This window comes from Klebsiella sp. Shm-1, assembly GCF_040804525.1.
Lineage (GTDB): Bacteria > Pseudomonadota > Gammaproteobacteria > Enterobacterales > Enterobacteriaceae > Klebsiella > Klebsiella pneumoniae.
This window is the reverse complement of record NZ_CP161823.1, coordinates 3410392-3466041: the sequence shown is the minus strand read 5'-3', so window position 1 is coordinate 3466041 and position 55650 is coordinate 3410392. Positions and strand designations below refer to the sequence as shown.

The following is a 55650-nucleotide window of genomic DNA, read 5'->3' as shown; positions in this document are numbered from 1 at the left end:
CCGAACGGGACGTTAGCGGAAATAGAGGAGGTGCCAGCGTAATAATTGCCGCCAATCGGGCCGCGGCCATAGCGCGGGTTGTGATACTGCTTCAGCTCGTCGATATAGGTCTGGTAGGCCCGCGCCAGCAACTCGTCGACGCTGTCATCATCGTTACCATACTTCGGCGCGCCGTTGATCAACCGCTGGCGCAGCTGCTCGTGGGTCAGACCGTCGAAATCTTCCGCCAGCGCCTTCGCCAGCTCCTGCTGGCCGATGGCGCCCTGATCGAAGACCAGTTTTTTCACCGCCGCGAGGCTGTTGCCGAGGTTGGCGATACCCACCTGCAGGCCGGAAACCCAGTCATACTTCGCGCCGCCTTGCTTAATGCTTTTCGCCCGTTCGATGCAGTCATCGACCAGCGCCGAGCAGAGAATATCGTGGACGTTCTCTTCCAGCATGGTATCGACCACGTACTCAATCTCGATGGATTTACGGGTGTAGTAACGAATCTGGCGGTCCCAGTCGGCCAGCACCTGATCGAAGTTAGCGAAGTTGCCTTTCGACAGGGCGTGCTCCTGCGGCAGGAACACCTGACCGCTGGTGGCATCGCGGCCGCCTTCCAGCGTCGCCAGCATCACCCGCGCGAAGTTAATAAAGCTCATGCCGGTACAGCGGTAGCCCCACTTACCGCCGACCGCGGTTTCGATACAGCCGATAGCCGCGTAATCGTAGGCGTCCTGCGGCTCAATGCCCAGCTTAATGAATTCCGGGATGACGATTTCATCGTTGTTAAACGCCGGCATGCCGAAACCGCAGCGGATCACCTGGACGCAGGCGTCTAGGAAGTCGTTGCTCATCCCGGCGTGGTAGCGCACGCTGAGGTTCGGCTGGGTAGAACGCAGGCGACCGCAGGATTCCAGGATCGCATACGACAGCGGGTTGACCGCGTCCTGCGGCTTACCATCCACCAGATTCTGGCCGCCGATGGTGACGTTCTGGTATAGCGGGCTGCCGGCAGAGGCTTTGGAGTGCGAGCCGGAACGGATCTTATTGACCTCCAGCAGCTTCAGCCAGCAGCTGTGCAGCAGCTCAATGGCCTGTTCGCGATCCAGCGACTGTTGCAACTCAACGTCGCGGCGGTAGTACGGGTAGAGGTACTGGTCCATACGGCCGAAGGATACCGAATGGCCATTGGATTCAATCTGCAGGATAAGCTGAATGAAGTAGCACAGCTGCAGCGCCTGCCAGAAGGTTTTCGGCGGCTCATGGGCGATGACGTCGCAGTTTTCGGCAATCGTCAGCAGTTCGTGGCGGCGTGATTCGCGGGATTCTGCTGTCGCCATCTCGCGCGCCAGCGCGGCGAAGCGTTTGCTGTGATCGCTGACCGCTTCCAGCACGATATCAATCGCTTTCAGGAACTGCTCGCCGTGCAGGTCTTCCAGTACCGTCAAATTGATACGCGAGCGGCGTTCGGCGACTTTCGCACGCATCCCGTCGAGGCCTTTCTCCAGCAGCAAGGGGTAGTTGACCGCGAGGTGAGCATCCCCGGAGGTCATATTGCCTTCCGCCTTAATAATGCCGGTGGCGAGCAGCGCCTTTTGCTCATCGGTGAACATACCGTAGCAGCGGTCTTGTACGGTCTGGCCGCGCCACCATGGGCACACTTCATGCAATACGCGTTTATTCTCCTCGCTGACCGAGAAGCCGGCGCCGGGGCGGTCGGCGAGATCGTCGATCTCTTTCTCAATCCAGCTGACGGTGTATTCCGGGAAAATAGGCGCGGCGCGCACTTCGCTGGCCTGGTTACCGACGATCAGCTCATCGTGCTTGATCCAGATGGTGCGCTCCGCCAGGTGGTGAGCCAGCGCCAGCGCGCGGCGCACCGGGATCGGTTTATCGAGATGCCGCTGATACATCTCCGTATAGTGGCGGGCGCGCTCGGTACAGACCGGCGGCTTGACGATATGCACCAGCGCCATTTTATGGGCCTGGATACGGGCGCTGAGGGTGTTGAGCTTCAGGGTTGTCATAGGGTTATCCTCGTAATATCGCCGTTAGCCCCTTGCTTTGCGCATAATCCTGCGCGAAGGCGAGCAGCTCAGGAGCATCCAGCGGTTTGTCCGGTGCGGTGTAGGGCTGACTGAGTAACTGGTATTTGTTCATTCCCAGCGTGTGGTACGGCAGGAAATGGATCTCGCTGACCTGCAGGCGGTCGGCGGCAAAATCGGTGATCGCGGCAATGTCGGCTTCGCTGGCGTTGAATCCCTGGATCAACGGCACGCGAATAATCATTTTTTTCCCCGCCTGCGCCAGACGCTGCAGGTTATCCAGCACCCGGCGGGCGCTGCCGTCGGTCCACTGCTGAAAAACGGCCTCGTCAACGTGCTTCAGATCGGCGAGAAACAGGTCGACAAAGGGTAAAGACGGTTCAATGTATTTCCACGGCACGTGCAGGCAGGTTTCCACGGCGGTGTGAATGCCTGCCTGATGGCTGGCTTCGAAAAGCGCCTGCGCCAGCGTTGGGTTCATAAAGGGTTCGCCGCCGGAAAGAGTGATGCCGCCGCCGCTGCGATCGTAGAACGGTTTATCACGCAGCACCGTCGCCATGATCTCCTCGACGCTTTTCTCCTCGCCGCACACCGTGAGCGCGGTGGTGGGGCAGCAGTCGCGCAGCGCGGCGATATGGCTGTCGTTAACGTTTTGCCGATCAATGATCAGGCCATCGAGGGTGCGGGTGATAACCGCCGGCGCCGCCTGCTGGCACAGCTCGCAGCCGGCCAGGCACAGCCGCGAGTCATACAGCAGATCTTCGCTACGGGCGCGGCTCTCCGGGTTCTGGCACCAGCGGCAGCCCAGCGAGCAGCCTTTCAGGAAGACGACGGTGCGGATCCCTGGGCCGTCATGGGTGGAATAGCGCTGGATGTTGAAGATCATGGCTTATCCTCTTGTTTGCGTATGAACATAAAAACACTTTCGAATGAAAGTTATGTTGACGCAAATCAACAAGCGGGATGGGGATAAGTCAGAGAGGAGAAAATAACGAGAGCGGTCACAAAACCACCGGCGACTCTCGTCGCCGGTGTGAGGGTCAGTGCGAGCCGCATACCTCGCACTGCGGGTGACGCATCAGCCTCATTTCGCGAAACTGGCAGGTCATGGCATCGTAGATGACGATTTTTCCGCTGGCAGGGGTGCCGTAGCCGCTCAGCAGCTTAATCGCCTCCATCGCCTGCAGCGAACCGATGGTGCCCACCAGCGGGGCCATTACCCCGGCTTCGACGCAGGTGAGGGCATTTTCGCCGAACAGACGGCTCAGGCAGCGGTAGCAGGGTTCGCCATCCTGATAGGTAAAGACGCTGATTTGCCCCTCCATACGGATCGCCGCTCCGGAGACCAGTGGGGTTTTGTGCTGAAAGCAGCCGACGTTAAGCTGGTTACGAATGGCGACGTTGTCGGTGCAGTCGAGCACCAGATCGTGATCGGCAATCTGCGCTGCCAGCGCCGCCTCATCCAGCAAGGCATTGAGCGGGACCAGACGGACGTGGGGGTTAATGCGCGCCAGCGCCTCGCGGGCGGAATCCACCTTCGGCTGGCCGAGGGTGGCGTCGCTGTGCAGCGTCTGGCGCTGCAGGTTGGAGAGCGAGACAGTGTCGAAATCGAGCAGGGTGAGCTGCCCGACCCCGGCTGCGGCCAGATACTGCGCGGCGGCGCAGCCGAGCCCGCCGAGGCCGACCACCAGCACGCGAGCGGCTTTTAACCGCTCCTGGCCGTCAAAATCAAAACCGCGCAAGACGATCTGCCGGTTATAGCGCAGCATCTCTTCATCGCTCAGCTCAACGGTCATTACAGCCCCCCAAACAGGTGACTGAAGGGTTCGACCTCGACCCATTCGCCTGCTTCAACATGGCCGCTCTCACGCTCCAGCACGATAAAGCAGTTGCCGAGGCTGAAGGAGCTGAAAATGTGCGAGCCCTGATGGCCGGTGGTGTTCACCACCAGTTCGCCGTCCGGGTTGCGCTGCAGAATACCGCGCTGAAAATCGAGGCGGCCAGGCGACTTTTTCAGGCGCGTGGCGGCGCGGACCCGCAGGCGGGGCGCCTGAAGCGGGCCGTGCTTGCCCGAGAGTTTCGCCAGCAGGGGTTGCACCAGCTGACAGAAGGTGACGGTGGCGGACACCGGGTTACCCGGCAGGCCGCAGAACCAGCTGCTGCTGAGCTTGCCGAAGGCGAAGGGTTTCCCCGGCTTAATCGCCAGCTTCCAGAAGCCGATCTCCCCCAGCTCTTCGAGGATAGTTTTGGTGTAATCGGCTTCGCCCACCGAGACGCCGCCGGAGCTAATGACCACATCGGCCTGCTGGTCGGCGGCGATAAAAGCGTCGCGCAGCTTCGCCGGGTCGTCAGGAATAATGCCGAGGTTAATGACCTCGTAGCCCAACTGCTGCAGCATCAGGTGCACTGCCAGGCGGTTGGTATCGTAAATCTGGCCGTCGCCGAGCGGTTGACCCGGCAGCTGCAGCTCATCGCCGGTTGAGAAGACCGCGACGCGTACCTTGCGCACCACCTCGACCTCGGCAATGCCCAGAGAGGCCAGCACCGGCAGCTCGGCCACCGTCAGGGGTGTCCCCGCCGGGAAGACCACCGCGCCGTGGGCAATATCTTCTCCGCGGCGGCGAATATGCTGCCCGGCTTTTACCTGCGCGATAAAGCGCACGCCGGCCTCGGTCTGTTCAGTCTCTTCCTGCATCACCACCGCATCGCAGCCTTCCGGCACCGGCGCGCCGGTCATGATGCGGATACAGGTGCCCGACGGCCAGGCGTCGTTGAAAGGCTGGCCGGCGAAGGCCTTACCGGCGACCGGCAGCGCCGCGCCGTCGCGAAGGTCGTTCAGCCGGACGGCATAGCCATCCATCGCCGCGTTATCAAAGCCGGGCACATCCAGCGGGGAGACGATGTCATGGGCGGTCACACGCGAGAAGGCCTGCAACAGCGGTACAGTTTCCGTCGCGTTCAGCGGCGTAATACGATCGAGCATCTGGGCGAGGGCTGTGTCGAGCGGCATCAGTCCGGCGGTAAAATCCATGGGTCACTCCTGCGGGCAAAACAGCGAAAACGCCTATTATGGCAGAAAAGCGGCGCGGGCTGTATGCCACCTGGGTACGAGGCTTTACATCGCCCGCCGCTCTTTCTATATTCAAAAATTGTATAAGACATTCAGCAATATAATGATATCAATACCCTTATTCATGACGTGACCGGCGCCGCGCCGCGGTACGACAGGGCAGGGGCGATCCACTTCATCGTTAAGGACTGGCGAAATGGGCAAGGCGGTTATAGCAATTCACGGCGGCGCAGGGGCGATTTCTCGCGCGCAAATGACGCCGGAGCGGGAGCGAGAGTATGTGGCGGCGCTGTCGACTATCGTCGAAAGCGGGCAGAAAATGTTGGCCGCGGGCGCCAGCGCGCTGGATGCCGTGACCGAGGCCGTTCGGCTGCTGGAGGAGTGTCCGTTGTTCAACGCCGGAATGGGCGCGGTATTTACCCGCGATCAAACCCACGAGCTGGACGCCTGCGTAATGGACGGCTACAGCCTGCAGGCGGGCGCGGTAGCCGGGGTCAAACATTTGCGTAATCCGGTGCTGGCGGCGCGTCTGGTGCTGGAGAAGAGTCCGCACGTATTACTGATCGGCGAGGGGGCGGAAAATTTTGCCATCTCCCACGGGATGGCGCGCGTGGATAACGATCTCTTTTCCACTCCTGAAAGGCTGCTGCAGCTGCAGGAGGCGAAAGCGGGCGGGGAGATTATCCTCGACCACCACGCCGCTCCCCTCGACGAACGCCAGAAAATGGGCACCGTCGGCGCGGTGGCGCTCGATCTGGCCGGCAATCTGGCGGCGGCGACCTCCACCGGCGGCATGACCAACAAACTGCCCGGACGCGTCGGCGACAGCCCGCTGCCGGGCGCGGGGTGTTATGCCAATAATGCCAGCGTGGCGGTCTCCTGTACCGGCACCGGCGAAGTCTTTATGCGCACCCTGGCGGCCTACGATATCGCCGCCCTGATGGAGTATGGGCAGCTCAGTCTCTATTCCGCCTGCGAGCGGGTGGTGATGGAGAAACTGCCGGCTCTCGGCGGCAGCGGCGGGCTGATAGCCGTCGATCGCGAAGGCAACGTCGTTTTACCGTTTAACAGTGAAGGCATGTACCGCGCCTGGTGCTATGCCGGCGATACGCCGACCATTGGCATTTATCGCGAATAGAACAAGGGAGAGGGCGAGTGTCGCAAACTCACGAAACCGATACCTGCGAAGTGCTGGTGGTGCGCAACCTGAACGTGGCGTTCCGCCAGCAGGATGCGCCGGAGGTGCAGGCCGTGCGTCAGCTTTCCTTCAGCCTGCGCCGCGGCGAGACGCTGGCGATAGTGGGTGAGTCCGGTTCGGGAAAATCGGTGACCGCGCTGGCGCTGATGCGTCTGCTAGACGCGGCCAGCAGCGAGGTGAACAGCGAGGGGCTGTGGTTGCGGCGGCGTAACCGGCAGGTGATCGCGCTCAATGAGCAAACGGACGCTGAGATGCGCCGGGTGCGCGGCGCGGATCTGGCCATGATTTTTCAGGAGCCGATGACCTCGCTGAATCCGGTTTTTACCATCGGCGAGCAGATTGCCGAATCCCTGCGCCTGCACCAGGGGTTGGGGCGCGAAGAGGCGCTGCGCGCGGCGAAAAAGATGCTCGATCAGGTGCGTATTCCCCAGGCGGAAGAGATGCTCTCGCGCTATCCGCACCAGCTCTCCGGCGGCATGCGCCAGAGGGTGATGATCGCCATGGCGCTCTCCTGTCGGCCGGCGGTGTTGATAGCCGATGAGCCAACCACGGCGCTGGATGTCACCATCCAGGCGCAAATTCTGCAACTCATTGCCGTCCTGCAAAAGGAGATGGCGATGGGGGTGATCTTTATCACCCACGATATGGGCGTCGTGGCCGATATCGCCGATCGGGTGCTGGTGATGTATCGCGGTGAGGCGGTAGAGACCGGCAGCGTTGAGGAGATCTTTCGTTCGCCGCAGCACCCGTATACGCAGTCGCTGCTGGCGGCGGTCCCGCGGCTGGGGGAGATGCGTGGCCAGGATCTGCCGCGCCGTTTTCCGCTGCCGGGCCAGCCGCTGGCGGAGAGCGAAACGCCCGATACGGTAGTCGCCGGCGAGCCGATCCTGCAGGTGCGTGACCTGGTGGCCCGTTTTCCGGTGCGCGGCGGGCTGCTCAATCGCGTGACGCGCGAAGTGCATGCGGTGGAGAAGGTCAGTTTTGATCTCTGGCCGGGAGAGACCCTGTCGCTGGTGGGCGAGTCCGGCTGCGGCAAGTCGACCACCGGCCGGGCGCTGCTGAGGCTGGTAGAGACCCAGGGAGGCACCATTACCTTCGACGGTCAGCGGATCGATACCCTCGCCGGCGGCAAGCTGCAGGCTCTGCGGCGCAATATTCAGTTTATTTTTCAGGATCCTTACGCCTCGCTTGATCCGCGTCAGACGGTCGGCGATTCGATTATGGAGCCGCTGCGGGTGCATGGCCTGCTGCGTGGGGAAGCAGCGCGTGAGCGGGTCGCCTGGCTGCTGAAGCGCGTGGGGTTGCAGCCGGAGCATGCCTGGCGCTATCCCCATGCCTTTTCCGGCGGCCAGCGGCAGCGGATCTGCATTGCCCGCGCGCTGGCGCTGAATCCGAAGGTGGTGATAGCCGACGAGTCGGTGTCGGCCCTGGATGTCTCCATTCGGGCGCAGATTATCAATCTGATGCTCGACCTGCAGCGCGAGATGGGCATCGCGTTTCTGTTTATTTCCCATGATATGGCGGTGGTGGAGCGCATCAGCCACCGCGTAGCGGTGATGTATCGCGGTCGCATTGTCGAAATAGGCCCGCGCCGCGCGGTGTTTGAAAACCCGCAGCACCCCTATACCCGTAAGCTCATGGCCGCCGTGCCGGTGGCCGACCCGGGCCACCGTCATCCGCAGCGGGTTCTGCTGTCTGATGACGTCCCGGGCAATATTTATAAGCGGGGCGAGGAGATCGCCAGCGTGCCGTTGCAGCAGGTCGGGCCGGGCCACTTCGTCGCCCGCGAATCCGCCGATGTGCTGGGCAGAACATAACAACACATAACGCATCTTTTCAGGAGAACACGATGACACAACCTGTTTCACGCAAATGGTGGCTGGCGCTGAGTATCGCGGCAGCCCTGGCGAGCGCTCCCGCCTTTGCCGCCAAAGATGTGGTGGTGGCGGTCGGGTCTAACTTCACGACCCTCGACCCCTATGATGCCAACGATACCCTGTCGCAGGCGGTGGCGAAGTCCTTTTATCAAGGCCTGTTCGGCCTTGATAAAGAGATGAAGCTGCAAAACGTTCTTGCTGAGAGCTATACCGTGTCACCGGACGGCCTGGTGTACACCATTAAGCTGCACAGCGGGGTGAAATTCCAGGATGGCACTGACTTTAACGCCGAGGCGGTAAAGGCTAACCTCGATCGCGCGAGTAACCCGGATAACCATCTCAAGCGCTATAACCTGTATAAAAATATTGCCAGTACCGAGGCGGTCGATCCGACTACGGTCAAAATTACCCTGAAGCAGCCCTTCTCGGCGTTTATTAACATTCTCGCCCATCCGGCGACAGCGATGATTTCGCCGGCGGCGCTGAAAAAATATGGTAAGGATATCGGCTTCCACCCGGTGGGCACCGGGCCGTATAAGCTCGACACCTGGAACCAGACGGATTTTGTGAAGGTCAGCAAGTTCGATGGGTACTGGCAGCCGGGGCTGCCAAAGCTGGATTCTATCACCTGGCGTCCGGTGGTGGATAACAATACCCGGGCGGCGATGCTGCAGACCGGCGAGGCGCAGTTTGCCTTCCCGATCCCTTACGAACAGGCGCCGCTGCTGGCGAAAAACAGCAAACTGGAGCTGGTGGCCAGCCCGTCGATCATGCAGCGCTACATCAGCATGAACGTGACGCAGAAGCCGTTCGATAATCAGAAGGTACGGGAAGCCATCAACTATGCGATTAACCGTCAGGCGCTGGTGAAGGTAGCGTTCGCCGGCTACGCCACCCCGGCGACCGGAGTGGTGCCGCCGTCGATCGCCTATGCCCAGACCTACACCGCCTGGCCATACGATCCGGCGAAAGCGCGCCAGCTGCTGAAAGAGGCGGGCTACCCTAACGGTTTCAGCACCACGCTGTGGTCATCACATAATCACAGCACCGCGCAGAAAGTACTGCAGTTCACCCAGCAGCAGCTGGCGCAGGTGGGGATTAAGGCGCAGGTGACGGCGATGGACGCTGGTCAGCGGGCGGCGGAAGTGGAAGGTAAAGGGCAGAAAGAGAGCGGGGTACGGATGTTCTATACCGGCTGGTCCGCCTCCACCGGTGAAGCCGACTGGGCGCTGTCGCCGCTGTTCGCCTCGCAAAACTGGCCGCCGACGCTGTTTAATACCGCGTTTTACAGCAACCCGCAGGTGGATAACGCGCTGAGCGAGGCGCTGAAAACCACCGATCCGCAACAGAAAACCAAACTCTATAAAGAGGCGCAGGATATTATCTGGAAAGAGTCGCCGTGGGTGCCGCTGGTGGTCGAGAAACTGGTCTCCGCCCACAGCAAGAACCTCACCGGTTTCTATATCCAGCCGGATACCGGCTTTAGCTTCGAACAGGCGGACCTGACGCCGTGATCATGTTCATCTTCATGCGTCCTCTCTCCCGGAATGGGAGGGAGCGATGCTGAATTATGTGATTAAGCGCCTGCTGGGCCTGATCCCTACTCTGCTTATCGTCGCGGTGCTGGTGTTTCTGTTCGTCCATATGCTGCCCGGTGACCCGGCGCGGCTGATTGCCGGACCTGAGGCCGATGCCCAGGTGGTGGCGATGGTGCGCCAGCAGCTGGGGCTTGACCAGCCGCTGCATGTCCAGTTCTGGCACTACATCACCAACGTGCTGCGCGGCGATTTTGGCATTTCCATGGCCTCGCGGCGTCCCGTTGCCAGTGAGATAGCCAGTCGCTTTATGCCCACGCTGTGGCTGACGCTGGCCAGCATGAGCTGGGCGGTACTGTTCGGGATGGCGGCGGGGATTGCGGCCGCGGTGTGGCGCAATCGCTGGCCCGACCGTCTGGGAATGGCGCTGGCGGTGAGCGGCATTTCGTTTCCGGCTTTTGCCCTTGGTATGCTGCTGATGCAGGTGTTTTCGGTTGAGCTGGGCTGGCTGCCGACGGTGGGGGCCGACAGCTGGCGGCACTATATTTTGCCGTCGTTGACCCTTGGCGCGGCGGTGGCGGCGGTCATGGCGCGCTTTACCCGCGCGTCATTCGTCGATGTGCTGCATGAAGACTATATGCGTACCGCCCGGGCGAAGGGGGTGAGCGAAACGAGGGTGGTGCTCAAGCATGGTCTGCGCAATGCGATGATCCCGGTGGTGACCATGATGGGGCTGCAGTTCGGCTTTCTGCTCGGCGGGTCGATCGTTGTGGAGAAGGTGTTTAACTGGCCGGGGCTTGGGCGCTTGCTGGTCGATTCGGTGGAGATGCGCGATTATCCGGTGATTCAGGCGGAAGTGCTGCTCTTTTCGCTGGAGTTTATTCTTATCAATTTAGTGGTGGATGTGCTGTACGCGGCCATAAACCCGGCTATCAGGTATAAGTAAGGTGCGATTGCTTAACTGGAGAAGGCAGGCGGCGCTGAACGCCATGCCGGGCATCAGACCCGGCGAGATCCATACCCCCTGGCATGAGTTCTGGCGGCGCTTTCGTCGCCAGCCGGTGGCGATGGGCGCTGGTATTTTCGTGCTGTTGCTGATTGCGGTAGCCATCGTTGCCCCATGGATAGCGCCGTACGATGCGGAAAATTATTTCGACTACGACCGTCTGAACGAGGGACCTTCGCTGGTGCACTGGTTCGGAGTCGACTCCCTGGGACGGGATATTTTCAGCCGGGTGCTGGTCGGGGCGCAGATCTCGCTGGCCGCCGGGGTACTGGCGGTGCTGATTGGCGCGGCCATCGGCACGGTGCTTGGGCTGCTGGCTGGCTACTATGAGGGCTGGTGGGACCGGCTCATTATGCGACTTTGCGACGTGTTGTTCGCCTTTCCGGGGATCCTGCTGGCGATCGCGGTGGTCGCCGTCATGGGCAGCGGGATGGCCAACGTGATCATCGCCGTGGCGATCTTCTCGATCCCGGCGTTTGCTCGTCTGGTGCGCGGCAATACGCTGGTTCTGAAGCAGCAGACCTTTATTGAATCGGCGCGCAGCATCGGCGCCAGCGACGCCACCATTCTGTTCAACCATATTCTGCCGGGGACGGTGTCATCGATCGTGGTTTATTTCACCATGCGCATTGGGGTATCGATTATTTCGGCGGCCAGTCTGTCGTTTCTCGGCCTCGGCGCGCAGCCGCCCACCCCGGAGTGGGGCGCGATGCTCAACGAAGCGCGGGCGGATATGGTGATGTCTCCGCACGTGGCGCTCTTTCCGGCGGTGGCGATTTTCGTGACCGTGCTGGCGTTTAATCTGCTGGGAGATGGCCTGCGCGATGCGCTGGATCCGAAGTTAAAGGGGTAGGATGAGGGCAAGCTCCGCCGGGAGTCCTTTATGTTATCTGCGGCTTCAGCGTAGTTTGCGCTTCCGGTTAATTTTCTGCGTTAGGTCTCTCATGGCGCAGGGAGCGGTGTGAGGCGGAAACGACCGCCGGACGGTTCCCTCTCCTCCCGGGAGAGGGCCAGGGTGAGGCGAAGCATCGCTGGAAAGTCCTTTATGTTATCTGTGGCTTCAGCGTAGTTTGCGCTCCCGGTTAATCGTCTGCGTTATGTCTCTTATGGCGCAGGGAGCGCACAGGGGGCGGCCAGTCGCCGCCGCCCCCTGTACCCCCGGGCTCCGGCCAGCAACATCGCCACTGCGTGGTGCCTTCGACTTATCCCTGCAGGCTTCGGGTTGGGCCGAAGCAGCGTCCCTGCAAAACACGGCCCTCAGCCCGCATCCATGCGGCCTGCCCCTGCCTTTCGGGAACGTCTCAGCGATGTTGAGGCCGCCAGCACCGGCAGTTTCAGCGGCCCCATGTCCGGCGGCGATTCACATATTGGGACTGGACCCCGTAGGCCGGGTAAGCGTAGCGCCACCCGGCAAAATAACCGCGCAACAGGGCTGCCTGGAAGGTAATCAATGCTTGCCCGCGGCGCTGCGCTTGCGCGGACCCGGGGGTGAGCCTACGGGAGGACCCCGTAGGCCGTGGAATGCGCTAAGCCGCTATCCGGGAAGCTGGACTAGACCCGGGTACCCCACAGGTCGTATTCGTCGGCATGCTCGACTTTCACCCGCACCACGTCGCCCGGCTTAACGCGGGTTTCGCCGTTCAGGTACACCGCGCCGTCGATTTCCGGAGCGTCGGCCATGCTGCGTCCGATAGCGCCTTCTTCATCAACTTCATCTACCAGCACCAGGATTTCGCGCCCCACTTTCTCCTGCAGACGCTCGGCAGAGATCTGCTGCTGCAGCTGCATAAAGCGGTTCCAGCGCTCTTCTTTCACCTCTTCCGGCACCTGGTCCGCCAGCTCGTTGGCGGTAGCGCCTTCAACCGGGCTGTACTTGAAGCAGCCGACGCGGTCGAGACGCGCCTCTTTCAGGAAGTCGAGCAGCATCTGGAAATCTTCTTCCGTTTCGCCCGGGAAGCCCACAATAAAAGTGGAGCGCAGGGTCAGATCCGGGCAAATTTCACGCCACTGCTTAATGCGCGCTAGCTGACGGTCCGCAGAACCAGGACGCTTCATCAGCTTCAGAATACGCGGGCTGGCGTGCTGCAGCGGGATATCGAGGTACGGCAGAATCTTGCCTTCCGCCATCAGCGGGATCACATCGTCAACGTGCGGGTACGGGTAGACATAGTGCAGGCGCACCCAGATGCCGAGCTTCGCCAGCTCTTCGCACAGACTGACCATGCTGGTCTTCACCGGCATACCGTTGTGGAAGCCGGTGCGGTGCTTGACGTCGACGCCGTAGGCGGAGGTGTCCTGCGAAATCACCAGCAGCTCTTTCACGCCGGCGTCAGCGAGGCGTTTGGCTTCGGCCAGCACTTCGCCAATCGGACGGCTCACCAGATCGCCACGCATGGACGGGATGATGCAGAAGGTGCAGCGATGGTTGCAGCCTTCAGAAATTTTTAAGTAGGCGTAGTGGCGCGGCGTCAGCTTAACCCCCTGTTCCGGCACCAGGCTCAGGAACGGGTTGTGCTTCGGCTTCGGCGTATAATGGTGGACATGCTCCAGCACCTGCTCATAGCTGTGCGGACCGGTGATCTCCAGCACCTTCGGATGCACTTCGCGGATCTGATCCTCTTTCGCGCCGAGACAGCCGGTGACGATTACCTTGCCGTTCTCTTTCAACGCTTCGCCGATCGCTTCCAGCGATTCCTGCACAGCGCTATCAATAAAGCCGCAGGTGTTAACGATCACCATATCGGCGTTGTCGTAGGTCGGTACGACGTCATAACCTTCGGTGCGCAGTTCGGTCAGGATACGCTCTGAGTCCACGAGGTTTTTCGGGCAGCCCAGGGAGACGAAGCCGATTTTCGGCTGATGCGTGACATTGCTCATAGCTTAAAAAGTGTTCAATTATTGGAATGGTCAGGGCAGGAATTCTACAGATCTTTGCGAAAAAGAGTATAGCTCCGTCGCGGTTAATGGTGAAAAAGCGCCCCCGACCTGTCTTTTACGCCCCCCACCGCCAGAGCGGATCCCACACGCCCCGGAGCAGAGGGGCGGGACACGCTTCTGACAAGCCGTGCGCACAGGCGGCTCAAGCCCGGCGTGGCTGCCGGGCAGAGACTTATTGCGCCGGGTTAATGGCTGCGGAGGGGGTGGCGCCGGTTTTTTTCGGCTCGCGCTTATCCTGCAGCGTGAAAATAGAGATCAGGGTAAAGAGCCCGGCGACGCTGCCGAGAATCAGATAGGTGTTGGCGAAGCCAATGGTATCGTACAGATAGCCTGCCAGCGGAGAGTAAATGGCGGTGGCGATCGAGGCGACGAACAGCACCAGCAAATAGACCGTCGAAGAGAGCTTGTGGTCGAAGTTGGCGGCGATGAATTTAAAGACCGATACCAGAATCAACGGCTTCTCCAGAGCATGCATCATTTTCACCGCACCAATCCACACCGGGCCGAGGGGCACGGCTGAGCCGACAATACGTACCGACATGATCAGCCCGGCGATGATCAGCGCCCATTTGGCGCCGGTCCGGTTAACAAACCATGGCATCAGGCAGAGGAACAGGGTTTCACCGCAGACCTGAATAGACGCGAGGATCCCGTACCAGCGGTTGCCTTCCTCCGGCGTCGGGAACTGTAGCGAGAAGTACTGGGCAAACTGCTGATCGTAGGTGTCGTAAATCTGCGTGACGAACAGGGTAAAGAGCAGCAGCATCCAGAACTGACCATTCTTCGCCAGCTCAAGGGCATGAGAGACCTTCAGCGATTCGCTTCGCGCCACATCGGCGTCGGTTAATTCAATTTTGGTTAGCATAAAGCAGATGGCGGCGATGACAATGGCGAGGCTGGCGAGCCAGAAGGCCAGATTAGGATTGCTGTCGATATATTTACCCACAATACAGGCCGCCGCTGCCCAGCCTAACGAGCCCCACATCCGCACACGACCATATTCGAACTGATAGCGCCGGGAAATCTTATCGATATAAGAGTCGATTACTCCGCAGCCGGAGTTAAAGATGATCCCCAGATAGATCCCTCCCAGCAAGGCGCCAAACCAAAAGTTGTGCACCAGCAGCGGCGCGTAAACGTAGATAAAGAAGGGGCCCACCGGCAGGAGCAGGGCGACCAGCAGCCAGATAAGCCGTTTTTTCAGGCCGAACTTGTCAGAGATAAAGCCGAAGAAAGGCTGCATCAGCAGGGCGATAAAGGCGTTGACCGAGTAAAGCAGCCCGGTCTTCGTGGCGCTGATGCCAAGATGCTGGGTGGTCCAGATAACGAAGAAAGCCATGGTCGACGACCAGGCGAACAGGTAGAGGAAATCGAAAAGACTCAACAGAAGGTAGTTTCTTTTACCGGACGTCATGTTTCAGTTCCTTGCAAATGGGCAGAGAGAATTTCAGCGATCCGCGGGCCGCGTTCGCTGTTTTCCTGACATGTTATACGTATTACATTAATTATTTGTTATGACATCCTAATTGACGATGGTGCAACAGGTCATATGAGGTATTGTGATCATTGCTGCACTAATTTTGTCTCTTATTGCCATTTTCTGTTTATTAATTTCAGATTGAAATTAATTGTGATCGTATAACATTGTTTTTGTTATACACCCTACAATGCGTTAAAGTTGCCACATTGTAAATGATGTTAAAGAACTGGGGATTATTGACCTGGCGCATCATTTTGCACAAAAAATAACCGTATTATGGAAAGGGTAAAGGACGACAGAGGAGGAACCGTGATGACCGTTGACAGACTATACCGCCACCTTCTGCAGAAGCTTATTAACGCCAATATCGATATTGACGCCTATCTGCAACTGCGAAAGGCCAAAGGCTACATGTCAGTCAGCGAAAATGACCATCTGCGTGATAACTTGTTTGAGCTTTGCCGTGAAATGCGTGCGCAGGCGCCGCGCCTGCAGAATGCCATTTCACCGCAGGAGAGGGATGTCCTTCGCCTGGCCGGCGAATCGGTCGCCGCCGCTGCACTATGCCTGATGAGCGGGCATCATGATTGTCCGCTATACATCGCTGTTAACGTAGAGAAGCTAGAACGCTGTCTGACAGGATTGACCTCAAATATTCATAAATTGAATAAATTGGCGCCAATCACCCATGCCTGATCGGCTGAAACCCAGGGGAAGTGAACGCTTCCCCTGTTAAAGGTTATGTAAAAATCCCCGCGCAAATTTCCCCGCTGGCTACCCTTTAGCCCAGAGCTGACGAAAGGAGAATGCCATGCGTCCGATCCCACTGCTGTTGATATTGAGCGCCTTAGCGCTACCAGCCCTGAGCCAGGCCGCGGTGCGGGTGGAGGTATTGCAAAACCGGCTGGCCCAGCCGTGGGGCATGGCCTTTCTGCCTGACGATCAGGGCATACTGATCACCCTGCGCGGCGGCGAGCTCAAGCGCTGGCAGCCGGGTAAAGGTCTGTCGGCGCCGATAGCCGGCGTGCCGCAGGTATGGGCCAACGGCCAGGGTGGCCTACTGGACGTGGCGCTGGCCCCGGATTTCGCCCAGTCGCGGCGGGTGTGGCTGAGCTATGCGGAAAGCGACGCCAGCGGTAAGGCGGGCACCGCGGTGGGCTATGGGCGGTTGAGCGAGGATGTCACGCAGCTGACGAACTTTACCGTGGTCTTTCGCCAGCAGCCGAAGCTCTCCGTCGGCAATCATTTTGGCGGCAGGCTGGTGTTCGACGGCAAAGGATATTTGTTTATCGGGCTGGGCGAAAATAATCAGCGCGCCACCGCCCAGGATCTCAGCAAGCTGCAGGGGAAAGTGGTCCGCCTGACGGAGACCGGAGGTGTACCGCCGGATAACCCTTTTGTCGGCCGGGCTGACGCCAGGCCGGAGATCTGGGCTTACGGCATCCGTAATCCGCAGGGCATGGCGATGAATCCCTGGAGCGAGGCGCTGTGGCTGAACGAGCATGGCCCGCGCGGCGGAGATGAAATTAATATTCCGCAGGCGGGGAAAAATTACGGCTGGCCGCTGGCGACGCACGGTATTAACTACAGCGGCCTGCCCATTCCGGAAGCAAAAGGCAAAACGGTTCCGGGGACCGAACCTCCCCTGTATGTCTGGCCGGTCTCTCCCGGGGTGAGCGGGATGGCCTTTTATTCGGCGCCGACCTTTCCCCAGTGGCAGCATAAGCTGTTTATCGGCGCGCTGAAGGAGACATCGCTGATTGTCCTGGCGGTGGACGGTAATCAGGTCCGCGAGGAGGGGAGATTACTGGAGGCGCGCGGAAAACGCATCCGCGATGTTCGCGTGGGACCCGACGGCTATCTGTACGTTTTAACCGACGAGTCTAACGGCGAGCTATTGCGGTTGAGTCCCGAGGCTTAGCCTCAGGTCACCGGGATCTGCACTACTTCGCGCCAGGCAGGACGTTGGCTAATCTGCTGATACCAGCGCTGCAGATGGGGCCGCGGTTGCCAGCTGTCGAGGATCGACAACAGATTGTAGACGAAGGGAGCGACGGCAATATCGCCAAGGCCGAACTGCTCGCCGGAGAGCCACGGCATTTTGGCCAGTTCGTCGTCCAGCATGGCGAACAGCGCTTCGCAGGCGCTGATCCCCGCGGCGATGGCCGCCGGGTCGCGCTGCTCCGGCGGCGTTCTCACCAGGCCCATTAATACCGGGCGATGGGCGGGAGAGAGGGTGCCGTCGGACCAATCCATCCACTTTTCCCCTTGCGCGCGCTGCGCCGGCGCGGCCAGCCACAGACGGTCAACGCCATACTGGGCCGCCAGGTAGCGAATAATCGTATTTGATTCCCACAATACCACCCCGGTGGCATCGTCCTTTAACAACGGCACCAGCCCGTTCGGGTTCATCGCCAGATATTCCGGGTCATGATTGAGACCAAACTCCAGCCCGGCGAGGATCTGCTGATAAGGCAGATCCAGCTCCTCCAGCACCCAGCGTACTTTCTTCACGTTGGTCGAGTTATTACGTCCCCACAGTGTAATCATTTTCGCTCCTGAGTTTGTTTCACTGCTGTTGCAGCGCGATCGGCGATCATGTTGGGATAAAGTTAAAAATCCGGCAAGCTTTTTTATTTGGCTGTTATTAAAGGTTTTTATGCTTACTCCCTTCAGCCAGGGGCACTCCTGGGTCACAGGGCCCGGAAAGTGTTTTTACTATTTTACAGGAGTAATATCTATAGGGTGTTACGCTACGAAGGAAAGGGCGTGGTCATGGTGTATCTTATTGATAATTAAAGATTTAAATCAAGCACGCATCTATAAAAACGCTCCCTCTCCGTCTCGGTTAAAATCTCAATGTCGCCTGAGGGTATAATTTGATGCTGATTATTGCATCGCAATCATCTGAGGAACACAGGTTAATATTAATAAATAGAAAGATAGTGAAAGAATTATTTTTTTACAGGGATGAACTGTTGTTTTTATCGATCGGATATACATCTTTCTCATCCCACCCAGAAAAAATAGACCATGAGAGGCGCCAACTGGCTGGAAGATATTCTGAAAAATAGCAAAAAGAACCCAGTGACTGGCACTGGGGAGTAAATTTACTCAGGGTTGCATGCTGTTCTCAAGATAATATTCGAGTCTCGAAGTATGGGTTAACCAAAGGTAACCATCAACTTCCATACAGACTACATGGGAAATATACTGTATTAAATAACCAGGAATCCACCCTTACTTTTGTGCTATTTATCTTACCTGGGTAATCACTGCGGGGGTAAGTGGTATATAATGCAATAATCAGTATTTGAATCTGTAGCGTTAAACGAGCAGAGCCTGGGAGAGGACTTTACTTTCCCCGGAAGGATTTGAAAAAGGCGGTTAAAATGAATGACTGATAAGGATGGCCAGCATACTATCGCGGTGCTATCAAAACATCCCTGCAAAACGAAATAGGGATAAAAGAAGCACTGGCGAACTGCAGTCTGGAAGAGCGAGTCGTAGAGCTCGATATGGCATCGGACGAGAAGGGTAGGAGATTACCCGGGAAGAGATGTTAACCTTTTCATCAAACCAGCGTGATTAATAACGGGCAACAGAATCAGAGCGGCCCGGGATTTTGAGAGCAATACTTCTGTAAAGGCCACGGCTGTGGATGCGCTGTTATGAATGTATTTGTAAAATTTATCACCATCCAGAGTCGCCTTGAAAAAAAAAGCCCAGCGACAGGCTGGGGTGTAATTACACGCATAAAGGGATATGCCATTTTCAACACAATATGCGAATCTTAATTTATGGAATAACCGCGGGTGAGCTACCCGCTTCCATAAAGATTGCAGGGGAAACTATACTGTATTTAATGACCAGGAATCCATCCTTATCGATGTGCTATTTTTCTTACTTGTGTAATACGGAAAGTGAAAATAGCCCGATAAACTATTTTTTACCGATATGCCGACTAAAACAGGGAAGCCGTCTGCCTGCTTATCCAGTGGGCGAATAATTCATATCATTAGCGGGAGGCTCTCCCTTCCTGACCTCAATCCCTGATGGTGGCGTATAGAGGGGATAGCTGATTGATATCCTTTATCAAGGATATTGCGCCTCCATCGGCGGAATGCTGTGGCAATCGAAGCCCTGCTGAACATGGCGATCAGGCAGACCCGATGGATAGAAAAGTGCGGGCGTTGTTGCTAATTTCCTGAGACGGGCGTAATGACCGTCTCAAGCATAGCCCGGGAGTTCTCAACTGCATTTCAGGCGTAAATAGGGCCTACAGAACCTTCAGGTTTATATTTAAGCGTCTGAGACTTCTACAGCAGCAAGTCAGATGTGGTTATTGTGAGTTCGGAAGTTGAACTGGGCCTCATGGAATGCAACCGGGCCGACATTTTGAGTTTTGTGAAGGGTATCAGCAGTAACAACCATCCCCGGTTCTCAGGTGAAGGGGGTAGGGGCGAGGCGACTGGATATCACTGGCCAGGCTTTCGCTTACCCCACACGGCCCCGCCATAATGTGAATCTATGACCAGGCAAACCACAATGAAAGACACGCTTGCGACCTCTCTTTAGTAGCATTTTTCCCGAAGAGAAGTGAGCTATGTCATTGAAATTTCGGTGAATAATTGGTTTTGAAAGGCGATTTTTTTCTTGCCATAATAAAGTTAACATTAAGGCGATTACGATCAAAAAAATTGTTCTGATTAAAGCACAGCGGCATGTTATTGCGTAAACTTTAAAAACTTTACCAACTCGCTGTTTCTTTAAGGTCATTTGTACGCTTTACTCACCGGTTGCTGCGGCGCGGTCAGAGTGGCGCGGCATATTTTGTTTGGAAAGGATACTTGGGTGGCTCTTATGATGCATGACGCTTTTTCCCTTCGCGGCCTCGCGGCAGGTTGCGCGCTGTTATTTCTTGTCGCACCTGCGGTGCAGGCTGCGGAACAACTCCCCGACGCCCCTTCAATTGACGCTCGCGCCTGGATCCTGATGGACTATGCCAGCGGGAAGGTGCTCAGCGAAGGCAATGCCGATGAAAAACTCGACCCGGCCAGTCTGACGAAGATCATGACCAGCTACGTGGTAGGGCAGGCAATAAAAGCGGGAAAAATCAAACTGACCGATATGGTGACCGTTGGGCGCGATGCCTGGGCGACCGGCAACCCGGCGCTGCGCGGCTCATCGGTGATGTTCCTCAAGCCTGGCATGCAGGTTTCCGTAGAAGATCTGAACAAAGGGGTCATCATTCAGTCCGGTAACGACGCCAGCATTGCGATTGCTGACTACGTAGCGGGCAGCCAGGACGCTTTCGTTAGCCTGATGAACGGCTACGCCAAAAAAATGGGGCTGACCAACACCACCTTTATGACCGTCCACGGCCTTGACGCGCCGGGGCAGTTCAGCACCGCCCGCGATATGGCGCTGCTGACCAAAGCGATGATCCACGACGTACCGGAAGAGTACGCGGTACATAAAGAGAAAGAGTTCACTTTCAATAAAATTCGCCAGCCGAACCGCAACCGCCTGCTGTGGAGCAGCAACCTCAACGCCGATGGCGTGAAAACCGGGACCACCGCCGGGGCCGGCTATAACCTCGTCTCCTCGGCCACTCAGGGTGATATGCGTTTGATTGCCGTGGTGCTGGGGACCAAAACCGACCGCATTCGCTTTAACGAGTCAGAAAAACTGCTGACCTGGGGCTTCCGCTTCTTTGAAACCGTGACGCCGATTAAACCAGATGCCACCTTCGTTACCCAGCGCGTGTGGTTTGGCGATAGCAATGAAGCGAAACTGGGGGCTGGCGAGGCGGGCTCTATCACTTTGCCGAAGGGCCAACTGAAAAACCTGAAAGCCAGCTATACCTTAAATCAGCCGCAGCTTACCGCGCCGCTGGAGAAGGGACAGGTGGTCGGGACTATCGACTTTAAGCTAAATGATAAAACCATTGAACAGCGTCCGCTGATTGTCATGGAGTCGGTAAAAGAGGGCGGCTTCTTCAGCCGGATGATCGACTTCGTGCTGATGAAACTGCACGGCTGGTTCGGCAGCTGGTTCTCCTGATGCCTGCCCGCGCCCTGCGGGGCGCGGGCAGCGACGCTTCAATACAGTAGGGAAATCTGCTGCGCCTTCGCCAGCGCGACCAGCTCATCATCCGGGCAGATATCGCTGGCGATCACGTCAAATTTCGCTAACGCCCCCATGCGCGCCGGACGCACTTTGCCAAACTTGCTGTGGTCGACCACCAGCACGTGGTAGCGCGCGTGACGCATCGCCCAGTGCTTAACCGGCAGCTCTTCCAGGTTATAGCAGGTCGCCCCCTGCTCGCAGTCGATCCCCGCCGCCGAGTAAAAGGCGATATCAGGGCTCAGATGGCTGAGGGTATCCTCAAGGCTCAGTGGCATAAAAATCGCGTTGCTGGCATGAAACTCCCCACCGCACAGGACCGCGCGGCACTGGGGTTTTTCCTGCAGGGCCAGAAAGGTGTTCAGGGAGTAGCAGACGCCGGTGAAGGGCAGGGCATCGTCAATGGCGTCAATAATCCACGGCGTGGTGGTCCCGCAGTCGAAGAAGGCCATCTGATGGGCCTCCAGCAGCGCGGCCGCATGGCGAGCGGCACGGCGTTTTTCCTCGACCAGCCGGGTTTTTTGATCGCTGAGCAGATAATGGGTGGCGCTGCGCGGCTCCAGCACAATGTATCCGCCGAGCAGCACAACCGGGCCGCTGTGGCCATTGAGGTCGCGACGAATGGTCATTTCCGACACCCCAAGCAGGGAAGCGGCTTCTTTCAGATGCAGCTTATCGCTGCGTTTAAGTGCCTGAATGAGCTGACTGATACGTTCGTCACGGCGAGTTTCCATATTCCCTCTGCGCTAAAATCGCCCTGCGGGGGCAGGGCGTTAGCGGGATTTTACCTGTCGCTTGCGGGTTAGTCACGCGGTGGCCGCAGCGACGGCGGCGTTTAGCCGCGCACCCAACCTTTGCGGATTGGCAAGGAGAAGCAGAGACGATACAGCCGCTGCAGCTGATGGTATAGCGCCGGGCCGAACGTATGCCAGATCAGCGCCGCGCCAAGGCAGCCGCACATCCCGGCCAGCAGCCCGCCGACCATATCCAGCGGCCAGTGCACGCCGAGATAGACACGGGACCAGGCGATGGCGGCGGCAATGGCCATCAGCAGGGCGCCGGACCACAGGCGATGCCAGAACAGGAAGGCCAGGGCAAAGGTAAAGCTGACGGTGCCATGGTCGCTGGGGAAGGAGTCGTCCGCCGCGTGGTGCAGGAAGTTATAGCCTACGCCGGCGACAAACGGCCGATCGTGCGGATAGAGGTGGCCGATCGCCCACGACACGGTCAGGCTGATCGTCAGCGCCAGCATCAGCTTAAACACCATCTGCCGCTGGGCAGGCCCCCACAGCCACAATGTCACCACCAGCAGAGGTACGATCAGAATCAGATCTTTAGCGATGAAGATCGCCATCTCAATGGCCCACTGCGGCGAGGCAGGCGTCGCGTTGAGCAGGGCGAACAGCGCATAGTTAATATTTTCCAGCATAGACTTCCAGGCTCGTTGGTCCGATAGCAATTAAGCCGCCTACCCTAAATAAAAGCGGTGCGGAGATAAAGGCGGCATTGTCTTAAAGATCAGGTTGTTATGAAATCCACTACCATAAAGTCTACGGCTAACAGCCTGAAAAACGTCAGTATATCGTTTGTCACATTGCTGAAACATAAACGGAATATATACACAGGCTGAATAACAGGGGAGAGGCAGGACGATGGCGCACGGCTCGTAATATTGTGCGGTGTCACCCACAATTCACTATCTCCGCGCCGGGAGTTTCATTACACTTTGCGCGATTTTTGATAGATAAGAGATTTCATGCAAAATTATTCGCTTTCAGGCCGCCGCCTCGGAAGGCAGGCGCTGTTGTTCCCGTTATGTCTGGTGCTGTACGAGTTTTCCACTTATATCGGCAACGATATGATTCAGCCGGGCATGTTAGCCGTGGTGCAGGAATTTCAGGTGGGCAACGAATGGGTACCTACCTCAATGACTGCCTATCTGGCAGGCGGCATGTTTTTACAGTGGCTGCTGGGGCCGCTGTCGGATCGTATTGGCCGCCGTCCGGTGATGTTGACCGGCGTAGTATGGTTCATCGTCACCTGCCTGGCGACGCTGCTGGCGCAGACCATTGAGCAGTTTACCCTGCTGCGCTTCCTGCAGGGGATCAGCCTGTGCTTTATTGGCGCGGTGGGCTATGCGGCGATACAGGAGTCCTTTGAGGAGGCGGTGTGTATCAAAATCACCGCCCTGATGGCTAACGTGGCGCTGATTGCCCCGCTGCTGGGGCCGCTGGTGGGCGCCGCCTGGGTGCATGTCCTGCCGTGGGAGATGATGTTTGTCCTGTTCGCCGTGCTGGCGGCCATCTCGTTCTTCGGCCTGCAGCGGGCGATGCCGGAGACCGCGACGCGGCTGGGCGAAAAGCTGTCGGTGAAAGAGCTGGGCCGCGACTATCGGCTGGTGCTGAAGAACCTGCGCTTCGTCGCCGGCGCGCTGGCCACCGGCTTTGTCAGCCTGCCGCTGCTGGCGTGGATTGCCCAGTCGCCGGTGATTATTATCAGCGGCGAACAGGCCACCAGCTATGAGTACGGCATGCTGCAGGTGCCGATTTTCGGGGCGCTGATTGCCGGCAACCTGGTGCTGGCGCGCCTGACTGCGCGCCGGACCGTGCGCTCGCTGATTATCATGGGCGGTTGGCCGATCATGTTTGGCCTGATCCTCTCTGCGGCGGCGACCGTGGTCTCTTCCCACGCTTATCTGTGGATGACGGCCGGTCTGAGCTTCTACGCCTTCGGGATTGGCCTCGCGAACGCCGGCCTGGTGCGTTTAACCCTGTTCGCCAGCGAGATGAGTAAAGGCACGGTCTCGGCGGCGATGGGAATGCTGCAGATGCTGATCTTCACCGTCGGCATCGAGCTCAGCAAACATGCTTACGAGCTGGGCGGCAACGGGCTGTTCAGCCTGTTTAACCTGCTGGGTGGGGTACTATGGCTGGGGCTGATGATTTACTTTCTGAAAGATAAAAGCGTCGGCAATTCGCAGCAGGGGTAGTTGTTTTCAACCCGGATGCGCTCGCATCCGGGTCTTATCAGGCGAACGGCGCTTCGCGATCCAACACCTTATCAATAATCTGCAGGACACCTTCTTCGTTGTTATGCGGCGCCTGATAGCGGGCGACGGCTTTGACGTCTTCCCGGGCGTTGGCCATGGCAAAGCCAAACCCGGCGTGCTGCAGCATTTCGATATCGTTGCCGCTGTCGCCGAACGCCACCACCTCGTGATCCTCAATGCCCCAGCGCTGCTGCAAAATGCGCAGCCCGTTGGCTTTGTGCACACCCGGGATAATTAAGTCGATGCTGCCGTAGCCGGTGGCCACCGCGGTGACCATGTCCCCCAGCGTCGCGTGCAGCTTCGGCTGAATTTCCGGGATCAGGCTGTCTGGCACGTTGAGACCAAATTTGAGGATGGTGTCATCGAGATGGTTAAAATCATCCACCAGTTCTAGGCGGTGATAATACTTCGCCGCCACCGTCTTCAGCGCGTCGTTGTAGCGATTGAGGGTGTAGGCGCTGCGCTTCCCGCAGGCGATGATTTCGATATTCGGCAACGTCTGCAGATGGTCGACCACGGCGTTGAAGTGGTGAACCGGCAGTTGGCAGTTGAAGACGTCTTCATTGCCGCTCACCACCCAGCCGCCGTTTTCCGCCACGAAGGCGATCTGATGGGCGATCTCCGGGAAAAAGGAGATCAGCTGATAATATTGGTTGCCGCTGGCGACCACGAAGCGAATATTCTGTTCGCGCATTCGCTGGTACTGGGCGAGGAAGCGCGGCCGGTTATAAGTTTTGGCATCGCTTAAAAAGGTGCCGTCCATATCCACCGCAATCAGTTTGATGCTCATTAGCTGTTCTCCATAACGGGTTCAGATTGTGGCTTAGCCACCGCGCGGGCGACCAGCGCCGCCGCCATCACCAGACCCAGCACCACCATCATGGCGCTGCGCAGGCCGAAGTGTTCGCCGAGGAAACCCAGCAGCGGCGGCCCGACGAGGAAAGCGAGATAGCCGGTGATCGCCACCACGCTGACGCGCTTGGGCGCGTCCGGCCCGGTATCGCTGGCGGCGGAGATGGTCAGCGGGAAGCCGAGCGAGGCGCCAATGCCCCATAGCAGCACCGAGATGCCCGCCACCCAGGGGTTATCGACGAAGATGATCAGGCCTATGCCGAGGGCGCCCATCACTGCGCTGCCGCGGACCACCGCCACCCGGCTGTAGCGATCGATAAACCAGCCGCCGGTAAAGCGGCCCAGCGTCATGCCGAGGGTGAAACCGGCATAAATCAGGGAGCCGGAGGTGGGGCTAAAGCCGTGGCCATCCACCATCAGCAGCGGCAGCCAGTCGTTGGCCGAGCCTTCGGCAAAGGCCATCGCCAGGACAATGACGCCGATCAGCAGCAGCTGCGCGTCGCGCCACACCGGCAGACCTTTCGCCTCACCGTGGGCGACTTCGGCGGCATTTTTACCGGTGCCGTCGGGAATGGCGCGGATAGCAATGGCGATGGGCAGGATAGCCACCAGCGCAGCCGCCAGGATGTGCGGGGCGGCCGGCAGACCGAATCCGGTCACTGCCATGCCCACCCCGGCGCCGAACAGGGTGCCAAAGCTGTAGAAGCCATGCATCATCGGCAGCACCGTTTTATTCATCTCCCGCTCGATGGCCGCGCCTTCGACGTTAATAGCGACCTCTGCGGAGCCGAAGCTGGCGCCGAAGATAGCCAGACCGAAGGCGAACAGCGGGGCGGAAGTGACCCACAGCGCCAGGCTGAGCACCAGCATGCCAAGCACGGCGAAGGACATGGTGGTGCGGATGACCTTGCGGGTACCAAAGCGCTTCACCAGCCACGCCGAGCAGAGAATACCGCTCATCGACCCCACCGACAGACCAAACAGCACCACGCCCATCTCTGCGGTGGATAGCGCCAACAGATCGCGGATCGCCGGCGTGCGGGTGGCCCAGGAGGCCATTAACAAGCCGGGGATGAAAAAGAACATAAACAGCGCCCATAGCCGAAGCTGCAGCGCTCTGCGCGAGGATTGCGTCGTCATCCGTAAACGCCTTAAAGGAGAAGAGTGAAGACAACAGTAGCAAGTAAGTGTACATTTGTACATAAACCGGAAGAGGAAAATCATGGCCCGTAGACCAAACGATCCGCAGCGCCGCGAGCGCATCCTGCAGGCGACGCTGGATACCATCGCGGCGCATGGCATCCATGCGGTGACGCACCGTAAAATCGCCACCTGCGCGAATGTGCCGCTGGGATCGCTGACCTACTATTTCAGCGGCATTGAGGCGTTAATTGAGGAGGCGTTCAGCCTGTTTACCGCCGAGATGTCGGCGCAGTATCAGCAAGGCTTCGTCGGGGTAACGAACCGGGAACAAGCCTGCGATGCCATCGCGGATCTGATCTTCAGCGCCCAGGTGACCACGGCGCGCAATATGGAGCTGATGTACCAGCTGTACGCGTTCTGCAGCAGTCAGCCGGCGCTGAAGGCGGTGATGCAGAACTGGATGCGGCGCAGCCAGCAGACGTTGGAGCAGTGGTTCGCCCCCGATACCGCCCGCGGTCTCGACGCCTTTATTGAAGGGATGACCTTGCACTTTGTCACCGACCGCGCGCCGCTGTCGAAGGCGGCAATCCGCATGATGGTCGGGCAGCTGGCAGGGGAGAGGGCGCAGGAAGAGAGGCGCTGAAGCGGTGCGAGATGTGCATGCGGGTGAAACGCAGGCAACAAAAAAACCATTTATGTAAACGATTTAGTAAAAACAAAGGCTTGCAAGACAATCAATAATTTAGTTTGGTGGTGAGAAGTGGCAATAACGGGGCAATCCAAACCGTTGTCGCCACTTGGCCCATAGCGACTTACCTTAAACGCCATGGGCCACTTTCTTTGATCTGTTCGACTAATCCATCTTCTTCCAGTTCACGTAGTAACGCTACAACCCAATATTGCTGATTCGAGCTAGTTGCTTTTGGTTTTGCTCCCCAATCAAAGCCGCAGAGCCTGAATACTTCAGATTGTTTAATCCCTTTGCCATTTTTTTGTCCATCAGGATGCTTGGCCAGAACAGCAAGTGCTAATTCTTTAGCTTTGGTTCGAAGCTCTGCGCCCTGTTTCTGTAACTCATTCATAATCATATATCCTTAATAATCAAGACCGGCTTAATATTACTTCCTAACTTTCAGGTGTGCATATGAGTAGCGTCAATAGGAAGCTGATCCACAATTGCCAGGGGGATGAAAGCGTAGGCTCTTTTCCTGGTGGGCAAGGCGCATGGCCATTTTTATATGTGCTAGCCGAGGATTTTTCTGTAGCACAAAGATGTTACTACCGACCATCATAAATCGCGCTGAAAAATCAATTAGATTCAATGCATTACTCTACTTCCGCTGCTTGCTTAATCATCTCAGTAACTACACTCCTGCTAAACCCTGTTTCATCCGCGATCTCCATTGTTTGGGCTTCTGCTATCGCTTTGCTGCGCATACTTGAGAGTATCGGTTTAAAGGTGTGTTTGTTTCCTTGAAGGTTTAATGGCAATGAAATAGTGGCAATTAACATTTCTTCCAACACCCATGGTTCATCATCTTCAATCCAATATACCCGGGCATTCTTATCCATCCACCGGTCTAGCCATTGCTCGCCAGGATGGGTAAAAGTCATTCTTTTTCCCGAACCAACCCGACGGAGCGGGAAATTGCTTTCCGTCGCCAGTAAAACTCCGAGCGTACGTCTGAGTGTTGAGCCTTCGGCGTTTCCGCTATAGTGGGTTTTGATGCGTTGTCGAAGATTGGCACGGCTATTCGGTTTGCCTTTTTTATCAGGTGAAATGCCGACATAGAGCAATGTGTATCCATTCTGAGTTATACAACCTTCAGTTGGCACGCCAGAGGGGATCTCTTTGAACCACCAGAAATAAATACCATTTGCTGCAGGAACAGGTGTGGGGCGACTCATGACATCTGTTCTGCTAAATGTTTTGTCAGGATAAAAATTAAACACTCATATTCTCCTCTCTAATTCATCCTGATATTTTATGGGTTCATCAACTGGCAATGCTTGATTTACTGAGGGTGAATGATGAGTTTGAGAGTCACGACGCAGCAGGTGGATACTTGGAAGAAGCGCATCCAGCGGGATGGTTTAAAAGGTTCTACTTACTTTTGTCAACAAAGTGGAGGTGTTTGGGTTTCTGCATCAGCCGATCATCAGGCGATCTGTCAGAAAGTTTTAGGGAAGGATTCAGGAACAAGTTCTTTAGCGAGTTATTTACGCTGGGATGATGTCGGCGCGGTTGCTTTGGTTGATTTATTGTACGCGATTGAAACGGCATAAAACAAAGACTGACACCGAAATGGTAAAACCCCTGTCGCCATGTGTGTAAAAGTATGATTTTAATCAATTGATTAAGAAAGACATAAATTCCAGGCAACAAAAAACCCATTTATGTAAACGGGTTAGTAAAAACAATGACTTGTAACATATTCAATAAGTTAGGTTGGTGATGAAATGTGGCGATTAGGGGGTAATGCCAACCGCTGTCGCCACTTTGTCGCCACTATTGAAAGAGACTCTTAGTTTGACGAGGGGGGGTAATCACGGCTTCTATCTCTTTGATATATTCTTCAAATACTTTGAGAAATGTCAGTAAGACATCACCTTTGAATAGTACTTGCTCTTCATCTTTTTCAAGCAGAGCTGGATATTTTTTGATTAGATCATCTATTTCTTTAATCGGTTGGTTGTCGTTTGTGACAAAGCGGGCATCGTTATGGGCGCAGCTATTCCTAAGTTTTATTATTTTTTTTAGTTCAGGATAATTTGTAGATGATGTTAGGCCGACTATCTTTTTCAAGAATAGGTCTATTCTTTCAAAGCCAGAACCCTTTAAATCAGATAATTTAACATTCGTTTTTTTTTCCTTGGAATAAATATTACAGAAATTTTCCATTTCGTGTTCTAATAAACCAAATATAGTCAGGAAGGCTGATCGCCGCATTATGCTTGGGTAACGTATTTTGAAAGTTTTATCGAGGTCGAAAGACTGATCATCGATACCCATGTAGTGGTTTAATGTGATGTAAATGTTATCTTCTGGATGTTCTTCTATGACAAAGGTATCTGGCCCATCTTTTTCGTATTTACCTATATTTTCGCTAATTGCGGCTTCTGTCTGATATATGAATCCACGCAATAGGCTAATATTAAAGCTAAAATCATGGATTGGCGTAGGTATTGGGATCTGCATGAATATGTCCTTAAGCTAGTTATTAGGTATCTACTACTATATTTATTCTACATGAATTGATTTGGCATTGTCGCGAGGGGATTGAAACGAAGTGCTGTTTCTAGGTGGTCTGGGGCTAAATGAGCATAGCGCATCGTCATTTTGATATCATGGTGGCCTAGAATTTTCTGAAGGGCAAGGATGTTCCCGCCTGACATCATAAAGTGTGCTGCGAACGTATGACGCAGAACGTGAGTGAGCTGTCCGCGCGGAAGCACGATGGAGGTTTTTTCCATCACCGACAAAAACTGGAAATAGCAGTCCGTGAAGAACTTGAACCCCTCCAGGGCAGTGATGTCTTCATATAGCTCTTTGCTGATCGGAATGCTACGGTTCTTTTTACCTTTGGTCCTGACAAACGTGATTCGGTACTTTGTGACCTGAGAGCGTGTGAGGTTTACCGCTTCGCGCCAGCGTGCTCCGGTGCTTAGGCAGATTTTGACAACCAAAGCGAGAAGGGCACTTTGACGATGGCAGTCGTCCAGGAGTTCTGTAATTTGCTCATGTGTCAGCCAGGCCATCTCTTTTTCGGCGATGGTGAATTTGCGCATGTTCTCCAGTGGGTTCGGTGCGCTCCATTCTCCGAGCCGGGCCAGCTCGCTAAACACTCCACTCAGATAACTTTGTTCCAGATTGATTGTTACTGGGCTGGCTCCATTCTTCCATTTCTCACTGAAATAGATTTCTCCGGTCAGACGTTTGTCGCGGTAGTGTGCAAACATTTTAGATGTGAGGTCTGTCGCAGGAGGATTTCCGAGGGCATCAACCATCAGGATCAGCTTGTCATAAACGTGCTCACCAGCGGTCAGGGATTTGCCGTGCAGTTTGAACCAAAGTTCTACGACGTCTTTGAGTGTCCGGCGATCAACTGACTCACCCAACCACGGCTTGGCTTCTGTTTCATCCATTGTGTGGCGTTCAAAAGCCATTGCCTCGCCTTTGGTCGCAAACTGCTTACGCACCCGTCGCCCGCTACGCCCGGCGGGGTAGCATTCGCAAATCCATTTTCCTGTGTCGAGTTTTCGTACTGCCATAAAAAATGCCCTCCATTTGGAGAGCATTTTTACTGTATGAATAACCAGTGTCAATGTATGATGTTCGAGGCAACCTACATCACAGATAGCGATAAGACTGTGGCGCAGTAATGTTGTCGCCTAATGAGCTTAGGTGGCGGGGTTGATCGTAAATTTTTAGCTCACCAATTTTTATAGCAAAGGCTTTCTCTTTACTGTGAAAATACGAATCAAAAAACTGTTTGCTAATACCAGCATACCGACAAGTTTTTTTCCATACATTACTTGGTTTATCTTCTATAACATCAGCGATATCAAACTCAGCAACAATCATACCTACAGGCATAGTTGAGTAAATAACCACAGATTTAACATCTGGGTTTTTGAAGATTCCTTTTCTGAATTCAAACTTCTTTGTTCCGTCAAGAATCTTTTCAACATATTCAGGTTTAATTGATAATAACACTTTCATCTACTTCACCAAGTTTAATAATATGTTCAAATTGCTGGTTGGATAAATCTAATACCCCCCAGTAGGCATTAGAATTCAAACCAACTTCAGAAATAAGTTTAGCACGATTTGGTCTTTTAGGAAAAGCTAAATTATATGTAAATGAAACTATAAATGGATATTTTTTTGAACGATAAAAATAACTTAAATCTTTAATGTCAAAAACACTATATTTTTTACAATAATTTATGAAACTGTCTTCTGTATCGAATTCATCGATATTCCTAACATTGCTAACCACACATAACGAAGTGATTACTGAATTATAATACGCTGGGCCGGAAAGTCCTTTGTTCGTCCTATAGATTAACACAAGGTCATTAGGTCTAAATGATGTAACTCCGTGCATAGCACAAATATATATTTTTCTTATGCTATTCGTATGCGACACGTCGCTGACAATGCTAGGAGATTCTGTACGGAGTATGGAGTCCGGGAAAAGATTTGTATGGTAATGGGGATCTACCGAGAGGATGTATTTTCTATTATTATCTGAATGATGTACGAATGGATAGTCATTTACTATATCCCCGGTCAACTGAACGTTCTGCAATTCTTTTAGTAAAACGTCTTCCGCATTATCGTCAGGACCTTTCGAACCAACAGTATCAAATCCAAACGACTTGAATAACCTGATAAGATAAGCGTGTTTTGGATAAACCGTTACATAAATATCTTCCGCATCGCATTCTAAAGCATGGTCGAATATCTTCTTAATAAAACGTTCACCTCGAAGAGTTCCGCGTGATTCAAATTTGAATGTACCAACCTTTAGATGCTTTCTCATCGGTAATTGAGGGGTTACATCAGTAACATTCTCATTTTCGATTTTCAGATATAAAAAACCTTCAATATTATTTTGTTCATTAAAAAGAACATAGGCTAATGCTGATGGATCATTTTTTTTCTTTTCAATCCATCCTGCAAAGTCCGGATAATCATTTTTTAGTGAATCAAAGAAGGGATCTTTAAAATCTATATGGCTGAACTGTGTGTAGTATAAGTTTTCCATTTGATATTCCTTATATCCAAAGAATCAAGAAATGACGTCCAACAAAACTATATATACCTAGGGATAGCCAAAGGGCGAAAAATGTTAGAGCAGTGTATATTGGTATGCGACTAACTGAAAATTTACAAGACACTAAAAATTTTATTATCCTGTTTGTGCTAGAGCGATTTAATCGATCTTTGACCTTAGCATCTACTTCTACCATCGAAATGCTGAATATGCGGTAAACTTTCTCACGTGTTTCATGCCCTTTCAGTGACATCACACGGAGTAATTCTTCCTCAATTTCTTTAACAGCCTCTTCCCAATATTCTTGCCAATATTTTGCACCAGAAGAAATTCCTATCTGATAGAACGATACAATCAGGCCAACAAGTGCAATGAAAGGAACGAATGCTTCGCCCTTATCATTTTGGTATAGGGTGGCTAAACCTGCGAAAAGAACGCCCTGAAAAATCATGAAAAAATTATTACGTTGAGATAACTGAGTTATCTCAAAGTCTCTTATGCGAATAGTCAGCTCATAGAGACGCTTTACGGCCCTAAGATCACCATTCTCATTCTGTTCATCATTGGGTTCAGACATCGTTGTCATAAAAATTCCTTTTATCGGAGGCAACTAACCAAAACTTTTGCAAGTATCTCAATATCCGCAATTGCGCATTCGAATGAACTATTGCCCCCATCTATGCGAAGTCGGCTACCTGGAAGACGTGTCAAACTCCTTAGAGCAACCTCTCCATCAATACTCACTACCCACATGCCGTCACGCACATCCCCATAATCCATATCGCAGATAAATTCTGAAGTTCCGTCGATCACAACAACAGGATTTTTCAGATTATCAGGCAAAAAGCTTGCATCAAAAACATATGAGCCGTCTTTGCGTAATGACCCATTGGTCAAAACATGCTTTTCAAGTTCTTTAGTGTTTGCTTTATGTGAACCTTGCTTTGAACCTTGTCCTGTGGTGAGCCAGTTTAGAGAGATACCAGTTTCTAAGGAGCATTGAATCACCCACTCAGCCGGAAAAGAGTCACGCATATAGCGTGTTGCTAGGGTACTTTTTGAAATTCCCAAATGGTCGCACAAAGCTTGTCTTGTCTTGAAACCATAAGCTTCAACCATACGCTCTATGGCACCACGGCCGCCTTTTTCCAGATTCATGGTCACTCCAGGTGAACTTTTACCTTGACGATTTCATGATGTGATCGTATGTTTATCGTGTTCACAAAATACAAACGATCAGTATTCATCCTGATTAATCATTACTAAACGAGGAATGTTGCATCATGAGACCTAACATTTCAATCACTCTCATCACCCCCCATGTAACTATCGAAAGATATAGTGAACTCACTGGCTTATCTATCGACACCATCAACGACATGCTCGCAGATGGGCGGTTGCTTCGTCATCGCCTACGCAAGGACAAAAAGCGTGAAAAAGTAATGATTAACATTGCTGCGATGACGGTAGACGCCCTGTCTGATTGCAACGTGACTATCAACTAGTTCCATTTTGAGACTTCACGGAGCAACTGACTATGTTTGACTATCGCATATCAAAACATCCCCATTTCAATGAAGCCTGCCGGGCTTTCGCTTTACGCCACAACATGGCGAAGCTGGCAGAACGTGCAGGTATGAACGTTCAAACCCTGCGTAATAAGCTCAACCCGGAGCAACCACACCTGCTGACTGCGCCAGATATCTGGCTGCTAACCGATCTGACTGAGGACTCAACACTAGTTGATGGATTTCTGGCGCAGATCCATTGCCTGCCGTGTGTGCCCACCAATGAAGTCGCACGGGAGAAAATGCCTCAGTACGTCCTGAAAGCCACCGCTGAGATCGGACGTGTGGCTGCCAGTGCGGTTTCTGGTGTTCAGTTAAACGCGACCACCCGACGTCAGGTTGTCGAGAGCGTCAATTCCATTACCCGGCTGATGGCTCTTACAGCCATTTCTCTGCAGGCGCGTTTGCAGGCAAACCCAGCGATGGCGAGCGTGGTCGATACCGTGACGGGCCTTGGCTCATCGTTCGGACTGAGTTGAGGTATTTATGCTGAACAACGAACCATCATTTGCGTCGTTACTGGTTAAGCAAAGCCCTGGAATGCATTTCGGTCACGGCTGGATTGCAGGAAAGGATGGTAAACGCTGGCACCCGTCCCGCTCACAGGCGGAATTACTGGCTGGCCTGTCTACCACGAAGAAGGGGAAGCCATGGCTATTGAAGGCGCTTCAACGACTCGTTCGATAAGCCCAGGGGAGCGCTATGAGGGACTGAACCACATAGCCGAATTACGGGCAAAGGTATTCGGTCATAACGTTGAGTCAGAGCTTGAGCGGTTTATTGAAGATATGAGTGACCCACGGGACGCTAACAATAAGCAAAACAAGCGTGCATTAGCCGCCATCTATTTTATGGCAAACATTCCGACAGATCGTCACAGCGTCAAAATTAGTGAGCTGACGACTGACGAAAAGCGGGAGCTGATAAAGGCAATGAACCATTTTCGTGCAGTGGTGAGCTTATTCCCTAAACGGCTAACCATGCCGAATTAACCCACAACAGAAATTAATGGCGTAAACCCGCCGGGCATTCTTTTGCCCAAATTCAGGAGAATTGAAGATGCGAAATAGTAAAACCTGTACCAACAAAACCGGAACGGATGATGCTGGTTTGTTCCAGTTGTTTAACGACACTCGTCTGGATGAGCGCAAAAGCTGTGCCTTTGCCGTTTCCCTCCGCATGGAGGCGCTGGCTATCCACATCCTAAAAGAGGGAATGAACGGCGTGGAGGCGGCGGAATTGCTGCGCCGTGAAGTTGCCCGTTATGAAGCCGAATCACGCGGGGACTGGCACTGATGGCTGATTCCATGGATCTCGTCCAGCAGCGCGTTGAAGAAAACCTGCAGCGCCATATTCAGAACGCCCGCGTCAAAAAACCGGGCATTGCCCGCGTTCTTTGCATCGATTGTGACGCGCCAATCCCAACAGCTCGCAGACAAGCTATTCCGGGCGTGCAGTGCTGCGTGACGTGCCAGGAAATCGCAGAGCTGAAAGGGAAGCATTACACCAGAGGCGCGCTGTGAGCTTCGGAGCCTGTCAGTGATGCCTGAATTAATAAAAGACAAAGGCGGCCCGACTGAGGCCACCGTGGTTTTCCCATGGAATGCCCCAAAAAAAGCCATCAATCCATACCACGACCCGGCAGACGTTGCGCCGGGTTCTGCGCTTTCAAACCTGATCACTCTCTATGCAGCGGACAACGAGCAGGAAAAGCTGCGCCGCGAGGCGTTGAGTGATGAGGTCTGGGAACGCTATTTCTTCAATGAGTCCCGTGATCCTGTCCAGCGTGAAATGGAGCAGGACAAACTCATCAGCCGCGCCAAAATGGCACGGGAACAACAGCGTGCAAATCCCGACCTGGTGATTATTGCCGATGTAAACGCCGAGCCATCACACATCAGTAAGCCATTGCTGGAGCGGATTAAATATTTTCATGGCCTGGGCAGGGAAAAGGCGTATTCCCGCTATCTGCGCGAAACTATCAGGCCATGCCTTGAGCGTCTGGCGCGTGTACGTGACAGCCAGGTGTCTGCTTCCTTCCGTTTTATGGCAAGCCATGACGGGCTGGAAGGCTTGCTGGTTTTACCTGAAATGAATCAGGAGCAGATAAAGCGTCTATCTACCCTGGTCGCCGCCCACATGAGCATGTGTCTGGATGCGGCTTGCGGTGATCTTTTTGTCACGGATGACGTGAAACCCGAAGAAATCCGCCAGGCGTGGGAGAGAGTGGCGGCAGAGGTCATGCGTCTGGAGGTTATCCCGCCAGCCTTTGAGAAACTACGCCGGAAGAAACGCCGCCGTAAGCCCGTGCCCTATGAGCTGATCCCGCCTTCGCTTTTGCGCATGATGTGCGCGGACTGGTGGTATGACAAATTGTGGCAGATGCGCTGCGAGTGGCGAGAGGAACAGTTGCGCGCCGTCTGCCTGGTCAACAAGAAAGCGTCCCCGTATGTCAGCTATGAAGCTGTGATCCATAAGCGCGAACAACGGCGCAAGTCGCTGGAGTTTTTCCAGTCGCATGAACTGGTGAATGCCGACGGCGACACGCTGGACATGGAAGACGTGGTGAACGCCAGCAACAGCAATCCGGCGCACCGTCGCAACGAGATGATGGCCTGTGTTAAAGGGCTGGAGCTTATCGCGGAAATGCGCAGTGATTGCGCCGTGTTCTATACCATCACCTGCCCGTCACGCTTTCACGCGACCCTCAACAACGGCAGGCCAAATCCAAAGTGGACCAGCGAAACGGTCCGGCAGAGCAGTGACTATCTGGTTGAAACGTTCGCCGCATTCCGCAAGGCCATGCACAAGGCCGGGCTGCGGTGGTATGGCGTCCGCGTTGCAGAGCCACACCATGACGGCACCGTACACTGGCACCTGCTGTGCTTCATGCGCAAAAAAGAGCGCCGGACCATCACCGCGCTGCTGCGTAAATTTGCCATCCGGGAAGACCGCGAGGAGCTGGGGAACAATACGGGGCCGCGTTTCAAGTCTGAGCTGATTAACCCCCGCAAAGGCACGCCGACAAGCTACATCGCAAAATACATCAGTAAGAATATCGACGGACGCGGGCTGGCTAAAGAAGTCAGCAAGGAAACGGGCAGATCATTGCGCGACAGTGCGGAGCACGTCACCGCCTGGGCATCACTGCATCGTGTCCAGCAGTTCCGTTTCTTCGGCATTCCGGGCCGCCAGGCATACCGCGAGCTGCGTTTGCTGGCGGGTCAGGCGGGCAGAGTGCAGGGCGATAAAAAAGCAGGTGCGCCGGTTCTGGAAAATCCCCGGCTGGATGCCGTGCTGGCTGCTGCAGATGCCGGGTGTTTCGCTACCTACATCATGAAGCAAGGCGGTGTACTGGTTCCACGCAAACATCACCTGGTCAGAACGGCATATGAGCTTAACGATGAGCCGAGCGCCTACGGCGACCACGGTATTCGTATCTATGGCATCTGGTCCCCGATCATTGAGGGCCGGATCTGCACGCACGCAATCAAGTGGAAGATGGTTCGCAAGGCCGTTGACGTTCAGGAGGCGGCAGCCGACCAGGGCGCTTGCGCCCCTTGGACTCGTGGCAATAACTGTCCCCCTGTTGAAAAAAATGTACCAGGCAGGGGGCGAATTACCGGGCAGCAAAGAACCTGCAGCGCTACCGGACTTCGAAAACATGAGTAAAAAAGAGCTGCGTGAGCTGACAGCAAGGCTGCGGCTGGTCAAACCGAAGCGCCGTAAAGGCTACAAACAGGAAATTACGGAACACCAACGGCTGCAGCTTGATGCGGAGCTGCGGTCTAGAGGATTTGACGCGAGTGAAACGGAGGTGGATCTGCTTCTGCGTGGCGGAAGTCTGCCATCTGGGGCCGGGCTGCGCCTGTTCTACCGGAACCAGCGTCTACAGGAGGATGACAAATGGCGTCAGTGGTACTGAAAAATGCAGGAATGAGGTTATAGATTAATCAAAGGGTTAGCTGAGTAAAAAGTATTTCAGCTTTAAAATTATATGATGTACTGTATATATAAACAGTAATATTGGGAGGGAGTTGTGAACGATTTGTTCATGGAATCACTTGCACTGCAGCGGATAGAACTTATGGCCCGGCTGGTTGCCAGCTCAGATTGTAGCGATGACGATAAGGAGGTTGCCATTTCGTGGTTGTCAGAACTGACAAGCGAACTGGTGAACAGGTTAAATCAGTACGGGGTAGGTCAGGATGAATGTAAGCATTAATCGTTTTGTTCTCTGTGACATTCCCTCCCACAGAGCGCACTTGATGTTGAGAAGATAGTGCATGTCTATGGTGCATGGATTCGCATGATCCAGAAAGGATCGCAACGGGCCAGAGCCGCCAGTACTGGCGGGCTTTCTGGCCTATCATGCACCTGCATGAAAACCACTCCATAAAGCGGGCAGGCGTGGCGGGGATACGAGCGCGCGCTAGTAGCCATCTTTCAGCTCTTCTATATGTCATGGTTAAAAATTTAGGTAATATCTATAGTTTACATTTGCAATCAAGGAGTGAGTCATGTCACTAAGTGTGGTAAGAGAACAAATTCTTAACTTTGTTTCTAAATCAGCCCCTTCGGTTATGGCAATTAAAGGAGAGTGGGGGGTTGGCAAGACATTTAGTTGGAATAAATTTCTCCTGGAAGCGAAGAGTGAAAATATGATTTCAGCTTCACGTTATTCTTATGTTTCTCTTTTCGGCATATCTTCGTTAGATAGATTGAAATATTCTATTTTTGAAAATGCAGTTTCAAAAGATTCCATAGGACATGATCCAAGTTTAGATAGTTTAAGAAAAAATACTTTAGGTATGCTTGAAATATTGGGGAGAGGTTCTTGGAGTAAATTGAAAGAGCTGCCGTATATAAAGTCTGCCGCTCCTGCCATAGAAGCATGGTCATTTATGTCTGTGTCAGATTCGTTAATTTGCATAGATGATTTAGAACGTAAAGGCTCATCATTAGAACTCAAAGATGTGTTAGGCCTTATTTCTTTGTTAAAAGAACAAAAGAAATGTAAGGTTATACTTTTACTCAATGATGGTACTAAAGAAGTTGCTGATTATGAAAAATTCAAAGAGAAAGTAATTGATATTGAATTGCATTTTTCACCAACACCAAATGAATCTGCACAGATAGCATATGACAATAGTAAAGACTTCCATAAGCCGTTAGCACAATATACTATTTCGTTAGGTATCAAGAATATTAGAATTTTAAAGAAAATAGAACGAAATGTAGAAAATGCATGGCGTGCTTTTGAAGGTTGCGAAAGTGAAGTTAAAATGCAATTTTTACATACGGTTGTATTAATGAATTGGGCCTATTTTTGCTCTAAATCAGATAACGATATTCCCACTTTAGATTTCCTGGAGTCTATGGAAAGTATTTACTCAATAGGTAAAAAGGATGCTACAGAAGAAGAGAAGAAATGGAAGGGTATTCTACTGAGCTATAATTTTACCAGAGTTGATGAATTAGATAGGAAAATTGCCAAGCTAGTCAGGAATGGATATATAGATATGACAGAGCTTAGTGAGTCGATAAAGATTGTAAATAAACAGGTTTTAGATAATAAAAAAGCAAACTCATTTAGAAGTGCATGGGATTTGTTTCATAATAGTTTTGATGAAAATGTAGAAGAAGTTGTTTCTCATTTTTATAAGTGCTTCACAGATAGTGTAACTCAAGTATCGCCTAATGATCTTGATAGCCTTGTCGGCGTCTTCCGTGAACTAGGCGAGGATACAAAGGCATCTGAGATGATTTCGTATTATATTCAAGAAAGACGAAGTGAAACTGAGTTGTTTGATGTAGATGATTTTTATCTTATTAGACCAATCAAAGATAAAGAAATTATTGAGAAATTTAAAGGTGTATATCTAACTGATTCACCAAAGCGCACTTTAGGAGAGGTTTTGGATGTACTCAGTGGGCAAAATGGCTGGAATGATGATGATATAGAAGTATTAAGCAGTGCCACTGAAGACGATTATTATCATTATTTTAAAAGTTTACATGGAAATCATTTAACATCCCATGTTGCTACTTGTCTGAAATTTGGCCGTATTAGTAATGCTGACGAGAAAACAAGGTCGGTTTCTGTAAAAGCTAAGGAAGCTTTAATGAGAATTTCTGAAGAGAGTAAACTGAATGAGCTAAGAATGCATAAATTCAACTTGTAGAGTTTATTCAGTAGTAGCGTCTATAATTTTGCTACTACTGAATTAATCAATTTAATTTATATTCATTAAAGCTAATTACTGTTTCTCCTATCCATTCATTTAGCTCCGCAAGTCGTTTTTGAAGGGGGATTAACTCATTGCGAACAAACACTAAACTCGCCTTTTCGACATCCCCAAAACCACCAACGTTACTCGGCATAATCCCCATCATCTGCGGTGGAACACGGTGTGCTGCCATCATGTCATCACGGCTCACGTTCTTGATATTCAGAAACTCATCTTTTGCAGCAACCTCCGACAGCGGGATGATCTGGATGCCGTCCTTTTTACCGTTTGGCGAATACATAAACAGGTTGCGGAAGTTGCCCGGGCCTTTGGCGCTTTTCATAGCCAGGCGGATATTGTTCACGTCCTCCTGGTTCTGCGCCGCGTCGGTCATATACATGATGAACCCGGCGTGACTGCCGTTGATGTAGTACTTACGGCGAAATAGCGTAGCAGATTCGTTAAGCAGGGTTGAAGGGATAGCGGAGAGGTAGCCGGGCAGCCCGTAAATTTCCTGGTTAATGTCCGGTTCCATCAGGTGAAAGATGCTGCCTTTGGTGAACTCATACGGCTGTGTGGTCATGCTGTATTGCACAAACCAGTAAGTGTCGAGGTCAATCCCGCGCCGGGTGTACTTTGCCAGTGATGGATCCAGTGACAGGACCCCGCCAAGCCGGTTAGTCCGTTTTTCAAGGTAGGCATTACCAAAAACAAGATAGTCCTGCACAAAACGGGTAAAAGCCTGCTGACTCAGCAGTGGGTGCGGAATGTAGGTGCTGCTGAGAATGTCACGCTTAACGGCAATCGGTGAGCTGTGATGTACAGCGGCGCGATAGGTCCGCGCCAGTCCGTCAAAACTCACCGGAGGTTCATACCAGCGGTCCATCTGTACGCATTCAACATAGTCCAGCAGTTCACGGCGGTCCAGAACAGGAACGGGATCACCAAAGCTGAATACTTCGGCTGATGTTTTGCTTTCATGCTGTATGTGATTCGTAACCGCAGCGTGGTGCTTCTTACTCTTTCTCATTAAAAAATCTCCACAATGTTGCTGGTATTGGCGGCTTCGCCCTGCAGCGGTTCGTTAAACAGTGCGTGCATCGTTGCCCAGGCCAAATCTGCGTGGCTGGCTTCTTCGCTGCGGCTGGCTTCGTAGGTAGGGCGGTTTCCGCTGGCGGTGGTGGCGCGGCGGATAGCCATAAATGACTGCGCAATGTCGGTATGCCCGGCGTCAAACTCCAGACGGCGGTGGCTGATAATGTCGTATGCCTTGAGCACCAGGGCGTTTTTGACGTTGGGGTTATAGACAAACTCCCGCACGGCAGGGAAAAAGCCTTTTACGTTTTCATAAACACCGTGACCGACGCCGGTGGAGTCAATGCCGATGTAGGTCACGTTATACTGCTGAGTCAGTTTGCGGATGGCCTCTGCCTGGGCGCGGAAGTCCATTCCGCGCCACTGATGACGCTCAAGGATGCGGAACTTACCGCCGGGCACCGTCGGCGGGGCAATGACTACGCAGCCAGCGCTGTCACCGTTCTGGGTACCTTTCGCCGGGTCATAGCCGATCCAGACTTCGCGCCAGCCGAACGGACGCAGGGCCAGCGCCTGAAAGTCTTCCCAGACTTCCCAGCTGTCCACCATGCAGGCCTGCAGGTCAGCCAGTGGGAAAACGGAGGCGAGATCGTCGATGAACTCACACATCAGCAGGTTCTGGTACTCGTCGGGGCTGTACTCCAGGCGCAGCTGGTCGAGGTCGAACAGGTTGCAGCCACCGCGCACGGCGTCCTCCACCGTCACGATCTGTCTGAACTGACCGTCAGCGCAAAGCAGACCGGCAGCAAGGGCTGAGTGGGTCAGGTCGATATCAACCCGATCAGCTTTTGCCCGCCCGCGATTGAACAGGGTGCCGGACCAGAACGGGTAAGCGCTGTGCGTCAGGCTGGAAGGTGTTGAGAAATAGGTCTGGCGCCATTTCTTGTGCAGCGCCATGCCGGAGGCGACCTTACGTAGCTCCTGAAATTTCGGGATCCAGAAATACTCATCAAGATACAGGTTGCCGTGGTAGCTCTGTGCGGTGCGGGCGTTAGTCCCGAGAAAATACAGCGTGGCGCCGTTTGGCAGCACCATGGGATCGCCTTTTAAGTCCACGTCGACTTCTTTGGCAAACTCGATGATGTACTGCTTAAAAACATGCGCCTGGGCTTTACTGGCTGACAGGAAAATCTGGTTTCGCCCTGTCATCAGGGCGTCCATCAGCGCTTCACGCGCGAAATAATACGTAGCGCCGATCTGGCGCGATTTAAGCACGTTGCGGATGCGGTGCTTAATTCCTGCTTCCCACCAGTGGCGCTGATATTCAAACATTCCGTTGCGGAAAATTTCTTCCAGCTTTTCGATCTGTTCGTCAGTAAACAGGTTCTTTTCTGGTGTCTTGCGGGGGCCGCGGTTGCGGTTTTGCACGTTGGGGTTAAGGTCCGCCTCATTACCGCCGTTGTTAAATTTACCGATGCGGGCGTGGCGCTCGGATTGGCGCGCCAGCAGGTCTATTTCTTTAAAGTCTTTCCCTTCCTTGTGCTCCTTCATGATGAGCTGGCAATAGCGGGCGGCAGTGGTGAGCTGCATCTGATCGAGTGGGCCATATTCGCCCCACTTGTCGCGCTTTTTCCAGCTGTGAACGGTTGCAACTTTTTCGCCCAGCATTTCAGCAATGCGGGCTACGCGGTATCCCTGAAAATACAGCAGTAATGCCTGCCTGCGGGGATCGAGGTCTGCGGGGGTCATCGTTTCCATGGCACAAACATACGGCCTTGCCTGGCGCCTTTCCCCGGCTGGCCTTTGTATGGTTTACCGCACAAGGTCCGCGCGTTGTTTCACCCCCTCCATCGCAGCAACCATAAGGCCTCACAGAGTTATTTGATGGAGTCGGCACATGGCTGTAAAAGCAAAGCGCTTCCGCATCGGTGTGGAAGGGGCAACGACAGACGGGCGCAATATTGAGCGTGCCTGGCTGGAACAGATGGCGGCGAGCTATGACCCGCAGGTGTATACCGCGTTGATTAATCTGGAGCACATCAAGGGTTACACCCCTGATAGCCCTTTCCGCCGTTTCGGGACCGTGGATAAGCTGGAGGCAGAGGAGATTACAGACGACCCGCTGAAAGGGAAGCTGGCCCTGTATGCGTGGATCACCCCGTCAGAGGACCTGGTGGCGTATACCCGTAATCTGCAAAAGCTGTTTACCTCGATGGAGGTCAATACCAGTTTTGCCGATACCGGCAAAGCCTACCTGGTTGGCCTGGCGGCGACGGATGATCCCGCAAGCCTCGGTACTGAAATGCTGCAGTTTAGCGCCAGCGCCAGAAGTAACCCCCTGGCAGGCCGCAAGCAAAACCCTGAAAACCTCTTTACCGCCGCAGAAGAAACGCTGATCGAGTGGGAAGAAGTCCAGTACGAAAAACCCTCCCTGTTTTCCCGCGTTGCCGCGATGTTCACCAAAAAAGAACAGAACGATGAAGCGCGTTTTTCTGACGTGCATCGCGCGGTGGAGCTGATTGCTACTGAACAGCAAAACCTGAGCGAACGTACTGATCACTCCCAGTCTGCGCAGGATGCGCGCATTGCTGAGCTGGAAGCCTCCCTGCAGGAACAGCAGGCCGCTTTTGCTGAACTGGAGCAGCGGCTGAGCCAGGAAGACAGCCGCAAAGATTATCGCCAGCGCGCGCCGGGCGGAAACGCACCGGCAGGCACACTGACCAATTGCTGATGGAGCATAAGAACCAATGAAAAAGCACACACGTTTTGCCTTTAACGCCTACCTGCAGCAGCTGGCACGCCTGAACAACGTGGAAGTAGAAGAGCTTTCCAGCAAATTCACCGTTGAGCCGTCGGTGCAGCAGACGCTGGAAGACCAGATCCAGCAGTCCGCGGCATTTCTGACCATGGTTAACGTGATTGGTGTGACGGAACAGTCAGGCCAGCTTCTGGGCCTGGGCGTCTGCAGCACCATTGCCGGGACCACTGACACGACCACGAAGGAGCGCGAGCCAACCGATCCCACTGAGATGGTGGATGTTGAGTACAAATGCGAACAGACCAACTTTGATACGGTGCTGACCTACGCAAAACTGGATATGTGGGCGAAATTCCAGGATTTTCAGGTACGCATCCGTAACGCCATCGTGAAACGTCAGGCGCTGGACCGTATCATGATTGGTTTTAATGGCGTGAAGCGTGCCAAAACCTCAGACCGTGCCGCCAATCCGTTGCTGCAGGACGTTAACAAAGGCTGGCTGCAGAAGGTCCGCGAAGATGCCCCGGATTGCGTGATGGGCAGCACCACGGCAGAAGATGGCACAACCACCGCAGACCCGGTGAAGGTAGGCAAGGGCGGTAAATATGCCAACCTGGATGCGCTGGTGATGGATGCTGTCAATGAGCTGATTGACCCTATTTTCCAAGATGACGCCGAACTGGTCGTGATCTGTGGTCGTGAGCTGTTGTCCGACAAGTATTTCCCGCTGGTCAATAAGGACCAGGCAAACACGGAGGCGCTGGCTGCTGATCTGATTATCAGCCAGAAACGCATGGGCGGTCTGCAGGCCGTTCGCGCCCCGTCATTCCCGGCTAATGCCGTACTGATCACCCGCCTGGATAACCTATCCATCTACTGGCAGGAAGATACCCGCCGCCGTTCGGTCATTGATAACCCGAAACGCGATCGTATTGAAAACTTCGAATCCGTCAATGAGGCGTATGTGGTGGAGGATTACCGCTGCGTGGCACTGGTGGAAAACATCACCATCGGCGACTTCAGCGCCGGTGCCGGAGAGTAACGCATGAGCCTGAGTCCCGCACGGCAGCACCGCCTGCGCGTCCAGGCTGAACAGGCCGCCCGACAGGGCGGCAATGTTCGCCACGCGACGGGGTATGACCTGATGCTGATGCAGCTGGCGGAGGACCGCCGCCGCCTGAAAGGTATCCAGTCCACAGTGAAGAAAGCCCAAATCAAAGTGGAGCTGCTGCCCCGTTATTCCGCCTGGGTGGAGGGGGTGTTGGCTGCTGATGGTGCCCGGCAGGATGACGTGGTGATGTTTGTAATGCTCTGGCGTATCGATGCCGGGGATTATGCCGGTGCGCTGGATGCAGGGCGTCATGCGCTGCGGCACGGATGGGTGATGCCCATCGGAAACCGTAACGTCCAGACGGTGCTGGCAGAGGAAATGGCAGACGCTGCGCAGGCCGCTCTGCTGGCAGGTGAATCTTTCGATGCCGGGTTGCTACTGCAGACACTGGAGCTGACAGACGGCCAGGATATGCCAGACCAGTCACGGGCACGCCTGCATAAAGCGATTGGCGCTGTACTGACCGAAACCAGCCCGGCCTCCGCCCTAAATCACATCAATCATGCGCTGCAGCTTGATCCACGCTGTGGCGTCAAAAAAGAAAAACAGCAGCTGGAGCGCAGATTGCGCAATGACAGCCGTTAACGGAACGTGCCCCGCGCACGGGCGGCACGGGGTGGCGAAAGGCTTTTGCCACATCAAAACCCCGTCCACCGCCCACTATTTCAGGAGAAAGCCCGCATGAAGTTTGTTGCGCCTGAGCAGGCGCCGGAACAGACGGAAATTATCAAAAATACGCCGTTCTGGCCCGATGTGGATTTATCAGAGTTTCGCAGCGTGATGCGGACGGATGGCACGGTGACGTCACCCCGTCTCGGACAACTCATCCGGTCTGCGATGTCAGAGGTCAATGCGGAGCTGTACGACTTCCGCAAGCGCCAGCAGGCGCTGGGATTTATGACGCTGGCCGATGTACCGGCGGACTTGCTGGACGGTAAAAGCGAACGTATTCACCACTACCACAACGCCGTTTATTGCTGGGCACGTGCGCAGGTGAATGAGCGTTACCAGGACTACGACGCCACGGCCTCCGGTGTGAGAAGGGGGGATGATCTGGCGGATGCCAGCGGCGATCTGTGGCGTGATGCTCGCTGGGCAATCAGCCGGGTCCAGGATGCGCCTCACTGTACGGTGGAGCTGATCTGATGAAAGTGCGTGCGTACCAGGGTGACACGGTGGACGCGCTTTGCTGGCGTCATTACGGACGCACGCAGGGCGTCACGGAGCAGGTACTGCAGGCAAATCCGGGGCTGGCTGAGCACGGCCCGTTCTTACCACACGGGCTGCAGGTGGATCTGCCGGATATTGCAACCACTTCCACGGTGCAGACCGTCCAGTTATGGGACTGAAATATGACGCTTGAACGGATCAGCGCCTTCATCACGTACTGCATCGCTGTACTGCTGGCATGGATGGGAGATTTATCGCTTAAGGATGTGTCGACAGTGAGCGGTGTGTTGATTGGCGTGCTGATGGTGGCCATCAACTGGTACTACAAACACAAAACCTACCAGCTGCTGCGCGGCGGAAAAATTACACAGGGGGAATATGAATCCTTCAACCGTTAAACGCTGCCTGGTAGGGGCGGTGCTGGCGATTGCCGCCACCCTGCCGGGCTTTCAGCAACTTCATACCTCAGTGGAAGGGTTGAAGCTGATAGCCGATTACGAGGGCTGCCGCCTGCAGCCGTATCAGTGTAATGCGGGGGTGTGGACCGATGGCATTGGCAATACGTCCGGCGTGGTGCCGGGGAAGACCATCACGGAACGGCAGGCCGCCGGGAGTTTCATCACCAACGTTTTAAGGGTGGAGAAGGCGCTGGATCGCTGTGTCCTGGTGAGCGTACCGCAGAACGTCTATGACGCGCTGGTATCGCTGGCCTTCAACGTGGGAACCGGCAATGCCTGTGGTTCAACCATGGTGAAGTTTATCAATCAGAAGCGCTGGCGCGATGCCTGCTATCAGTTGCCGCGCTGGATATACGTCAAAGGCGTATTTAATCCGGGGCTGGACAACCGCCGCGTGCGGGAGCTGTCCTGGTGCTTAAAAGGAGCGTAACCATATGACGCGGACACTGGTGATAATTCTGGCGCTGGTACTGGCTGCGTTGGGCTGGCAGTCATGGCGGATGAAGGAGGCCAGCCAGACCATCGAGCTGCAAGGGCAGGTTCTGAAAACGACAGGCGAAAAACTGGCAAAAACGAACAGCCAGCTGATCGCCTTGTCCATCCTGTCCGAAACCAATAACCGGGAACAGGCAAGGCTTTACGCGGCGGCAGAAAGTACAAACGCGCTGCTGCGAAGCCGTCAGCGCAGAATTGAGGAGTTAAAACGTGAAAATGAGGATTTACGCCGCTGGGCTGACACTCTTCTGCCTGCTGACGTTATCAGGATGCGCGAACGTCCACCCCTCGCCGGAGGTGCTGCTTACCGTGAATGGTTGTCCCAGAGTGACGCAGTGCCGCCTGGAAAAGTCGGCGGCACGCACTAACGGTGATCTGCTGTCCGTGCTGGATGAAGCTGAGGCGGCCTGGGCGGTCTGCGCCGATAAAGTGGACACGATAATTTCCTGTCAGGAGCGAAACAGTGAACAAGCCTCAATCCTTACGCCGCGCCCTGAATAGCGCGGTGCCATATGTCCGCGATAACCCGGATAAGCTGCATTTGTTCGTTGATAACGGATCGGTGGTGGCAACCGGGGCAGCGTCACTTTCATGGGAATATCGTTACACCCTGAATGTGGTGATTGTGGATTTCAGCGGCGATCAAGGGTTATTGATGGCGCCGGTGTTGGCCTGGTTAAGGGAAAATCAGCCGGATGCTATTCATAACCCGGAACTGCGGGAAAAGTTGCTTTCCTTTGAAGTCGATATTTTGCGCAATGATATCTGTGATATCAGCCTGAATCTGCAACTGACAGAGCATGTGATAGTCAGCGCTGACGGTGACGTGTCCAGCGTCGAAGCGGTGCCGGAACCGGACGAACCGGACGAAATGTGGGCGGTGAGCCGTGGCTGAGCTGCAGCAGGATGACGCCTGGTTAGATGCGTTGCTGGCGGGACTGGAGCCTGCCGCACGTAAGCGCATGTTGCGGGATCTGGCGCAGCAGCTGCGCCGCAGCCAGCAGAATAATATCAGGATGCAGCGCAATCCGGACGGGACGGCTTACGAGCCGCGGCGCGTGACGGCCAGAACGAAGCAGGGCCGCATCCGTCGGCAGATGTTTGCAAAACTCCGCACCACAAAATACCTGAAAGCCGTCGCCAGCCATGACACGGCCAGCGTCGAGTTTGAGAGCCGGGTGCAGCGCATCGCCCGCGTGCATCACTATGGCCTGCGTGATCGGGTCAGCAGGAAAGGGATGGAGGTGCGCTATGCAAAACGCCGTTTATTAGGTATGAACCATGAAACTGATATGTTAATTCAAGGAAAATTATTTGAGTATTTATCAGACCCTAGTTGACTTTTATGGATATTACATGGGGCCGGATTTTGATTCATTTTTTTCTTTCTCCTTTCTTTCGTTCTCCTCTTTCTCTTTGTCAATGTCTCTATCTTGTTTCATTTTTCTTGATGACCAATATAAAATAGGGATGCTAATTATTAAAAGAAGAATTGCTAAAGATTTCTCTTGCCCCCATGCGCTCGGTGAACTATCTGAAAGAATCAAAAGAATGGCGGATGCAATTCCTAGCATAATTGGTTCAACAGCTTCATCAGGGCCTTTAGTTACAAGCATGTATGCCAACTGGAATCCACAGGAGAGAGCCAGAGCATTGGCGACGAAAACAAGCGATTTAATTTTTAATAGATTGCTGGCAATACCATAATCTTTATAGAAAATTAGTGGCTCATTTAAAGTGGGGATATCTAATCGAATTGGTTGTTCTAGAAAAGATAAAGTTTGTAACACCTCAAAAAAACCTTTGGCTAAAAGCAAGAAGGTTAATGTTACAAATATCCATTTCTGGATTCGCATTTGAAATCTTTCAGCCAATTTCTCAACTTCATTTTCATCTTTTGATATGACGAAAATGGTAATAATCTCGGTGATGGGATTCAATAAATTACGAGGATGCCACTTTGCGGTATTTACTGGCTTGTCTGGATGTTTTTCTGATTGCTCTTGTTTAGACATTTTTTTAACTCATCTCTTTATTTGGAAAACATAGCATTGTGTCAATGTTCATACAATTTGGAATGAGCGATTTTATCGCTTAAGACGTGGAAGAATCTACCATATGAACGCACAACTAACCGAAATCATGCGCCTTATCACCAATCTGGTCCGCACCGGCATTGTGACCGAAGTGGATCGAGACGGCTGGCTGTGCCGGGTGAAAACAGGCGACCTCGAAACCAACTGGATTAACTGGCTGACCTACCGTGCAGGTAAATCCCGCACTTGGTGGTGCCCATCTCCAGGGGAGCAGGTGGTGCTGTTCAGCCTGGGCGGCAATCTGGAGACAGCCTTTGCGCTTCCGGCCATCTACTCCAACGCCTGCCCGCCGCCGTCAGACTCTGAAAGTGCGGACGTGACCGCATACGAGGATGGCGGCTGGTTCGAATACGACCCCGCCACCGGGCGCTGGATTATTCGCGGCGTGAAAAGCGTGCTGATTGAGTCTTCGCAGGTTGTCTCCTGCAAAACCGGTGAGTTTGTAATCGAGGCTGACACCACCCGTATTAACAGCAATGTGATCCTGAACGGCGATGTGACCCACGACGGCGGCGCGATGACGTCAAACGGCGTCGTTGCTGATAAGCATAAACACCCTGGCGACAGTGGCGGAACGACGGGAGGCCCATTTTGACGCTCTATATCGGGATGAGCCGCGATACCGGCAGAGCCATTACGGAAACTGACCACTTGCGTCAGTCGGTGCGTGACATTTTGCTGACCCCGCAAGGTAGCCGGCTTGCGCGCCGGGAGTATGGTTCCCTGCTTTCAGCGCTCATTGACCAGCCGCAAAACCCGGCGCTGCGCCTGCAGATCATGGCTGCTGTGTATGTGGCGCTGCGGCGCTGGGAGCCGCGGCTGCAGCTGGACACCATCACGGTTAACAGCAGCAGCATGGATGGCGCAATGGTTATTGAGCTGGCAGGCCAGCGTAATGACGGCGTGCCCGTGTCCCTTTCCGTATCGACAGGAGCAGACAATGGCCGTTATTGATCTTTCCCAGCTGCCGCCGCCGCAAATTGTGGATGTGCCGGATTTTGAAAACCTGCTGACTGAGCGCAAGGCTGAATTTGTCGCGTTATTTCCGGCAGAAGAGCAGGAGGCCGTGGCCCGCACCTTAGCGCTTGAATCTGAGCCGGTGGTGAAAATGCTGCAGGAAAATGTGTACCGGGAGTTGCTGCTGCGCCAGCGGATTAACGAGGCGGCTAAAGCCGTGATGGTGGCCTATTCCGGCGGGGATGACCTGGACAATTTAGGCGCGAATAACAACGTACAGCGCCGGGTGATTACGGCTGCAGATGACACCACAACGCCGCCCACGGAGGCAGTAATGGAATCTGACACGGATTATCGCCAGCGCATTCCGGCGGCCTTTGAGGGGATGAGTGTTGCCGGGCCAGTCGGAGCCTATGAATATCACGCGCTTAGCTCTGATGGTCGGGTGGCGGATGCATCGGCTTTCAGCCCGTCACCGGCGGAAGTCGTGGTGACTATTCTGGCCCGCGACGGCGATGGTACTGCGCCGGAAGACTTACTGCAGGTCGTCGGTGAGGCCCTGAATGATGAGGCTGTGCGGCCGGTGGCGGATCGGGTGAGTGTCCGATCTGCTGAGATTGTTCCCTATGAAATTGATGCGATTCTTTATGTCTATCCCGGCCCGGCAAAAGAACCCATCCTGGCGGCCGCGAAAGCGCAGGGTACGGCATACATCAACGAGCAGTGTCGCCTGGGGCGTGATGTGCGGCTGTCCGCGATCTATGCCGCGCTGCACGTTCAGGGTGTCCAGCGCGTCGAACTGATGAAGCCCCTGGCGGACATGGTCTTAGATAAAACGCAGGCGTCATATTGCACCGATTTTAAAGCGGTAATTGGTGGCTCTGATGACTAGCAGCCTGTTACCGCCGGGTTCGTCCGCGCTGGAGCGCAGACTGGCGCAGGCCTGTTCTGGCATTAGTGATTTAAACGTGCCGCTGCGTGATCTGTGGAACCCGTGGAAATGCCCGGAAAAGTTCCTGCCTTATCTGGCGTGGGCGTTTTCCGTTGATAGCTGGGATGAAAACTGGAGTGAGCAGGAGAAAAGAACGGTTGTCAGTGAATCATTCTGGCTCCATCAGCGAAAAGGGACCATAGCTGCAATCCGCCATGTAGTCGAAAAAATGGGTTATTCCATGTCGATCCAGGAGTGGTGGGATATTGTTGACCCGGCAGGAACATTCAGGCTTGAGGTAGATGTGAATGATATTGGGCTCACGTCAAAAATGCTTGATGAACTTTTCAGGCTGGTCAGTGATGCAAAACCCGTCAGCAGACACATGGCGCAGTTCAGTATCACTGCCAAAGTGAAAGGCGATATTCATATCGGTTCCGCCTCTTTTGCAGGGGAAATTATCAGTATTTATCCCGAAGAGCATGATCCTGAAGACGGCATTTTCTATAACGGCATGATTTTTCACGATGGGAATTTTGGTTACAGGTGACATTTATGACGAATATGATTGAATCGCCATCGTGGGACGATGAAATAGCCATTATCGCCAGAAATGAGCGTGTCTCTGGCGGTCAGGATGGCGTTGCCAACCGGCCATTAAAGACCCTGGCGAATCGCACGCGTTATCTTAAGCAAGCATCGGATAAAGCGCTCGGTGATTTATCGGGAAAAGTAAGCGCAGTGAAAACTTTTTCCGAAGGTGCGGTGCTGGATTCGCCACGAGATGAAATCCTTTACGGAAATTACCGGATGGTCTGGACGGGAGACTTCCCTAAGGTCGTCCCGGCTGACAGCACGCCTGACAACACCGGCGGAACAGGCGCGGGAGCCTGGGCGTATACGTCCGATGCACCGCTGCGCACAGAAATGCGAGCGACGGGTGATAAATCCGGCGGCACACTGCTTTATCTTAAACACGGAGAAACGGCACAGGATGCCATTAAGTTTGTCACACCACTGACAAAAAACGGTGTCGAAAACGCGGAATATAACTACCAGCTGGTGCAGTCGCTGCTCAATAAAGGGCTGCATGTCGATTTGAAAATGGGCGACATTTATTTTTCGCAACCTGTTCAGACCCGGAAAGGGCAGATTATTAAAGGACAGGGCGCGCCAAACTTTTCACCATATTGCTATACGCGGGTTATATGCCTTTCCGAAGGGGGGGGCTGTTTCTGGTATACCGACGACTCATCTACCGGACAGGTCAGGATGCCGCAGATTATCAATATGGGGCTGGTCGGCGATTACCCTGTCCGCTTTAATGACGAACGCACAGCAATCATTAAGGACGACACGGCCGTTTCAAATGTCCCGTTTGGAATGCATCCGGTTGTCCGGTTATGCCATATCAGCCCCAGGGTGAACGGTGTCGGAATTGGCGTGTCATGGTCCAAAATGTTTGATGGCGCCATTGAGTTTTGTGAAATAGCAAACTTTGATATTGACCTGCTGTTGAACGGCTGCGACCTGAATAAAATAGCCCATAACCGCATCAGAAATGGCTGGCGTTACATGGTGCTGGAATTAAGCGCGAGCACATTCGGTTCTCAAAATGAAATACACCACAACGATATTTTGCATGCCGGATCGCCAAATTGCATCATGGTTAAGACCACGGCCCGTCACGCCCGTATTTATGATAACTACCTGGAGCAGGCCACAGGGACAGACGGGGAAGCACTCATAGGGTTTATTGATGCGACAGATGTGGATGCTCCATCCTATGCGGGTAACGTATCAGCGGGTCGTTACTCAACTATTCTCAGGGATAACCGGATAGACGGTTTTTCAAAATCGAAAAACTTTATTTATAAATATCAACCCGAAGGCCAGACATACGGGGAAATCGTTGATGTATCAACGGTGGGGTCGAATGTCGGTCTGGGTTCAAATGCCCTGACACTGGTTGATAGCACTGGGGCTACAGTAGACAGAGTGCCTCTTTTGTATAACCAGCAGCAGCCGTGTTCGTTCGTCTTTAAAGGTCCGCGTTTCGGTAAATGGAACGGGTATACCTCTCAGGGTCAGTTCGCTGATGTTATCAACGGACTCAATGTCGGCGCTTTCGGCACATCGCTGTACGGTAACCTGTTGTCAAATCATCTGCGTGCTCGCGGTAATGAGATGGTGCTGATGGCCGGTTTCGCCAGTTCAGGCGTATTCAGCTACGCCGCGACTGCGGGAATGTTTGAGCCTGAGAAGACCTATATTATCGAGGTAGAGGCGTATTGCATCATCGGTAACGAAGATTTCACCTTCGGTGGGATTGTATCGGGAACCGGGAAGGTGGCGACGACATTCACGCTGTCAACGACACCGCGAAAAATGCGGGTGGAGTTCGTGACAGGAATTGCTGGCTCCTCGAACGGTATTTACTTCTCACGTTCAAATAACGGCGCGGATATTGTGATTAAGCGCGTCCGCTTCCTGAAGAAATACCTTCATGAAAATGCCATGTCAGCGAGCGCGACAAAAACCCTGAAGATAACCACGCAGTCCGGTGAGATTCAGATAGCCGCCAATGGAGGTTTTCAGTTCCCTGCATACAAAATACTGAGATTCATCAATGGCTATCTGGTGGATACATTTTCACAAATCAATAATGCCGCCGAGATAGATATCGCCTGGACATATTCATCAGGGCTCCTGACGGTAAACGTCACAGGCAAAGGCGGCTCTAAACAACTGGCAGTCAGTCAGACCAGCCAGCCGGGATAAGCAGGAGAAAATTATGTCGTTCACAGTAACAAAAGAAGTCAAAGAACTGGTTTCGTATCCTGAGCTGGGCGCGTCGTGCCCGTTAACCACTGCCAGCAAAGAAATTACCTACACCGCAAATCGTCTGGTAAGCCTGTCAGGTGCCGTCGCTCAGGTGCTGTTTGCTGTGCAGGTTGGGGATTCCGAAACGCCGGGAGAGCGCTACCACCTGTTCAACTACTCCGGTACGGGCAACCCGCTGGAGGAAGCGGAGCTATCGCTCAGGATGAGCCTGGAAAATAACGAATAAGCCAGGGAACTGGCGTTATTATTTATGGCCGTCATGGCGAGTTTATCGCCATATTATTCATCGGCAAGGGGCCGAGTATGAGTAAGAAATATTTATCGATAATTACCCGCGCCGGGCGCGAAAAAATAGCCAGTGCCATTATTGCCGGTGAGAAAATTTTTTTTTCCACAATGGCTGTCGGTGATGGCGGCGGTATCAGCGTGTCACCAGACGAAAATCAAACAGGTCTGGTTAACGAGTCTTTCAGAACTCATCTTAACAGCCTGAAAATTCCCGATAATGATAAAAATATCATTATTGCTGAAATGATAATCCCCCCGGAAACAGGCGGTTTCACTATAAGGGAGGCGGCCCTTTTCGATGATGAGGGTGTGTGCATGGCTGTCGCTAGCGTCCCAGAAACATACAAGCCACTACTGGCTGAAGGGTCAGGGCGATTTACCATAATGAGAGTCTGGCTCGCGGTCAGCAGTACTGAAGGCATCGAGATACTGACGGACCCCGGGATTGTCCTGGCCACAGTTGAGGACGTGATATCTGTCAGGAATGAAGCAAAAGACTATGCAGACGAGCAATTGAGTGAACACGCACAATCCCGAGATCATCCTGACGCCACGCTGAATGAGAAGGGGTTTACACGACTGAGCAACGCGATTGACAGTGATGATGAAACGAAAGCCGCAACCCCGGCAGCGGTAAGGGCTGCCATCCGCGCAGCTATCCGTTCGGCGTGGGAGCTGGATAACCCAGTCGGTACGGTGAAGTTTTACGCGCAGAATATTGACCCTAACGAGCGATACCCCTGGACTGAGTGGGTTTACACGGGGGAAAACAAAACAATCCGCGTGGCAAAAGCCGACGCCTCAAACGTGGGATTGGCTGGCGGCAACGATAGCGTCACGCTCCAGAAAGATAATCTGCCCGCCGTTAAGATTGATGTAAGCGGCGAAACCAGCGAGTTGCCTGAAGCAACGCTGACCACTAAACCTGCCGGCAGGCACAAACACGGGGGAGTGCCCAGCAGGGTTAACCCGTGGGAGATTGGCGGCGATATCAGCCAGCGCTTTAACCCGGCAAACCTAGGTGATACGGATGAGGCTGAAGACCATCAGCATGAAGTTGTGCAACCGGCACATAAGCATACGACTAGCGGCAAAACCGCTAATCTCGGCAGCGGTCAGTCATTCAGCGTGGTGGAAGCGCACATCCTGCTGATGTGCTGGAGCCGTGTTGCCTGATAAATCCCGGTATCAGTCTGCCCCGATAAGGGGCTTTTTTCTGTCTGCGGTTGTGCCATTGACGGTACAACGGCCATCAACGGCTTGCGGTGAATGATTTCCCTACCATGGGTGAACCCCTAAATAGGAGATTCATTCATGGCGCAAGACTACCACCACGGCGTGCGCGTTGTAGAAGTTAACGACGGCACCCGCTCTATCACGACGGTGAGCACGGCGATCGTGGGCATGGTGTGCACCGGCGATGATGCCGATGCCTCCATGTTCCCGCTCAATACGCCGGTACTCCTTACCGACGCGCTGACCGCCAGCGGTAAAGCGGGCGAGTCCGGCACGCTGGCCCGCTCACTGGACGCTATCGCAGAACAGGCAAAACCCGTCACCGTAGTGGTGCGTGTTGCCCAGGGCGAAACCGAAGCGGAAACCACCGCTAACATCATCGGC

61 protein-coding genes and 1 pseudogene (2 of these 62 cut by a window edge) are annotated in these 55650 nt (G+C 54.0%); 40 read left to right on the top strand and 22 right to left on the bottom strand.

Going from position 1 to position 55650, the window contains the following annotated elements:
- The 4 genes from AB1E37_RS17090 to moeA all read right to left on the bottom strand — a co-directional run.
- Window positions 1-2012, bottom strand: partial view of a formate C-acetyltransferase/glycerol dehydratase family glycyl radical enzyme gene (locus AB1E37_RS17090; RefSeq protein ID WP_004893251.1) — the 5' portion only. The gene continues 421 nt to the left of window position 1, outside the view; 2012 of the gene's 2433 nt are visible here — the first part of the coding sequence; the start codon lies at window positions 2010-2012; its stop codon lies off the left edge, out of view.
- A gap of 4 nt (window positions 2013-2016) precedes the next feature.
- Window positions 2017-2916 (bottom strand): glycyl-radical enzyme activating protein, encoded by a 900-nt coding sequence (locus tag AB1E37_RS17085; RefSeq protein WP_004191189.1) that lies wholly within the window; start codon window positions 2914-2916, stop codon window positions 2017-2019.
- A 154-nt stretch (window positions 2917-3070) separates the two neighbouring features.
- Complete coding sequence (gene moeB / locus AB1E37_RS17080) at window positions 3071-3826, bottom strand: molybdopterin-synthase adenylyltransferase MoeB (RefSeq protein ID WP_004176736.1); 756 nt, start codon at window positions 3824-3826, stop codon at window positions 3071-3073.
- Window positions 3826-5061, bottom strand: a complete 1236-nt coding sequence (gene moeA / locus AB1E37_RS17075; protein WP_004223826.1) for a molybdopterin molybdotransferase MoeA — start codon at window positions 5059-5061, stop codon at window positions 3826-3828. Before moeA ends, moeB begins: the two co-directional genes overlap by 1 nt.
- Before the next feature lie 235 nt (window positions 5062-5296).
- On the opposite strand from moeA, the gene iaaA reads away from it, so the two are divergent.
- Genes iaaA through gsiD form a run of 5 tightly spaced genes read left to right on the top strand, consistent with a single transcriptional unit; the run spans window position 5297 to window position 11569 of the window.
- The gene (gene iaaA / locus AB1E37_RS17070; RefSeq protein WP_004147725.1) at window positions 5297-6238 is read left to right on the top strand and encodes a beta-aspartyl-peptidase; all 942 of its coding nucleotides are present in this window, start codon (window positions 5297-5299) and stop codon (window positions 6236-6238) included.
- Between the two features lie 17 nt (window positions 6239-6255).
- Window positions 6256-8115, top strand: a complete 1860-nt coding sequence (gene gsiA / locus AB1E37_RS17065) for a glutathione ABC transporter ATP-binding protein GsiA (protein ID WP_004151710.1) — start codon at window positions 6256-6258, stop codon at window positions 8113-8115.
- A 32-nt stretch (window positions 8116-8147) separates the two neighbouring features.
- On the top strand, window positions 8148-9689 hold the full coding sequence (gene gsiB / locus AB1E37_RS17060; protein ID WP_020317040.1) for a glutathione ABC transporter substrate-binding protein GsiB: 1542 nt from the start codon (window positions 8148-8150) through the stop codon (window positions 9687-9689).
- A 46-nt stretch (window positions 9690-9735) separates the two neighbouring features.
- Window positions 9736-10656 (top strand): glutathione ABC transporter permease GsiC, encoded by a 921-nt coding sequence (gene gsiC, locus AB1E37_RS17055; RefSeq protein ID WP_002892997.1) that lies wholly within the window; start codon window positions 9736-9738, stop codon window positions 10654-10656.
- 1 nt (window position 10657) lies between these two features.
- Window positions 10658-11569 (top strand): glutathione ABC transporter permease GsiD, encoded by a 912-nt coding sequence (gene gsiD / locus AB1E37_RS17050; protein WP_004147729.1) that lies wholly within the window; start codon window positions 10658-10660, stop codon window positions 11567-11569.
- Between the two features lie 698 nt (window positions 11570-12267).
- Here gsiD and rimO read toward each other — a convergent pair.
- Complete coding sequence (gene rimO / locus AB1E37_RS17045) at window positions 12268-13593, bottom strand: 30S ribosomal protein S12 methylthiotransferase RimO (protein ID WP_004141985.1); 1326 nt, start codon at window positions 13591-13593, stop codon at window positions 12268-12270.
- Between the two features lie 232 nt (window positions 13594-13825).
- Window positions 13826-15067: an oligosaccharide MFS transporter gene (locus AB1E37_RS17040; RefSeq protein WP_004223833.1), complete on the bottom strand. Its 1242-nt coding sequence runs from the start codon at window positions 15065-15067 to the stop codon at window positions 13826-13828.
- A 378-nt stretch (window positions 15068-15445) separates the two neighbouring features.
- Here AB1E37_RS17040 and bssR point away from each other — a divergent pair, with 378 nt between their 5' ends.
- Window positions 15446-15829: a biofilm formation regulator BssR gene (gene bssR, locus AB1E37_RS17035; RefSeq protein ID WP_014599110.1), complete on the top strand. Its 384-nt coding sequence runs from the start codon at window positions 15446-15448 to the stop codon at window positions 15827-15829.
- Window positions 15830-15944: 115 nt separating this feature from the next.
- Entirely contained in the window at window positions 15945-17054 is a 1110-nt protein-coding gene (locus AB1E37_RS17030) for a PQQ-dependent sugar dehydrogenase (RefSeq protein ID WP_004223838.1), read from the top strand.
- Window positions 17055-17056: 2 nt separating this feature from the next.
- Here the strand turns inward: AB1E37_RS17030 and AB1E37_RS17025 are convergent, their stop codons facing one another.
- Window positions 17057-17683, bottom strand: a complete 627-nt coding sequence (locus AB1E37_RS17025; RefSeq protein WP_004223841.1) for a glutathione S-transferase family protein — start codon at window positions 17681-17683, stop codon at window positions 17057-17059.
- A gap of 1532 nt (window positions 17684-19215) precedes the next feature.
- On the opposite strand from AB1E37_RS17025, the gene AB1E37_RS17020 reads away from it, so the two are divergent.
- Both AB1E37_RS17020 and dacC read left to right on the top strand, forming a co-directional pair.
- Window positions 19216-19344 (top strand): hypothetical protein, encoded by a 129-nt coding sequence (locus AB1E37_RS17020; RefSeq protein WP_032447437.1) that lies wholly within the window; start codon window positions 19216-19218, stop codon window positions 19342-19344.
- Window positions 19345-19996: 652 nt separating this feature from the next.
- Complete coding sequence (gene dacC, locus AB1E37_RS17015; protein WP_004191175.1) at window positions 19997-21199, top strand: serine-type D-Ala-D-Ala carboxypeptidase; 1203 nt, start codon at window positions 19997-19999, stop codon at window positions 21197-21199.
- A gap of 38 nt (window positions 21200-21237) precedes the next feature.
- Here the strand turns inward: dacC and deoR are convergent, their stop codons facing one another.
- On the bottom strand, window positions 21238-21996 hold the full coding sequence (gene deoR, locus AB1E37_RS17010) for a DNA-binding transcriptional repressor DeoR (protein ID WP_004151717.1): 759 nt from the start codon (window positions 21994-21996) through the stop codon (window positions 21238-21240).
- Between the two features lie 101 nt (window positions 21997-22097).
- Window positions 22098-22691, bottom strand: a complete 594-nt coding sequence (gene ybjG, locus AB1E37_RS17005; protein WP_004141974.1) for an undecaprenyl-diphosphate phosphatase — start codon at window positions 22689-22691, stop codon at window positions 22098-22100.
- A gap of 327 nt (window positions 22692-23018) precedes the next feature.
- Here ybjG and kdeA point away from each other — a divergent pair, with 327 nt between their 5' ends.
- Window positions 23019-24251 (top strand): multidrug efflux MFS transporter KdeA, encoded by a 1233-nt coding sequence (gene kdeA, locus AB1E37_RS17000; protein WP_004151718.1) that lies wholly within the window; start codon window positions 23019-23021, stop codon window positions 24249-24251.
- A 37-nt stretch (window positions 24252-24288) separates the two neighbouring features.
- Here the strand turns inward: kdeA and AB1E37_RS16995 are convergent, their stop codons facing one another.
- Window positions 24289-25101: a Cof-type HAD-IIB family hydrolase gene (locus AB1E37_RS16995; protein ID WP_004179130.1), complete on the bottom strand. Its 813-nt coding sequence runs from the start codon at window positions 25099-25101 to the stop codon at window positions 24289-24291.
- Window positions 25101-26303 (bottom strand): MFS transporter, encoded by a 1203-nt coding sequence (locus tag AB1E37_RS16990; RefSeq protein ID WP_004212672.1) that lies wholly within the window; start codon window positions 26301-26303, stop codon window positions 25101-25103. Before AB1E37_RS16990 ends, AB1E37_RS16995 begins: the two co-directional genes overlap by 1 nt.
- Window positions 26304-26385: 82 nt before the next feature.
- On the opposite strand from AB1E37_RS16990, the gene AB1E37_RS16985 reads away from it, so the two are divergent.
- Entirely contained in the window at window positions 26386-26949 is a 564-nt protein-coding gene (locus tag AB1E37_RS16985; RefSeq protein ID WP_004223846.1) for a TetR/AcrR family transcriptional regulator, read from the top strand.
- 169 nt (window positions 26950-27118) lie between these two features.
- Here AB1E37_RS16985 and AB1E37_RS16980 read toward each other — a convergent pair whose 3' ends face one another.
- The gene (locus AB1E37_RS16980; RefSeq protein ID WP_004223848.1) at window positions 27119-27388 is read right to left on the bottom strand and encodes a hypothetical protein; all 270 of its coding nucleotides are present in this window, start codon (window positions 27386-27388) and stop codon (window positions 27119-27121) included.
- 244 nt (window positions 27389-27632) lie between these two features.
- Window positions 27633-28259: a GIY-YIG nuclease family protein gene (locus AB1E37_RS16975; protein WP_223271217.1), complete on the bottom strand. Its 627-nt coding sequence runs from the start codon at window positions 28257-28259 to the stop codon at window positions 27633-27635.
- Between the two features lie 75 nt (window positions 28260-28334).
- Between AB1E37_RS16975 and AB1E37_RS16970 the strand changes: the two genes are divergently transcribed.
- The gene (locus AB1E37_RS16970) at window positions 28335-28592 is read left to right on the top strand and encodes a hypothetical protein (RefSeq protein WP_123806901.1); all 258 of its coding nucleotides are present in this window, start codon (window positions 28335-28337) and stop codon (window positions 28590-28592) included.
- A 223-nt stretch (window positions 28593-28815) separates the two neighbouring features.
- Here AB1E37_RS16970 and AB1E37_RS16965 read toward each other — a convergent pair whose 3' ends face one another.
- From AB1E37_RS16965 to AB1E37_RS16940, 6 genes are all read right to left on the bottom strand, one after another.
- Entirely contained in the window at window positions 28816-29505 is a 690-nt protein-coding gene (locus AB1E37_RS16965; protein WP_004223855.1) for a hypothetical protein, read from the bottom strand.
- Between the two features lie 47 nt (window positions 29506-29552).
- Window positions 29553-30578 carry a tyrosine-type recombinase/integrase gene (locus AB1E37_RS16960; RefSeq protein ID WP_004223856.1) on the bottom strand — a complete coding sequence of 342 codons (1026 nt, stop codon included), beginning with the start codon at window positions 30576-30578 and terminating at the stop codon, window positions 29553-29555.
- A 79-nt stretch (window positions 30579-30657) separates the two neighbouring features.
- Window positions 30658-31029: an ASCH domain-containing protein gene (locus tag AB1E37_RS16955; protein WP_004223857.1), complete on the bottom strand. Its 372-nt coding sequence runs from the start codon at window positions 31027-31029 to the stop codon at window positions 30658-30660.
- Entirely contained in the window at window positions 31007-32080 is a 1074-nt protein-coding gene (locus tag AB1E37_RS16950) for a hypothetical protein (RefSeq protein WP_004223862.1), read from the bottom strand. The genes AB1E37_RS16955 and AB1E37_RS16950 overlap by 23 nt, the downstream gene beginning before the upstream one ends.
- A gap of 10 nt (window positions 32081-32090) precedes the next feature.
- Window positions 32091-32675, bottom strand: coding sequence for a hypothetical protein (locus AB1E37_RS16945; RefSeq protein WP_004223864.1), 585 nt, complete (start codon window positions 32673-32675; stop codon window positions 32091-32093).
- Window positions 32676-32686: 11 nt separating this feature from the next.
- On the bottom strand, window positions 32687-33247 hold the full coding sequence (locus tag AB1E37_RS16940) for a phage repressor protein CI (protein ID WP_004223865.1): 561 nt from the start codon (window positions 33245-33247) through the stop codon (window positions 32687-32689).
- 125 nt (window positions 33248-33372) lie between these two features.
- Between AB1E37_RS16940 and AB1E37_RS16935 the strand changes: the two genes are divergently transcribed.
- The 9 genes and pseudogenes from AB1E37_RS16935 (at window position 33373) to AB1E37_RS16895 (ending at window position 39842) form a co-directional block, all read left to right on the top strand.
- Window positions 33373-33594 carry a hypothetical protein gene (locus AB1E37_RS16935; RefSeq protein ID WP_004223867.1) on the top strand — a complete coding sequence of 74 codons (222 nt, stop codon included), beginning with the start codon at window positions 33373-33375 and terminating at the stop codon, window positions 33592-33594.
- Between the two features lie 32 nt (window positions 33595-33626).
- Window positions 33627-34136 (top strand): phage regulatory CII family protein, encoded by a 510-nt coding sequence (locus AB1E37_RS16930; RefSeq protein ID WP_004223868.1) that lies wholly within the window; start codon window positions 33627-33629, stop codon window positions 34134-34136.
- Window positions 34137-34143: 7 nt separating this feature from the next.
- On the top strand, window positions 34144-34344 hold the full coding sequence (locus AB1E37_RS16925; protein ID WP_004223870.1) for a phage filamentation protein Fil family protein: 201 nt from the start codon (window positions 34144-34146) through the stop codon (window positions 34342-34344).
- Window positions 34308-34649: a DUF5347 family protein gene (locus tag AB1E37_RS16920; protein ID WP_004223879.1), complete on the top strand. Its 342-nt coding sequence runs from the start codon at window positions 34308-34310 to the stop codon at window positions 34647-34649. The genes AB1E37_RS16925 and AB1E37_RS16920 overlap by 37 nt, the downstream gene beginning before the upstream one ends.
- A gap of 67 nt (window positions 34650-34716) precedes the next feature.
- The gene (locus tag AB1E37_RS16915; protein WP_004223882.1) at window positions 34717-34953 is read left to right on the top strand and encodes a DUF2732 family protein; all 237 of its coding nucleotides are present in this window, start codon (window positions 34717-34719) and stop codon (window positions 34951-34953) included.
- On the top strand, window positions 34953-35180 hold the full coding sequence (locus AB1E37_RS16910) for a TraR/DksA family transcriptional regulator (protein WP_004223883.1): 228 nt from the start codon (window positions 34953-34955) through the stop codon (window positions 35178-35180). The genes AB1E37_RS16915 and AB1E37_RS16910 overlap by 1 nt, the downstream gene beginning before the upstream one ends.
- Window positions 35181-35199: 19 nt before the next feature.
- Window positions 35200-37582 (top strand): annotated as a pseudogene (locus AB1E37_RS16905) (replication endonuclease).
- A gap of 114 nt (window positions 37583-37696) precedes the next feature.
- Window positions 37697-37882: a hypothetical protein gene (locus AB1E37_RS16900; RefSeq protein ID WP_004223887.1), complete on the top strand. Its 186-nt coding sequence runs from the start codon at window positions 37697-37699 to the stop codon at window positions 37880-37882.
- A 295-nt stretch (window positions 37883-38177) separates the two neighbouring features.
- On the top strand, window positions 38178-39842 hold the full coding sequence (locus AB1E37_RS16895; protein ID WP_032448014.1) for a P-loop NTPase fold protein: 1665 nt from the start codon (window positions 38178-38180) through the stop codon (window positions 39840-39842).
- A gap of 46 nt (window positions 39843-39888) precedes the next feature.
- Here AB1E37_RS16895 and AB1E37_RS16890 read toward each other — a convergent pair whose 3' ends face one another.
- Window positions 39889-40917 (bottom strand): phage portal protein, encoded by a 1029-nt coding sequence (locus AB1E37_RS16890; RefSeq protein ID WP_004223897.1) that lies wholly within the window; start codon window positions 40915-40917, stop codon window positions 39889-39891.
- On the bottom strand, window positions 40917-42680 hold the full coding sequence (locus tag AB1E37_RS16885; RefSeq protein ID WP_032448015.1) for a terminase ATPase subunit family protein: 1764 nt from the start codon (window positions 42678-42680) through the stop codon (window positions 40917-40919). Before AB1E37_RS16885 ends, AB1E37_RS16890 begins: the two co-directional genes overlap by 1 nt.
- Window positions 42681-42819: 139 nt before the next feature.
- Here AB1E37_RS16885 and AB1E37_RS16880 point away from each other — a divergent pair, with 139 nt between their 5' ends.
- The 11 genes from AB1E37_RS16880 to AB1E37_RS16830 all read left to right on the top strand — a co-directional run bounded on the left by AB1E37_RS16880 (window position 42820) and on the right by AB1E37_RS16830 (window position 48254).
- Window positions 42820-43653, top strand: coding sequence for a GPO family capsid scaffolding protein (locus AB1E37_RS16880; protein WP_004223903.1), 834 nt, complete (start codon window positions 42820-42822; stop codon window positions 43651-43653).
- 16 nt (window positions 43654-43669) lie between these two features.
- Window positions 43670-44722, top strand: coding sequence for a phage major capsid protein, P2 family (locus tag AB1E37_RS16875; protein ID WP_004223906.1), 1053 nt, complete (start codon window positions 43670-43672; stop codon window positions 44720-44722).
- A 3-nt stretch (window positions 44723-44725) separates the two neighbouring features.
- Window positions 44726-45376 carry a terminase endonuclease subunit gene (locus AB1E37_RS16870; protein WP_004174300.1) on the top strand — a complete coding sequence of 217 codons (651 nt, stop codon included), beginning with the start codon at window positions 44726-44728 and terminating at the stop codon, window positions 45374-45376.
- A 96-nt stretch (window positions 45377-45472) separates the two neighbouring features.
- Window positions 45473-45937, top strand: a complete 465-nt coding sequence (locus tag AB1E37_RS16865; protein ID WP_004223908.1) for a head completion/stabilization protein — start codon at window positions 45473-45475, stop codon at window positions 45935-45937.
- Window positions 45937-46140 carry a tail protein X gene (locus AB1E37_RS16860; protein WP_002896155.1) on the top strand — a complete coding sequence of 68 codons (204 nt, stop codon included), beginning with the start codon at window positions 45937-45939 and terminating at the stop codon, window positions 46138-46140. Before AB1E37_RS16865 ends, AB1E37_RS16860 begins: the two co-directional genes overlap by 1 nt.
- A 3-nt stretch (window positions 46141-46143) precedes the next feature.
- On the top strand, window positions 46144-46359 hold the full coding sequence (locus AB1E37_RS16855) for an HP1 family phage holin (protein ID WP_004223911.1): 216 nt from the start codon (window positions 46144-46146) through the stop codon (window positions 46357-46359).
- A complete protein-coding gene (locus tag AB1E37_RS16850; RefSeq protein ID WP_004223915.1) occupies window positions 46340-46849 on the top strand; it encodes a lysozyme in 510 nt (169 codons plus the stop codon). The genes AB1E37_RS16855 and AB1E37_RS16850 overlap by 20 nt, the downstream gene beginning before the upstream one ends.
- Before the next feature lie 4 nt (window positions 46850-46853).
- Window positions 46854-47282, top strand: a complete 429-nt coding sequence (lysB, locus tag AB1E37_RS16845; protein WP_004223918.1) for an Rz-like lysis system protein LysB — start codon at window positions 46854-46856, stop codon at window positions 47280-47282.
- Window positions 47167-47415: an Rz1-like lysis system protein LysC gene (gene lysC, locus AB1E37_RS16840; protein ID WP_223340690.1), complete on the top strand. Its 249-nt coding sequence runs from the start codon at window positions 47167-47169 to the stop codon at window positions 47413-47415. Before lysB ends, lysC begins: the two co-directional genes overlap by 116 nt.
- Window positions 47378-47809 carry a phage tail protein gene (locus AB1E37_RS16835; RefSeq protein ID WP_004223921.1) on the top strand — a complete coding sequence of 144 codons (432 nt, stop codon included), beginning with the start codon at window positions 47378-47380 and terminating at the stop codon, window positions 47807-47809. Before lysC ends, AB1E37_RS16835 begins: the two co-directional genes overlap by 38 nt.
- Complete coding sequence (locus AB1E37_RS16830; protein ID WP_004223923.1) at window positions 47802-48254, top strand: phage virion morphogenesis protein; 453 nt, start codon at window positions 47802-47804, stop codon at window positions 48252-48254. The genes AB1E37_RS16835 and AB1E37_RS16830 overlap by 8 nt, the downstream gene beginning before the upstream one ends.
- Before the next feature lie 12 nt (window positions 48255-48266).
- Here the strand turns inward: AB1E37_RS16830 and AB1E37_RS16825 are convergent, their stop codons facing one another.
- Window positions 48267-48929 carry a hypothetical protein gene (locus AB1E37_RS16825; protein ID WP_014599113.1) on the bottom strand — a complete coding sequence of 221 codons (663 nt, stop codon included), beginning with the start codon at window positions 48927-48929 and terminating at the stop codon, window positions 48267-48269.
- A gap of 103 nt (window positions 48930-49032) precedes the next feature.
- Between AB1E37_RS16825 and AB1E37_RS16820 the strand changes: the two genes are divergently transcribed.
- The 8 genes from AB1E37_RS16820 to AB1E37_RS16785 all read left to right on the top strand — a co-directional run.
- On the top strand, window positions 49033-49605 hold the full coding sequence (locus AB1E37_RS16820; protein WP_004223927.1) for a phage baseplate assembly protein V: 573 nt from the start codon (window positions 49033-49035) through the stop codon (window positions 49603-49605).
- Window positions 49602-49964, top strand: a complete 363-nt coding sequence (locus AB1E37_RS16815; protein ID WP_004174325.1) for a GPW/gp25 family protein — start codon at window positions 49602-49604, stop codon at window positions 49962-49964. The genes AB1E37_RS16820 and AB1E37_RS16815 overlap by 4 nt, the downstream gene beginning before the upstream one ends.
- Window positions 49951-50859, top strand: a complete 909-nt coding sequence (locus AB1E37_RS16810) for a baseplate assembly protein (protein WP_004223930.1) — start codon at window positions 49951-49953, stop codon at window positions 50857-50859. The genes AB1E37_RS16815 and AB1E37_RS16810 overlap by 14 nt, the downstream gene beginning before the upstream one ends.
- Window positions 50852-51448, top strand: coding sequence for a phage tail protein I (locus tag AB1E37_RS16805; protein ID WP_004223933.1), 597 nt, complete (start codon window positions 50852-50854; stop codon window positions 51446-51448). The genes AB1E37_RS16810 and AB1E37_RS16805 overlap by 8 nt, the downstream gene beginning before the upstream one ends.
- 5 nt (window positions 51449-51453) lie before the next feature.
- Window positions 51454-53679: a hypothetical protein gene (locus AB1E37_RS16800; protein WP_004223940.1), complete on the top strand. Its 2226-nt coding sequence runs from the start codon at window positions 51454-51456 to the stop codon at window positions 53677-53679.
- A 13-nt stretch (window positions 53680-53692) separates the two neighbouring features.
- Complete coding sequence (locus tag AB1E37_RS16795; protein ID WP_004223943.1) at window positions 53693-53968, top strand: hypothetical protein; 276 nt, start codon at window positions 53693-53695, stop codon at window positions 53966-53968.
- A gap of 77 nt (window positions 53969-54045) precedes the next feature.
- A complete protein-coding gene (locus AB1E37_RS16790) occupies window positions 54046-55206 on the top strand; it encodes a phage tail protein (protein ID WP_032458718.1) in 1161 nt (386 codons plus the stop codon).
- Window positions 55207-55344: 138 nt separating this feature from the next.
- Window positions 55345-55650 carry the start of a phage tail sheath protein gene (locus tag AB1E37_RS16785; protein WP_004223947.1) on the top strand. 867 nt of this gene lie beyond the right edge of the window, so only the first 306 of its 1173 coding nucleotides appear in the window; it begins with the start codon at window positions 55345-55347; its stop codon lies beyond the right edge, outside the window.

What these genes read in the sequence shown, in the direction of transcription:
- AB1E37_RS17085 (WP_004191189.1), bottom strand. Translation starts at nt 2,916, where the DNA reads ATGATCTTCAACATCCAGCGCTATTCCACCCATGACGGCCCAGGGATC.
- moeB (WP_004176736.1), bottom strand. Translation starts at nt 3,826, where the DNA reads ATGACCGTTGAGCTGAGCGATGAAGAGATGCTGCGCTATAACCGGCAG.
- moeA (WP_004223826.1), bottom strand. Translation starts at nt 5,061, where the DNA reads ATGGATTTTACCGCCGGACTGATGCCGCTCGACACAGCCCTCGCCCAG.
- iaaA (WP_004147725.1), top strand. Translation starts at nt 5,297, where the DNA reads ATGGGCAAGGCGGTTATAGCAATTCACGGCGGCGCAGGGGCGATTTCT.
- gsiB (WP_020317040.1), top strand. Translation starts at nt 8,148, where the DNA reads ATGACACAACCTGTTTCACGCAAATGGTGGCTGGCGCTGAGTATCGCG.
- gsiC (WP_002892997.1), top strand. Translation starts at nt 9,736, where the DNA reads ATGCTGAATTATGTGATTAAGCGCCTGCTGGGCCTGATCCCTACTCTG.
- rimO (WP_004141985.1), bottom strand. Translation starts at nt 13,593, where the DNA reads ATGAGCAATGTCACGCATCAGCCGAAAATCGGCTTCGTCTCCCTGGGC.
- AB1E37_RS17040 (WP_004223833.1), bottom strand. Translation starts at nt 15,067, where the DNA reads ATGACGTCCGGTAAAAGAAACTACCTTCTGTTGAGTCTTTTCGATTTC.
- bssR (WP_014599110.1), top strand. Translation starts at nt 15,446, where the DNA reads ATGACCGTTGACAGACTATACCGCCACCTTCTGCAGAAGCTTATTAAC.
- AB1E37_RS17030 (WP_004223838.1), top strand. Translation starts at nt 15,945, where the DNA reads ATGCGTCCGATCCCACTGCTGTTGATATTGAGCGCCTTAGCGCTACCA.
- AB1E37_RS17025 (WP_004223841.1), bottom strand. Translation starts at nt 17,683, where the DNA reads ATGATTACACTGTGGGGACGTAATAACTCGACCAACGTGAAGAAAGTA.
- dacC (WP_004191175.1), top strand. Translation starts at nt 19,997, where the DNA reads ATGATGCATGACGCTTTTTCCCTTCGCGGCCTCGCGGCAGGTTGCGCG.
- deoR (WP_004151717.1), bottom strand. Translation starts at nt 21,996, where the DNA reads ATGGAAACTCGCCGTGACGAACGTATCAGTCAGCTCATTCAGGCACTT.
- ybjG (WP_004141974.1), bottom strand. Translation starts at nt 22,691, where the DNA reads ATGCTGGAAAATATTAACTATGCGCTGTTCGCCCTGCTCAACGCGACG.
- kdeA (WP_004151718.1), top strand. Translation starts at nt 23,019, where the DNA reads ATGCAAAATTATTCGCTTTCAGGCCGCCGCCTCGGAAGGCAGGCGCTG.
- AB1E37_RS16995 (WP_004179130.1), bottom strand. Translation starts at nt 25,101, where the DNA reads ATGAGCATCAAACTGATTGCGGTGGATATGGACGGCACCTTTTTAAGC.
- AB1E37_RS16990 (WP_004212672.1), bottom strand. Translation starts at nt 26,303, where the DNA reads ATGACGACGCAATCCTCGCGCAGAGCGCTGCAGCTTCGGCTATGGGCG.
- AB1E37_RS16985 (WP_004223846.1), top strand. Translation starts at nt 26,386, where the DNA reads ATGGCCCGTAGACCAAACGATCCGCAGCGCCGCGAGCGCATCCTGCAG.
- AB1E37_RS16980 (WP_004223848.1), bottom strand. Translation starts at nt 27,388, where the DNA reads ATGAATGAGTTACAGAAACAGGGCGCAGAGCTTCGAACCAAAGCTAAA.
- AB1E37_RS16970 (WP_123806901.1), top strand. Translation starts at nt 28,335, where the DNA reads ATGATGAGTTTGAGAGTCACGACGCAGCAGGTGGATACTTGGAAGAAG.
- AB1E37_RS16965 (WP_004223855.1), bottom strand. Translation starts at nt 29,505, where the DNA reads ATGCAGATCCCAATACCTACGCCAATCCATGATTTTAGCTTTAATATT.
- AB1E37_RS16960 (WP_004223856.1), bottom strand. Translation starts at nt 30,578, where the DNA reads ATGGCAGTACGAAAACTCGACACAGGAAAATGGATTTGCGAATGCTAC.
- AB1E37_RS16955 (WP_004223857.1), bottom strand. Translation starts at nt 31,029, where the DNA reads ATGAAAGTGTTATTATCAATTAAACCTGAATATGTTGAAAAGATTCTT.
- AB1E37_RS16950 (WP_004223862.1), bottom strand. Translation starts at nt 32,080, where the DNA reads ATGGAAAACTTATACTACACACAGTTCAGCCATATAGATTTTAAAGAT.
- AB1E37_RS16945 (WP_004223864.1), bottom strand. Translation starts at nt 32,675, where the DNA reads ATGACAACGATGTCTGAACCCAATGATGAACAGAATGAGAATGGTGAT.
- AB1E37_RS16940 (WP_004223865.1), bottom strand. Translation starts at nt 33,247, where the DNA reads ATGAATCTGGAAAAAGGCGGCCGTGGTGCCATAGAGCGTATGGTTGAA.
- AB1E37_RS16935 (WP_004223867.1), top strand. Translation starts at nt 33,373, where the DNA reads ATGAGACCTAACATTTCAATCACTCTCATCACCCCCCATGTAACTATC.
- AB1E37_RS16930 (WP_004223868.1), top strand. Translation starts at nt 33,627, where the DNA reads ATGTTTGACTATCGCATATCAAAACATCCCCATTTCAATGAAGCCTGC.
- AB1E37_RS16925 (WP_004223870.1), top strand. Translation starts at nt 34,144, where the DNA reads ATGCTGAACAACGAACCATCATTTGCGTCGTTACTGGTTAAGCAAAGC.
- AB1E37_RS16920 (WP_004223879.1), top strand. Translation starts at nt 34,308, where the DNA reads ATGGCTATTGAAGGCGCTTCAACGACTCGTTCGATAAGCCCAGGGGAG.
- AB1E37_RS16915 (WP_004223882.1), top strand. Translation starts at nt 34,717, where the DNA reads ATGCGAAATAGTAAAACCTGTACCAACAAAACCGGAACGGATGATGCT.
- AB1E37_RS16910 (WP_004223883.1), top strand. Translation starts at nt 34,953, where the DNA reads ATGGCTGATTCCATGGATCTCGTCCAGCAGCGCGTTGAAGAAAACCTG.
- AB1E37_RS16895 (WP_032448014.1), top strand. Translation starts at nt 38,178, where the DNA reads ATGTCACTAAGTGTGGTAAGAGAACAAATTCTTAACTTTGTTTCTAAA.
- AB1E37_RS16890 (WP_004223897.1), bottom strand. Translation starts at nt 40,917, where the DNA reads ATGAGAAAGAGTAAGAAGCACCACGCTGCGGTTACGAATCACATACAG.
- AB1E37_RS16885 (WP_032448015.1), bottom strand. Translation starts at nt 42,680, where the DNA reads ATGGAAACGATGACCCCCGCAGACCTCGATCCCCGCAGGCAGGCATTA.
- AB1E37_RS16880 (WP_004223903.1), top strand. Translation starts at nt 42,820, where the DNA reads ATGGCTGTAAAAGCAAAGCGCTTCCGCATCGGTGTGGAAGGGGCAACG.
- AB1E37_RS16875 (WP_004223906.1), top strand. Translation starts at nt 43,670, where the DNA reads ATGAAAAAGCACACACGTTTTGCCTTTAACGCCTACCTGCAGCAGCTG.
- AB1E37_RS16870 (WP_004174300.1), top strand. Translation starts at nt 44,726, where the DNA reads ATGAGCCTGAGTCCCGCACGGCAGCACCGCCTGCGCGTCCAGGCTGAA.
- AB1E37_RS16865 (WP_004223908.1), top strand. Translation starts at nt 45,473, where the DNA reads ATGAAGTTTGTTGCGCCTGAGCAGGCGCCGGAACAGACGGAAATTATC.
- AB1E37_RS16860 (WP_002896155.1), top strand. Translation starts at nt 45,937, where the DNA reads ATGAAAGTGCGTGCGTACCAGGGTGACACGGTGGACGCGCTTTGCTGG.
- AB1E37_RS16855 (WP_004223911.1), top strand. Translation starts at nt 46,144, where the DNA reads ATGACGCTTGAACGGATCAGCGCCTTCATCACGTACTGCATCGCTGTA.
- AB1E37_RS16850 (WP_004223915.1), top strand. Translation starts at nt 46,340, where the DNA reads ATGAATCCTTCAACCGTTAAACGCTGCCTGGTAGGGGCGGTGCTGGCG.
- lysB (WP_004223918.1), top strand. Translation starts at nt 46,854, where the DNA reads ATGACGCGGACACTGGTGATAATTCTGGCGCTGGTACTGGCTGCGTTG.
- AB1E37_RS16825 (WP_014599113.1), bottom strand. Translation starts at nt 48,929, where the DNA reads ATGTCTAAACAAGAGCAATCAGAAAAACATCCAGACAAGCCAGTAAAT.
- AB1E37_RS16820 (WP_004223927.1), top strand. Translation starts at nt 49,033, where the DNA reads ATGAACGCACAACTAACCGAAATCATGCGCCTTATCACCAATCTGGTC.
- AB1E37_RS16810 (WP_004223930.1), top strand. Translation starts at nt 49,951, where the DNA reads ATGGCCGTTATTGATCTTTCCCAGCTGCCGCCGCCGCAAATTGTGGAT.
- AB1E37_RS16805 (WP_004223933.1), top strand. Translation starts at nt 50,852, where the DNA reads ATGACTAGCAGCCTGTTACCGCCGGGTTCGTCCGCGCTGGAGCGCAGA.
- AB1E37_RS16800 (WP_004223940.1), top strand. Translation starts at nt 51,454, where the DNA reads ATGACGAATATGATTGAATCGCCATCGTGGGACGATGAAATAGCCATT.
- AB1E37_RS16795 (WP_004223943.1), top strand. Translation starts at nt 53,693, where the DNA reads ATGTCGTTCACAGTAACAAAAGAAGTCAAAGAACTGGTTTCGTATCCT.
- AB1E37_RS16790 (WP_032458718.1), top strand. Translation starts at nt 54,046, where the DNA reads ATGAGTAAGAAATATTTATCGATAATTACCCGCGCCGGGCGCGAAAAA.